General features: G+C 59.8%; 51 protein-coding genes, 1 tRNA gene and 2 riboswitches (2 of these 54 only partly in view). Of the genes, 31 read left to right on the top strand and 21 right to left on the bottom strand.

Features of this window, described 5'->3' with window-relative positions; all coding sequences use genetic code 11:
* Positions 1 to 1,018 carry the end of a sodium-translocating pyrophosphatase gene (locus ASC97_RS30295; protein ID WP_057472024.1) on the top strand. It extends 1,118 nt beyond the left edge of the window, so 1,018 of the gene's 2,136 nt are visible here — the last part of the coding sequence; its start codon lies beyond the left edge, outside the window; the stop codon is at positions 1,016 to 1,018.
* A 66-nt stretch (positions 1,019 to 1,084) separates the two neighbouring features.
* On the opposite strand, the gene ASC97_RS30300 is transcribed toward ASC97_RS30295, so the two are convergent.
* Positions 1,085 to 1,621 (bottom strand): outer membrane protein assembly factor BamE, encoded by a 537-nt coding sequence (locus tag ASC97_RS30300; protein WP_057472025.1) that lies wholly within the window; start codon positions 1,619 to 1,621, stop codon positions 1,085 to 1,087.
* A gap of 187 nt (positions 1,622 to 1,808) precedes the next feature.
* Between ASC97_RS30300 and ASC97_RS30305 the strand changes: the two genes are divergently transcribed.
* The 9 genes from ASC97_RS30305 to ASC97_RS30345 all read left to right on the top strand — a co-directional run bounded on the left by ASC97_RS30305 (position 1,809) and on the right by ASC97_RS30345 (position 7,583).
* The gene (locus tag ASC97_RS30305; RefSeq protein ID WP_057472026.1) at positions 1,809 to 2,399 is read left to right on the top strand and encodes a ubiquinol-cytochrome C chaperone family protein; all 591 of its coding nucleotides are present in this window, start codon (positions 1,809 to 1,811) and stop codon (positions 2,397 to 2,399) included.
* Between the two features lie 10 nt (positions 2,400 to 2,409).
* A complete protein-coding gene (locus ASC97_RS30310) occupies positions 2,410 to 2,964 on the top strand; it encodes a YceD family protein (RefSeq protein WP_057472027.1) in 555 nt (184 codons plus the stop codon).
* 103 nt (positions 2,965 to 3,067) lie between these two features.
* Complete coding sequence (gene plsX / locus ASC97_RS30315) at positions 3,068 to 4,114, top strand: phosphate acyltransferase PlsX (RefSeq protein ID WP_057472091.1); 1,047 nt, start codon at positions 3,068 to 3,070, stop codon at positions 4,112 to 4,114.
* A gap of 19 nt (positions 4,115 to 4,133) precedes the next feature.
* Entirely contained in the window at positions 4,134 to 5,105 is a 972-nt protein-coding gene (locus ASC97_RS30320; protein ID WP_057472028.1) for a beta-ketoacyl-ACP synthase III, read from the top strand.
* Positions 5,106 to 5,212: 107 nt separating this feature from the next.
* Positions 5,213 to 5,551: an integration host factor subunit alpha gene (locus ASC97_RS30325; RefSeq protein WP_037063690.1), complete on the top strand. Its 339-nt coding sequence runs from the start codon at positions 5,213 to 5,215 to the stop codon at positions 5,549 to 5,551.
* A 210-nt stretch (positions 5,552 to 5,761) separates the two neighbouring features.
* The gene (locus ASC97_RS30330) at positions 5,762 to 6,298 is read left to right on the top strand and encodes a MerR family transcriptional regulator (RefSeq protein WP_057472029.1); all 537 of its coding nucleotides are present in this window, start codon (positions 5,762 to 5,764) and stop codon (positions 6,296 to 6,298) included.
* A gap of 110 nt (positions 6,299 to 6,408) precedes the next feature.
* Entirely contained in the window at positions 6,409 to 7,074 is a 666-nt protein-coding gene (locus tag ASC97_RS30335) for an HAD family hydrolase (RefSeq protein WP_057472030.1), read from the top strand.
* 109 nt (positions 7,075 to 7,183) lie between these two features.
* Positions 7,184 to 7,447: a hypothetical protein gene (locus tag ASC97_RS34530; RefSeq protein WP_162246733.1), complete on the top strand. Its 264-nt coding sequence runs from the start codon at positions 7,184 to 7,186 to the stop codon at positions 7,445 to 7,447.
* A gap of 59 nt (positions 7,448 to 7,506) precedes the next feature.
* Positions 7,507 to 7,583 (top strand) — tRNA-Pro (locus ASC97_RS30345).
* A 253-nt stretch (positions 7,584 to 7,836) separates the two neighbouring features.
* Here ASC97_RS30345 and ASC97_RS30350 read toward each other — a convergent pair.
* Positions 7,837 to 8,118: a hypothetical protein gene (locus tag ASC97_RS30350; RefSeq protein ID WP_156390501.1), complete on the bottom strand. Its 282-nt coding sequence runs from the start codon at positions 8,116 to 8,118 to the stop codon at positions 7,837 to 7,839.
* A 433-nt stretch (positions 8,119 to 8,551) separates the two neighbouring features.
* Here ASC97_RS30350 and ASC97_RS30355 point away from each other — a divergent pair, with 433 nt between their 5' ends.
* Together ASC97_RS30355 and ASC97_RS30360 are read left to right on the top strand one after the other, a co-directional pair.
* Positions 8,552 to 10,036 carry a DUF1254 domain-containing protein gene (locus ASC97_RS30355; RefSeq protein ID WP_057472033.1) on the top strand — a complete coding sequence of 495 codons (1,485 nt, stop codon included), beginning with the start codon at positions 8,552 to 8,554 and terminating at the stop codon, positions 10,034 to 10,036.
* A gap of 82 nt (positions 10,037 to 10,118) precedes the next feature.
* On the top strand, positions 10,119 to 11,771 hold the full coding sequence (locus ASC97_RS30360) for a DUF1254 domain-containing protein (protein WP_057472034.1): 1,653 nt from the start codon (positions 10,119 to 10,121) through the stop codon (positions 11,769 to 11,771).
* A gap of 261 nt (positions 11,772 to 12,032) precedes the next feature.
* Here the strand turns inward: ASC97_RS30360 and ASC97_RS30365 are convergent, their stop codons facing one another.
* The 10 genes from ASC97_RS30365 to ASC97_RS34390 form a co-directional block, all read right to left on the bottom strand.
* Positions 12,033 to 12,260: a hypothetical protein gene (locus ASC97_RS30365; protein WP_057472035.1), complete on the bottom strand. Its 228-nt coding sequence runs from the start codon at positions 12,258 to 12,260 to the stop codon at positions 12,033 to 12,035.
* On the bottom strand, positions 12,257 to 12,478 hold the full coding sequence (locus tag ASC97_RS30370) for a hypothetical protein (RefSeq protein WP_156390502.1): 222 nt from the start codon (positions 12,476 to 12,478) through the stop codon (positions 12,257 to 12,259). The genes ASC97_RS30365 and ASC97_RS30370 overlap by 4 nt, the downstream gene beginning before the upstream one ends.
* A gap of 31 nt (positions 12,479 to 12,509) precedes the next feature.
* Positions 12,510 to 13,634, bottom strand: coding sequence for a phage major capsid family protein (locus tag ASC97_RS30375; protein ID WP_057472037.1), 1,125 nt, complete (start codon positions 13,632 to 13,634; stop codon positions 12,510 to 12,512).
* A gap of 1,467 nt (positions 13,635 to 15,101) precedes the next feature.
* The gene (locus ASC97_RS30385; protein ID WP_057472039.1) at positions 15,102 to 15,782 is read right to left on the bottom strand and encodes a hypothetical protein; all 681 of its coding nucleotides are present in this window, start codon (positions 15,780 to 15,782) and stop codon (positions 15,102 to 15,104) included.
* 72 nt (positions 15,783 to 15,854) lie between these two features.
* Positions 15,855 to 16,052 (bottom strand): hypothetical protein, encoded by a 198-nt coding sequence (locus tag ASC97_RS30390; RefSeq protein ID WP_156390503.1) that lies wholly within the window; start codon positions 16,050 to 16,052, stop codon positions 15,855 to 15,857.
* Between the two features lie 264 nt (positions 16,053 to 16,316).
* A complete protein-coding gene (locus tag ASC97_RS30400) occupies positions 16,317 to 17,249 on the bottom strand; it encodes a hypothetical protein (RefSeq protein ID WP_057472042.1) in 933 nt (310 codons plus the stop codon).
* Between the two features lie 31 nt (positions 17,250 to 17,280).
* Positions 17,281 to 17,556, bottom strand: a complete 276-nt coding sequence (locus ASC97_RS30405) for a hypothetical protein (protein WP_057472043.1) — start codon at positions 17,554 to 17,556, stop codon at positions 17,281 to 17,283.
* A 91-nt stretch (positions 17,557 to 17,647) separates the two neighbouring features.
* Positions 17,648 to 18,073 carry a hypothetical protein gene (locus ASC97_RS30410; RefSeq protein ID WP_057472044.1) on the bottom strand — a complete coding sequence of 142 codons (426 nt, stop codon included), beginning with the start codon at positions 18,071 to 18,073 and terminating at the stop codon, positions 17,648 to 17,650.
* Positions 18,070 to 19,410 (bottom strand): tyrosine-type recombinase/integrase, encoded by a 1,341-nt coding sequence (locus ASC97_RS30415; protein ID WP_057472045.1) that lies wholly within the window; start codon positions 19,408 to 19,410, stop codon positions 18,070 to 18,072. The genes ASC97_RS30410 and ASC97_RS30415 overlap by 4 nt, the downstream gene beginning before the upstream one ends.
* Positions 19,411 to 19,809: 399 nt before the next feature.
* The gene (locus ASC97_RS34390; RefSeq protein WP_156390504.1) at positions 19,810 to 20,073 is read right to left on the bottom strand and encodes a hypothetical protein; all 264 of its coding nucleotides are present in this window, start codon (positions 20,071 to 20,073) and stop codon (positions 19,810 to 19,812) included.
* 24 nt (positions 20,074 to 20,097) lie between these two features.
* On the opposite strand from ASC97_RS34390, the gene ASC97_RS30420 reads away from it, so the two are divergent.
* The 13 genes from ASC97_RS30420 to ASC97_RS30480 all read left to right on the top strand — a co-directional run bounded on the left by ASC97_RS30420 (position 20,098) and on the right by ASC97_RS30480 (position 38,185).
* A complete protein-coding gene (locus ASC97_RS30420) occupies positions 20,098 to 21,141 on the top strand; it encodes a LacI family DNA-binding transcriptional regulator (protein WP_057472046.1) in 1,044 nt (347 codons plus the stop codon).
* Between the two features lie 124 nt (positions 21,142 to 21,265).
* The gene (locus ASC97_RS30425) at positions 21,266 to 22,879 is read left to right on the top strand and encodes an acyl CoA:acetate/3-ketoacid CoA transferase (protein ID WP_057472047.1); all 1,614 of its coding nucleotides are present in this window, start codon (positions 21,266 to 21,268) and stop codon (positions 22,877 to 22,879) included.
* Positions 22,872 to 23,651 (top strand): enoyl-CoA hydratase/isomerase family protein, encoded by a 780-nt coding sequence (locus ASC97_RS30430; protein WP_057472048.1) that lies wholly within the window; start codon positions 22,872 to 22,874, stop codon positions 23,649 to 23,651. Before ASC97_RS30425 ends, ASC97_RS30430 begins: the two co-directional genes overlap by 8 nt.
* Positions 23,651 to 25,171 (top strand): aldehyde dehydrogenase family protein, encoded by a 1,521-nt coding sequence (locus tag ASC97_RS30435; protein ID WP_057472049.1) that lies wholly within the window; start codon positions 23,651 to 23,653, stop codon positions 25,169 to 25,171. The genes ASC97_RS30430 and ASC97_RS30435 overlap by 1 nt, the downstream gene beginning before the upstream one ends.
* Positions 25,172 to 25,241: 70 nt before the next feature.
* Positions 25,242 to 26,747 (top strand): GMC oxidoreductase, encoded by a 1,506-nt coding sequence (locus tag ASC97_RS30440; RefSeq protein ID WP_057472050.1) that lies wholly within the window; start codon positions 25,242 to 25,244, stop codon positions 26,745 to 26,747.
* A gap of 94 nt (positions 26,748 to 26,841) precedes the next feature.
* Complete coding sequence (locus tag ASC97_RS30445; protein WP_057472051.1) at positions 26,842 to 28,497, top strand: GMC family oxidoreductase; 1,656 nt, start codon at positions 26,842 to 26,844, stop codon at positions 28,495 to 28,497.
* Between the two features lie 45 nt (positions 28,498 to 28,542).
* A complete protein-coding gene (locus ASC97_RS30450; RefSeq protein ID WP_057472052.1) occupies positions 28,543 to 30,627 on the top strand; it encodes an FAD-dependent oxidoreductase in 2,085 nt (694 codons plus the stop codon).
* A gap of 86 nt (positions 30,628 to 30,713) precedes the next feature.
* Positions 30,714 to 30,933, top strand: a riboswitch (cobalamin riboswitch).
* A 101-nt stretch (positions 30,934 to 31,034) separates the two neighbouring features.
* The gene (metE, locus tag ASC97_RS30455) at positions 31,035 to 33,389 is read left to right on the top strand and encodes a 5-methyltetrahydropteroyltriglutamate--homocysteine S-methyltransferase (RefSeq protein ID WP_057472053.1); all 2,355 of its coding nucleotides are present in this window, start codon (positions 31,035 to 31,037) and stop codon (positions 33,387 to 33,389) included.
* Positions 33,390 to 33,512: 123 nt separating this feature from the next.
* Positions 33,513 to 33,738, top strand: a riboswitch (cobalamin riboswitch).
* 252 nt (positions 33,739 to 33,990) lie between these two features.
* Positions 33,991 to 34,212, top strand: a complete 222-nt coding sequence (gene nrdH, locus ASC97_RS30460; protein WP_057472054.1) for a glutaredoxin-like protein NrdH — start codon at positions 33,991 to 33,993, stop codon at positions 34,210 to 34,212.
* Positions 34,213 to 34,228: 16 nt separating this feature from the next.
* Positions 34,229 to 34,642: a class Ib ribonucleoside-diphosphate reductase assembly flavoprotein NrdI gene (gene nrdI, locus ASC97_RS30465; RefSeq protein ID WP_057472055.1), complete on the top strand. Its 414-nt coding sequence runs from the start codon at positions 34,229 to 34,231 to the stop codon at positions 34,640 to 34,642.
* Positions 34,639 to 36,762: a class 1b ribonucleoside-diphosphate reductase subunit alpha gene (gene nrdE / locus ASC97_RS30470; RefSeq protein ID WP_200959568.1), complete on the top strand. Its 2,124-nt coding sequence runs from the start codon at positions 34,639 to 34,641 to the stop codon at positions 36,760 to 36,762. The genes nrdI and nrdE overlap by 4 nt, the downstream gene beginning before the upstream one ends.
* 21 nt (positions 36,763 to 36,783) lie before the next feature.
* Positions 36,784 to 37,758 carry a class 1b ribonucleoside-diphosphate reductase subunit beta gene (nrdF, locus tag ASC97_RS30475; protein ID WP_057472057.1) on the top strand — a complete coding sequence of 325 codons (975 nt, stop codon included), beginning with the start codon at positions 36,784 to 36,786 and terminating at the stop codon, positions 37,756 to 37,758.
* 214 nt (positions 37,759 to 37,972) lie between these two features.
* Positions 37,973 to 38,185, top strand: coding sequence for a hypothetical protein (locus ASC97_RS30480; protein WP_057472058.1), 213 nt, complete (start codon positions 37,973 to 37,975; stop codon positions 38,183 to 38,185).
* 3 nt (positions 38,186 to 38,188) lie between these two features.
* On the opposite strand, the gene ASC97_RS34835 is transcribed toward ASC97_RS30480, so the two are convergent.
* The 6 genes from ASC97_RS34835 to ASC97_RS30505 all read right to left on the bottom strand — a co-directional run bounded on the left by ASC97_RS34835 (position 38,189) and on the right by ASC97_RS30505 (position 43,342).
* Positions 38,189 to 38,338 carry a hypothetical protein gene (locus tag ASC97_RS34835; protein WP_200959569.1) on the bottom strand — a complete coding sequence of 50 codons (150 nt, stop codon included), beginning with the start codon at positions 38,336 to 38,338 and terminating at the stop codon, positions 38,189 to 38,191.
* A 61-nt stretch (positions 38,339 to 38,399) separates the two neighbouring features.
* Positions 38,400 to 38,693 (bottom strand): DNA-binding protein, encoded by a 294-nt coding sequence (locus tag ASC97_RS30485; RefSeq protein WP_057472059.1) that lies wholly within the window; start codon positions 38,691 to 38,693, stop codon positions 38,400 to 38,402.
* A 10-nt stretch (positions 38,694 to 38,703) separates the two neighbouring features.
* Positions 38,704 to 39,978, bottom strand: coding sequence for an O-antigen ligase family protein (locus tag ASC97_RS30490; RefSeq protein WP_057472060.1), 1,275 nt, complete (start codon positions 39,976 to 39,978; stop codon positions 38,704 to 38,706).
* Complete coding sequence (locus tag ASC97_RS30495; protein ID WP_057472061.1) at positions 39,975 to 41,534, bottom strand: undecaprenyl-phosphate glucose phosphotransferase; 1,560 nt, start codon at positions 41,532 to 41,534, stop codon at positions 39,975 to 39,977. Before ASC97_RS30495 ends, ASC97_RS30490 begins: the two co-directional genes overlap by 4 nt.
* A 56-nt stretch (positions 41,535 to 41,590) precedes the next feature.
* A complete protein-coding gene (locus tag ASC97_RS30500) occupies positions 41,591 to 42,760 on the bottom strand; it encodes a glycosyltransferase family 4 protein (RefSeq protein ID WP_057472062.1) in 1,170 nt (389 codons plus the stop codon).
* Positions 42,761 to 42,766: 6 nt separating this feature from the next.
* The gene (locus tag ASC97_RS30505; RefSeq protein WP_057472063.1) at positions 42,767 to 43,342 is read right to left on the bottom strand and encodes a polysaccharide biosynthesis/export family protein; all 576 of its coding nucleotides are present in this window, start codon (positions 43,340 to 43,342) and stop codon (positions 42,767 to 42,769) included.
* 181 nt (positions 43,343 to 43,523) lie between these two features.
* Between ASC97_RS30505 and ASC97_RS30510 the strand changes: the two genes are divergently transcribed.
* Positions 43,524 to 45,671: a GumC family protein gene (locus ASC97_RS30510; protein ID WP_057472064.1), complete on the top strand. Its 2,148-nt coding sequence runs from the start codon at positions 43,524 to 43,526 to the stop codon at positions 45,669 to 45,671.
* On the opposite strand, the gene ASC97_RS30515 is transcribed toward ASC97_RS30510, so the two are convergent.
* Both ASC97_RS30515 and ASC97_RS30520 read right to left on the bottom strand, forming a co-directional pair.
* Positions 45,672 to 46,916, bottom strand: a complete 1,245-nt coding sequence (locus tag ASC97_RS30515) for a GNAT family N-acetyltransferase (RefSeq protein WP_057472065.1) — start codon at positions 46,914 to 46,916, stop codon at positions 45,672 to 45,674.
* Between the two features lie 119 nt (positions 46,917 to 47,035).
* Entirely contained in the window at positions 47,036 to 47,245 is a 210-nt protein-coding gene (locus tag ASC97_RS30520; RefSeq protein ID WP_057472066.1) for a DUF2842 domain-containing protein, read from the bottom strand.
* Between the two features lie 114 nt (positions 47,246 to 47,359).
* On the opposite strand from ASC97_RS30520, the gene ASC97_RS30525 reads away from it, so the two are divergent.
* Entirely contained in the window at positions 47,360 to 48,463 is a 1,104-nt protein-coding gene (locus tag ASC97_RS30525) for a COX15/CtaA family protein (protein ID WP_057472067.1), read from the top strand.
* Positions 48,464 to 48,613: 150 nt separating this feature from the next.
* Positions 48,614 to 49,198, top strand: a complete 585-nt coding sequence (locus ASC97_RS30530; RefSeq protein ID WP_057472068.1) for a dihydrofolate reductase family protein — start codon at positions 48,614 to 48,616, stop codon at positions 49,196 to 49,198.
* 68 nt (positions 49,199 to 49,266) lie between these two features.
* Here ASC97_RS30530 and ASC97_RS30535 read toward each other — a convergent pair whose 3' ends face one another.
* Positions 49,267 to 52,125, bottom strand: coding sequence for an Rne/Rng family ribonuclease (locus tag ASC97_RS30535; RefSeq protein ID WP_057472069.1), 2,859 nt, complete (start codon positions 52,123 to 52,125; stop codon positions 49,267 to 49,269).
* A gap of 703 nt (positions 52,126 to 52,828) precedes the next feature.
* On the opposite strand from ASC97_RS30535, the gene ASC97_RS30540 reads away from it, so the two are divergent.
* The 3 genes from ASC97_RS30540 to prfB all read left to right on the top strand — a co-directional run.
* Positions 52,829 to 54,031 carry an N-acetylmuramoyl-L-alanine amidase gene (locus ASC97_RS30540; protein ID WP_057472070.1) on the top strand — a complete coding sequence of 401 codons (1,203 nt, stop codon included), beginning with the start codon at positions 52,829 to 52,831 and terminating at the stop codon, positions 54,029 to 54,031.
* Positions 54,032 to 54,274: 243 nt separating this feature from the next.
* The gene (locus tag ASC97_RS30545) at positions 54,275 to 56,734 is read left to right on the top strand and encodes a penicillin-binding protein 1A (RefSeq protein ID WP_057472071.1); all 2,460 of its coding nucleotides are present in this window, start codon (positions 54,275 to 54,277) and stop codon (positions 56,732 to 56,734) included.
* A 100-nt stretch (positions 56,735 to 56,834) separates the two neighbouring features.
* Positions 56,835 to 57,671 (top strand): peptide chain release factor 2 gene (prfB, locus tag ASC97_RS30550; protein ID WP_113000893.1). Its coding sequence is split into 2 segments (ribosomal slippage): positions 56,835 to 56,903 and positions 56,905 to 57,671, totalling 1,131 coding nucleotides; it runs 295 nt beyond the window's last position; the frame shifts between segments, so codons are not numbered across the junction.

The following is a 57,671-nucleotide window of genomic DNA, read 5'->3' on the forward strand; positions in this document are numbered from 1 at the left end:
TCACGGCACGAACGTCATCCAGGGCCTCGCAGTGTCGCTGGAATCGACCGCATTGCCTGCAATCGTCATCGTTGGCGGCATTCTCGCCACCTACCAGCTTGGCGGCCTCTTCGGGACCGGTATTGCGGTGACGGCAATGCTCGGGATTGCCGGCATGATCGTCGCGCTCGATGCTTTCGGACCCGTGACGGACAATGCCGGAGGAATTGCCGAAATGGCGCATCTTCCGCCGGAAGTTCGCAAATCGACGGACGCGCTCGATGCCGTTGGCAATACCACCAAGGCCGTGACGAAGGGATATGCCATCGGTTCGGCCGGCCTCGGCGCTCTCGTGCTCTTTGCCGCCTATTCGTACGATCTCAAGTACTTCGCTGCGAATGGCGACAAATATCCGTACTTCGCGGACGTTGGCCCGATCTCTTTCGATCTTTCCAATCCTTATGTCGTTGCCGGTCTGCTGTTCGGCGGCCTGATTCCCTATCTGTTCGGAGGCATCGCGATGACCGCCGTCGGCCGTGCGGCCGGTGCGATCGTCGAGGAGGTTCGCCGCCAGTTCAAGGAAAAGCCCGGCATCATGCAGGGTACGGAAAAGCCGGATTACGGCAGGGCCGTCGACCTGCTGACGAAGGCGGCGATCCGCGAAATGATCATCCCGTCGCTTCTACCGGTGCTGGCACCGATCGTCGTCTATTTCGGCGTCTTGCTGATCTCAGGCTCGAAGGCGTCCGCATTTGCGGCACTGGGCGCATCGCTTCTCGGGGTTATCATCAACGGCCTCTTCGTCGCAATCTCGATGACGTCGGGCGGTGGCGCGTGGGACAATGCCAAGAAGTCCTTCGAAGACGGTTTCGTCGATAAGGACGGCGTTCGCCACATGAAGGGTTCCGAAGCGCACAAGGCGTCGGTGACAGGCGATACCGTCGGCGATCCCTATAAGGATACGGCCGGCCCCGCCGTCAACCCGGCAATCAAGATCACCAACATCGTCGCGCTGTTGCTGCTCGCAATTCTGGCCTGATCGTCCGGCACTGATATAAAAAAACCCGCCGGAGCGATCCGGCGGGTTTTTTGTACATGGCGCTCGTTAACGCAGGCTGGCCGGGTTCTGCGGCGAGGCCTGGGAGCCGCTGCCGCCTCCGAAGAGGCCCTTTGCCATATTCGCGGCGCTGCCGCCGGAGAGCAGCTGCTGAAGGAAGGTGAGATCCTTGCCGCCTGTCGGCGTCACGCGGTTGATCGTGTCGAAGACCCTGCCGTCCTTGAGCGTATAGTTGGCGCGGCGTGTCACGATGCCGTCCTTGTCGAAATAGATCGCAAGAACGCTCTGATCGACCACCTTCAGCTTCTGGAACGCTGCGGAGCGCTGGCGTCGCTGCGAGATGTAATAGAAGACTTCGCCGTCGAATGTTGCCGTGGTGGATGGCGTGCCAAGCGAAAGCAGAACCTGTTCGCGGCTCGACCCCTCGGGAACCAGGTTCAGCGATTGTTCGTCGGCGACGTAGCCACCGTTCAGAACCGTACCGGTTTGGCAGCCGGTCAATCCGGCGGAGGCAATCATGATGGCAATGGCGGCATTGCTGAGGAATTTCTTGTCAGACTTGAAATACCGTTTCTTCAACGACATCTACTCCCTTAAGGTATCGATAGCAGCCATTGGCCCTGCGAATATCGCTGATGCAAAACCTTTGTGGCCTTTCCGGGGTCGGATCGTAGCCACCCGCCTCAACACGCACTGATAGCGGGCTGTCCCGAAAGCGGCCACCTTCGGCATTGCAATTCGCGCCTGCTTCGGTAAACCAGCTTTCGAAATCATGCAACAAGGCCTGACGCAGCTTGGCGCGAAGAATATGGCCTTTCCGGAAAAAACAATGATCTTCGGGCTCTTTGGCAAGAAAAACAACAATCAAGCGATCGTCGAGCGGCAATATCAGGCGTTGACGTCTGCTGCGCGCATGCCCGATTTCTACGAGCGGCTGAACGTGCCGGACACCGTCATGGGACGGTTCGAGATGCTGTCGGTCGTGATGATCCTGTTCTTCCGTCGCACGCGCGCTTCTGCGACGAGCGGCCAGGAGATCGCCCAGGAGATCGTCGATGCATTCTTCGAGGATATCGATCATTCGATCCGCGAACTCGGCATAGGCGACAACAGCGTTCCAAAACGTATGAAGAAGCTCGCTGGCATGTTCTATGGCCGCTTGGAAGCATACTCCAACGCGATGGATACATCCGATCCCACCGCCCTGGCAGCTGCCCTCAGCCGGAACGTTCACCCAAAAGCGGCCCATGCCGTCGACATGGGCGGGCTGGCGGACTGGATGTTTGCGGCGGAAGCCTATCTTTCGGCTCAATCGGAAGACGTTGTTGCGACGGGATCGGCAACGCTTCCGAACGTCGCGTGAGGAGATCACAATGAAGAATTCGACAGACGGCGTTCCTTTCTCCTATCTCGTCAAGGTTGGCCACATCTCCGCCAATCCGGTCGAGGTGCATCTGGAAGCCGACAAGCGAGAGCTGCAGGCGCTCGCGAAGACCTGGAATGTCCTGTCCGTGGACGATTTCCGGGCCGATCTGGAGATCGCCCGTTGGAAGCGAGACGGCATCCGTGTCAAGGGCAGGGTGCAGGCGAAGCTGGTGCAGGCTTGCGTGGTCACCCTGGAGCCCGTCCCCGCTGCGATCGACGAAACGTTCGAACAGATTTTCGTGCCGGAAAATTCCAAGCTCGCGCGCCGGCCGGCCAACGATGCCGGCGAGATGGTGCTCGATCCCGATGGTCCTGATCTACCGGAAAGCTTTTCCGGTGACACGATCGACGCCGGGGAAGTCGTCACGGAATTCGCTGCCCTGGCCATCGATCCCTATCCCCGAAAGGACGGCATTGAGTTTGGAAGTCATATAGAAGACACCGGCGAAAACGATAAGAAGCCATCCGCCTTCGCAGTGCTGAAGGACTGGAAAAAGGACTGAAAGCCGTTGGTTATTTGACACAATTCAGTTGTAAGCGACGGGAAAACCGGTATTTTGGCCGAAATTTCACCCCCTGAGGGTGAAAAATAAGGATCAGGGACGCGTGATCAGAATCTCTATCGACCTCATGGGTGGCGACTTTGGTCCCCAGGTTGTCATCCCCGGTGCCGCCAAGGCGTTGGAACGGCATCCGGACATGTCTTTCGTGATGTACGGATTGAAGGAACAATGCGAGCCGATTCTCAACAGGTATCCGAAGCTTAAAGAGAACTCCGTTTTCCATGACTGCGAGTTGGCTGTTCGCATGGACGAGAGGCCCAGCCAGGCGCTCCGCCGCGGCCGCTACATCTCTACCATGTGGCGCTCGATCGAAGCCGTCAAGACTAGGGAAGCCGATGTTGCCGTTTCGGCTGGCAACACGGGTGCCCTGATGGCGATGGCCAAATTCTGTCTGCGCACGATGGCCAACATCGAGCGCCCGGCAATCGCGGCAATCTGGCCGACGCTGAAGGGCGAAAGCATCGTGCTCGACGTCGGCGCGACGATTGGCGCCGATTCCCAGCAGCTGATGGACTTCGCCCTCATGGGCGGCGCCATGGCGCGGGCACTTTTCGATATCGAGCGTCCGACCATCGGTCTGCTCAACGTCGGTGTCGAAGAGATCAAAGGTCAGGAAGAGGTCAAGGAGGCCGGTCGCCTGCTTCGCGAAGCCAATCTCGACTCGCTTGAGTATTTCGGCTTTGTCGAGGGCAACGATCTCGGCAAGGGTACGGTCGATGTCGTCGTGACCGAGGGTTTTTCTGGAAACATTGCGCTAAAGACCGCTGAAGGCACGGCGCGCCAGATCGGCGAGTACCTCCGTGCGGCCATGTCCCGCACGCTGCTTGCCAAGATCGGCTACCTCCTGGCCAAAAGCGCCTTTGATATGCTGCGTGAGAAGATGGACCCGAGCAGGGTCAACGGCGGCGTGTTCCTCGGCCTGAATGGCGTTGTCATCAAGAGCCACGGCGGTGCCAACGCCGAAGGCATCGCGGCCGCTATCGAAGTCGGCTATGACATGGCCAAGAACGGCCTCAATCAGAAAATAGAAAACGATTTGCAAAAGTATCATGCCAAGCGGCTGCCCCCTATCGGGCCGGAAGCGGCATGAGCGACGGGGTTTAGTGAATATGATCCGTTCAGTGGTTTGCGGGTTCGGAGCCGCGCTTCCGAAGCGCGTAATGACCAATCGCGACATGGAAGACGTTGTGGACACCTCCGATGAATGGATTGTCCAGCGCACAGGTATTCATCAGCGTTACGTTGCCGGCGACGACGAGACCACGTCTTCGCTCGGCGAGGCAGCAGCCCGCGCGGCGCTTGAAAACGCCGGCCTCACGCCTGCCGATATCGACATGATCATTTGCGCCACGTCAACCCCGGACAATACGTTCCCCGCAACCGCGGTGAATATCCAGAACCGCCTCGGCATGAGCCACGGCTTCGCCTTTGACGTTCAGGCGGTCTGCAGCGGCTTTGTCTATGCTGTCACGACCGCTGACGCCTATATCCGCGGCGGCTTGGCCAAGCGTGTCCTGGTCATCGGTGCGGAGACTTTCTCGCGCATTCTCGATTGGAACGACCGTACGACCTGCGTGCTCTTCGGCGACGGCGCCGGCGCGATCGTTCTTGAGGCCTCGCCCGGCGAAGGCGTGACGACTGACCGTGGCGTGCTGACGGCGCACCTGCGTTCGGATGGCGCGCACAAGGAGAAGCTCTACGTCGATGGTGGCCCGTCGACGACGGGAACGGTCGGAAAGCTGCGTATGGAAGGCCGCGAGGTCTTCAAATATGCGGTCGGCATGATCACCGACGTCATTCAGGCGGCCTTCGATGCCACAGGCACAACCGCTGACGATCTGGATTGGCTCGTGCCGCACCAGGCGAACCGGCGTATCATCGATGGTTCTGCAAAGAAGCTGCACATCGCCCCCGAAAAGGTCGTCATCACCGTTGATCTCCACGGCAACACGTCAGCGGCGTCTATCCCGCTTGCACTTGCAACAGCAGCGGGTGACGGTCGCATTAAGAAGGGCGATCTCGTCATGCTGGAGGCGATGGGCGGCGGCTTCACTTGGGGCGCCGTGCTTCTGCGCTGGTAACCGCCTAAAATCGAAAAAACTGACAACGAACAAGAGCTTGACCGTAAGGCGCAAGACAAATACTCTTCGTTCGTTTTCATAAAACTAAACGGATGGGCGGGGAAACCATGACCGGCAAAACAGTCACGCGAGCAGACTTGGCGGAATCGGTTTTTCGCAAGGTCGGTCTGTCTAGAACGGAATCGGCAGAGCTTGTGGAGACTGTAATCGACGAGATCTGTAACGCCATTGTTCGTGGCGAGACCGTCAAGCTTTCCTCTTTTGCAACATTCCAGGTGCGCGACAAGAACGAGCGCATCGGCCGCAATCCGAAGACCGGCGAGGAGGTGCCCATTTCACCCCGCCGCGTCATGACGTTCAAGGCGTCCAATGTCCTGAAGACCCGGATTTTGAAGGCCCATATGTCCCGCAAGGCCAAGCTGAAGCCTGCAAACCCGGCCGCTTGATCGCTGCGCCGGGCAAGCCGACGCTCGTTCCTCCGCAGTCTCCCATCAACTTCTCCCAGCGTTTTTTGTGCTTATTCAAGACGTGACTTGAATTCGCGGCCGCAAACCGTTGAAATATGATGAGTCGCGGCGCACCACCTGTCGGTGTTGGAGCCCACGCCTTGCCGCCGGACGGCAGGCAGTGCGCCTGAAGATCGTGTAGGGAGTAATATGTTGGACAAGAGCCCGGATGCTTTCCGCACCATCAGCGAGGTAGCGGACGACCTAGATCTTCCGCAACATGTCTTGCGCTTCTGGGAGACGCGGTTCCCGCAGATAAAGCCGATGAAGCGCGGTGGTGGTCGCCGATATTACCGGCCAGAGGACGTCGATCTTCTGAAAGGGATCCGCCATCTGCTCTACGACCATGGCTACACGATCAAGGGCGTGCAGAAACTCCTTAAGACCAATGGCAACAAGTTCGTCATTGCTATCGGGCATGGCGACCTTGCAAGCGTGCAGGCCTTGACGGGCCAGCAGGACGGCGATGTGGCCGAGCCGCGTGTCGGCATGTCCGAGGAGGACCAGGTCGTCGGTCGCGCCAAGCCGCCGATCACCCGCCGCTTCTTCAATTTCGTCGGCAGCGATGAAGAGTCGCCGGAAGTGTCGCTCGGCAAGTCGAGCGTCGGCAAGGAGGACCGGGCGCTTCTGCAGGAGGCGCTCTATGACCTTCTCGAATGCAAACGCCTCCTGGATCAGGTTCGCTGATCGGCGCGCACAGGCCGGCGTCGCCATGATTTGAACCGGCGGCTGCCCCATCCGAGGTTGGGCGGCGGTAGGTGCTCAGCTTTGACAATATTGCATAAAAGGAGACCTTCGTGTCCGCTTCCCGTACTGTTGCCGGCAAACCTTACGAAGCCTTTCTGTTCGACATGGATGGGACGCTGCTGAACTCCATTGCTGTCGTCGAGAGGGTCTGGAGTGGCTGGGCGACACGGCACGGTCTGGAGCCGGAGGTTTTTCTGAAGACCATTCACGGCATTCGTGCTGTCGACGTGATTCATCAGCTGTCCCTGCCGGGCGTCGATCCGGCTCACGAGGCGAAGCAGTTGCTCGACGAGGAAATGGAAGACGTGGATGGTATCGTGGAGATTCCCGGCGCGATTTCCTTCCTGAATAACCTTCCTCCCGAACGATGGGCAATCGTTACCTCCGCGCCCATCGAACTCGCCAGGCGCCGCATGGCTGCAGCAGGCATTCCAATGCCTGGCGTCATTGTCAGCGGAGATGAGGTTGTTGCCGGCAAGCCCAGCCCGGAATGCTATCTCCTGGGCGCCAAGCGGCTGGGCGTCGATCCGACGAAATGCCTGGTTTTCGAGGATGCCGTTGCCGGCATCCTTGCTGGCGAAGCCGCCGGTGCGGACGTCACCGTGATAACTGCAACGCATGCGACGCCGTTCGAAACGCCGCATTTCTCGATACCTGATTACCTCGGCTGCCGTGGTGTGGCCTTCGAAGACGGGCGTGTGGGTCTGGAGCAGTAGCCGTTACTGTTTGCGCTGTAATGCCTGCTTCTTCATGCGCTCGAGAGACGCCAGCATCCTGGCCTTGACGGAGCCAAGCGTCCCAAGTTCGTGCCCGCAGGTAAAACACGTGATGATGTCGCTGTCCAGCGGCTCCGGGCGCTCGAACTTCATTCTGGTGTTCCTGCACTTCGGGCAGGGGATCTCGATCTGCATATTGGTCAACTCCCTGAATACGAACTCTCCCTTAGACAGATGGCTTCGACGGGGCAAGGTCTTTGGCAAGGCGCAGGAGAGCGAAGCGGTCGACGAGCCGCCGGTGACATTTGATGGGTTTCTCGCGCTGGCGTGCGCCTTTCCACGCCTTTCATGGTTTTTTATTCCCGCCGCATGATTTTCTGCTTGCACCGAAAATCCCGAAAGACTAACAGGATCAAGCCGTTTTCGGCGTGACGGAATGTAGCGCAGTCTGGTAGCGCACTTGACTGGGGGTCAAGGGGTCGTCGGTTCAAATCCGGCCATTCCGACCATTTTTCCCCAAAGATATCAATATATTAGAAAACCGACCCTTCGGGGCCGGTCTTTCTGTTTGCGATTTTGGGGCCAGTCTGGGGCCATTTTTGCCTTTAGAGGCTGCATTCCCTTCGCCGCCTACAACCACCGGCCTGACTGCGAATCGCGCATCGGCCGAGGGTAGGGCGGAAACGAAACCCCGCCGATTGCGCGGCGGGGCGGCGGTGAGCCAAGTTAGGGGAAGGGACGCAGCGGTTTGCAGAATTCCTTTCAGTGGGGACGCAACGAAGCGTCGTCTGGCCATCTTTCGCGGACGATTTCGGCCACAAACCTTGGATTGCGGGTAATATCATGAACGAAGAGGACGCTTTCAATTACCGATTTTTCCAGCGCGTCATAAAAATCCCGGCGAACGTCTTCGTTCGGTTGTCGGGCTTCGAAAGCGTCGCATGTTTCGGCCGCGATCTCGGCAAGGTCGCGATAGTAGCGCGCCAGCGGGCTCATTACCGGCCCGCCGTTTTGAACCGGTCGCTGCAGCAACCGCTTCAGCAATCGCGGCTTCGTCCAGCTACCACACGCGGCCGACGCTGGACGGCTTCGCGGCGGAGAAGAACGGCCGCAAGGTCGTTCACCATTATTCCCTGCGCCTTGGCGGCTATCCGTCGCCGCGCTGCTACATAAGCGGCAAGCGGACCGATTGCTATTGGAAGCAACCGGTAACGCGCAGCAGGATCTATTGAACCGACCTGGCAGACGACGGCTTTGCGCCATGAGCAGACGTTGTGCAGCAGTCCCTCGAAAGAACCCTTGATGGATTTGGTGGTCGTAGTCTCGCGTAACCTCTGTTGTGCGGGCTGGACGGATCGACCATCTGAAGTCGTATATTTTCTTCCTGCCAGTTGACCTTTAGGTCAATATCAGCGTCACCGCCTACATGTTACCGTCTCGGCTCTTTTGAACGGATCGCTAGATAATCGACGGGGGAATGATGAAGAACCTTAGCCTATTCGCAGCCGCAATGCTCACCACCGCGGCATTCGTCATGCCTACCGCCGTCTTCGCCGAGTCCCTGCAAGTGCCGATACCGAAGACGGCGGCAGATGTTCCGGGGCCCGTTCCCGGCAACACGATGACCAACGACTATGTCCAACTCGTTGGTCGTATGGCCTATTTCTGGGGCTACCCGCTGGTCAACGCTCATAACCGCCGCCAAGCATTTCGAGAAGCACCTGAACCCGGCCTTCTTGGAGGAGTCGTGCCTGTTGCCCCCGTCGGCTTCAACCAGATGCTGACCGGCTACGTAAACCCGGACCAGACCTTCATCGTCTGCCCCAACCAGGACGTCGCCTACGGTGCGGGCTTCACCGAGCTCGACAAGGAGCCGACCGTCATCCAGGTTCCCGACTTCGGCAAGCGTTTCTATGTCTATGCTATGTACGATCAGCGCACGGACGAAATCGGGCGGATCGGCCAGCAATACGGCACCAAGCCCGGCTTCTACATGATCGTCGGACGCAACTGGAAGGGAAAGGTGCCGAAGGGCATTAGCGGCGTCATCAGGTCCTCTACCGATCTCGTCTTCGTTGTTCCGCGCGTGTTCAAGGATTCGACGCCCGAGGATAGCGCAGCCGTTCAACCGGTTATCAATCAAGTCGTCATGTATCCGCTCAGCAAGTTTGACGGCAAGATGAAGATCAAGGATTACGCCAAATCCCCAGATTTCCCCGTTCCGGCAGCAGCATCAAACGCTCCTAAGGGCGAGAGCAAGTGGGTGAATCCGGAAACCTACTACGACGAACTGCCGGTGGTCATGAAGGAAGTGCCGCCGCTTCCCGGTGAGGAATCACTGTATAAATGGATCGCCTCGATCTGGGATGCAGCATCGAAGAACCCGGAGACGAAGAACGCATTGAACGCCTCGTTCGTTGCCGCTGAGAAAGAACTTATCGACCCGCTTTTTCAGTTCCAGTACAATGGCAAGCGAATTGACACAGGCTGGACGGTCCCGGCAAATGCGGCGGAATGGGGAACGGACTACCTCAATCGCACTGCCATCAGCAAATCGAGCATGTACCAGAACACCGCGGCGGAAACGCAATACAATCTGCGTGAATTCGACAGCGACGGGAACGCGTTCGATGGCGCCAAGCAGTACAGCATTACCTTCCCGAAGGGCCAGGTTCCACCGGTAAAAGGGTTCTGGTCCCTAACTCTATACGATCAGGAGAAGTTCTTCTTTGCCAATCCGTTAGACCGCTTCTCGCTCGGCACTAAGAACAAGGACCTGAAATACGCAGACGACGGATCGTTGACCCTCTACCTCGGGGCGAAGTCGCCGGGGGCGGAGATGGAGGCAAACTGGTTACCGGCCCCCAATGGGCACTTCTCCCTGATTCTTCGGCTTTATTGGCCCGAGGCTGCTGTCCTCAATGGGAAATGGCAGCCGCCAGAGATCAAGAAGGTGAACTAGCGATCCGGTGTGGCGTCGCTGCCATCCACTGAGAGTGCGATTGCGAAGATTAGCCACTGAGTTGGCATGGAGAGGGAATATCATGAAGATCGCCCGACGACAGAACCTCATCGCCATGGCTCTGCTGTGTGCGACTGCCGTGTCAAGTTCGTACGCTCAAGACGGCGGCAAGCTGCCGAAAGAAGTCGTGACCCCCGACACCGTTGAAAGCAGCATCGGTACCTTGAATTACAAGGACGGTGCGCCGAGCAAGGAGACGGTGCAGAAGGCCTATGATTACCTCGACCTCATGCACGGCGTCGAAGCCTTCGTGAATGCCTACCAGGGCGCTTCCGTGGCTGCCATCTTCAAGGGTGTGCAGGATGTGGGTGTCGCCAACAACACCGCCCTGATCTTCTCCGAGTTGATGGATGCCAAGTCCCGCTTCCTGACGGCGAACGCAGACACCATCTACTTCTGGGTAAACCTTGATGTCACCGACGGGCCGATTGTCGTTGAGACGCCGCCGCTCTCGCTTGGCGTGGTCGACGACATGTGGTTCCAGTGGATCACCGACTTCGGTCTGCCCGGTCCCGACCGTGGCGAGGGAGGCAGGTATTTGTTCGTGCCGCCCGGCTACAAGGGCGAGCTGCCTGAAAGCGGCTACTTCGTGCAGAAAATGCGCACGACCCGGGCCACGTTGCTTGGGCGGTCGTTCCTTGAAAAGGACGACCCAAAGCCAGTTGCGGCGCAGATCAAGAAGACCCTCAAGGTCTACCCCTATCTTCCCGGCGGCTACGGCACCAGCATCGGCTCGGCTCTGCAGGGAAAGGCGACGCTGGCCCGAACGCCGGACTACAAGCTCGACTGGGAGTTTCTTCGCCCCAAGGAGCCGGTCAAGTTCACCGAAGGGACGGGCAAGGTCATCAACACGATACCGCCAAGCGACTTCAGCTACTTCGAGATGCTGAACGACGTTGTTCAGAAGGAACCGGTGGGAGCGCTCGATCCGGAAATCATGGGGTCGCTTGCGGCCATTGGTATCGTCAAGGGAAAGCCGTTTGCTCCGGACGCGCGGATGAAGAAAATCCTGACCGATGCGGCGGCCATCGGAAACGCTGCGGCGCGGACCCTGAACTTCAAGTGGCGTCCGTCGGATGGCGGCTACTATTACCCGAACTCGACATGGTTCAACCCGCTTTTCCTTGGCGGCTATGACATGGAGACCCCGCCGCCAGAGGTCAGCCCGGAAGGAGCGATTTCCGTCAATCCACCAACCGGGGCTCGCACATTGAACGTGCGCACGGCCATGTTCTTCGGATACACCTTCATCACGCCAGCCATGATTATGCGGCTCACCGACATCGGCTCGCAGTATCTTATCCAGACCGTGGATTCCAAGGGCGAGTACTTTGACGGCAACAAGACCTACAAGGTCTCCTTGCCCGCAAACATTCCTGCCGGGAAATTCTGGTCCTTTACCGTCTACGACAACCAGTCGCGCTCGATGCTCGAAACGCCGCAGCGGTATCCCCGCGCGGGCAGCCAGAGCTACCCGACACCCGCCGCCGTATCAGCCTCAGACGGCTCGACGGTGGTGTATTTTGGCCCGAAGAAGCCGGAAGGGGTCAGCGAGGGAAACTGGATTCAGACCGATCCCGCAAAGGGCTGGTTCACGATCCTGCGGCTCTACAGCCCGTTGGAGACGTTCTTCACGAAAGAGTGGCGGCCCAGCGAGATAGAATTGGTCCAATAGGAATCTGCCGCTTTTGGGCCGATAGGCGACAACGCCTCGGCCGGAAAGCGCTGGTGGCTGGCCGCCAATCAGCGCCTATCTCGTAAAATGGTGATCATGGCTTGCGACCGCGCACTCACCCTTTCGAACAGCTTCTTGCGCTCTGGTTCTCAATCTCCGCATGATTGGCGACGGGCGACACCGCCCCAAGCAGCGCCGCCGCCCGCCTATCTGCCATTGCCCTGCCGCGACGCTCAGCATGGCAGATTCACATGAACTACATCAGTGTAGGCGCAACGGGTCGGCGGCGACGTCCCCGGCCGCCATTTTCTTGCGGGTGGCGCTGGTAGTCTCAAGCACATGCCGAAGGCTGTTAATCATCGAGGTTGCCACCTCGTCGTAGAAATCCAGGAGAACGTCAGCGTTCGGTTTTGGCTGGCTGGCTTCGAATTTGTCGCAAGCTTCGGCCGCCAGCGTGGCAAGGTCGCGATAGTAGCGTGCAAGGCTCATTGCCCGGCCTTCTTTGTCTTCGGTTTCGCCGCCGCCAGTTCGGCGCGAAGCTCGCTTATTGCCGCGTCTTGTTCGTCAAACATTTCGGCCGCCTGTCTGAGGGAAATATTAATATCGGCAACCACCTTCTTGATTCTGGCTTCCGTCTTTTCGCGTTCGTCCTGCAGGATCAGCGGCAACACCGCTTCCAGCGCTTCATTGAAGCCCTTCGGAACCATGATGACGGGGTGTTTCTGATCCATGGCGCGTTTACCATGCAATCGCGTCGATATGCGCGACGCGGCCGGCGGCCCGAAGCCCCCAAGTTACGTCGCAAAGGCAACGCATGCCGATTAGGGCCATTTGCCAAGACGAATAGGTCTGCTGGGTCGCGAAGGCCGGAACCGTCCCATCCTCCAAGACTTCGACGGCCGATTCAACAACGGAAAATTCGAAGCCGTCGAAGCCAACCGCCAAGCTTGCGACGTCAACCGCGATAATCTGGTTGGCTGCTACGGCGGCGCTATCAATCCAGTTGCCGGCAAGCGCGCCAGGCGCAAATAGTTGCGCCCGGAACCGGGTTTCCGGCCGGGAAATAAATATCAAATCGGCGCTCGCAGGAATGGCGCTTGCCAACGCTGACAGGTCTTCGCCAACCCCGGCGGCGCCGGTTTCGGTACTTGCGGCCAAGGGAGCAACCCCGAACAGAAGGCCGGCCGGTTGCGCGGCTGTCGCGGCGCCCGAACCTAGAAACGCCTTGTCGATTGTCTGGCCAAGGTCGGCGTTGATACCGGCGCGAAGGATCATTTCAAAGCTGGACGATTTCGCCAGTTCGCGGCTGTAGGTGGAGATTACCGCCGCTTTGTGCGGCGTGATTGTCGCGCCGCTGATTGCGCCTTTGGCAACCGGTATCGGCTCGTTTTCGCCAACGAAGCCGCCGGCGAAATCGCCGGGCGTCAAGCCGGGAAGGCGGATAATGCCGGCCGCCAAATCGATAGCCAGGACAGCCGGCCGAACGGCAATTTGGGAAAGCGCGGCGGTTGGCGCCAGAACCACCGGCGGGGCGACGGTTGCTATTGAAACCAGTTCGGACGCCCAACCGGCTACGGTCGTCATTGCCGGGTTTGTCGCCGCCTTCATGGCGCCCGCCGGGTCGCGTCTGGTTTCCAGAATGCGTTCGGCTTGGGCTTCCGGGTAGACGTTGAAAACGTAGGTTTGGAGGTCTTGCTGGAACGCGACGGCTCTAGCCTCGGCGGCCATGGCGCGAATAACGCGGCTGCCCATGTCTGGCGGGCGGCGCTGTTGCTGCTTGCTGTCGCGAAAGGCGCGGGACAGGCCGATGCAAAGTTCTTTGACGGAATGAAGTTGGGCGCTGATTTTTGCCAAGTCGCTCATAGAATTCCCCTAAATTTTTAGGGGCAAGTGGCTTGCAACCTGTCGCTGGCCTGTCAGCGCGCTTTCCACTTACCCACGGCTTGGGAATCATGCGCTTGCCTTGGAAGATATGCAATAGAGGGGCAACTTGTAGCGTAGCTATGATTTTACGCATAGGTCGCGCCGATTTATGTCCTGAGAAAGCCGATTAACTGGCGGTTGCATCCCCTTAAAAAGGGGCCATTTTTGGCGATGGACCGGCAAAAAATTTATCGCGAAATTGCGCGCGAGGTAGAGGGGGCGGTCAGGGCGAGGGCGGGGTCCGAGTTTTGGACCTCCCCGCCCCGGAGGCTGCAACCCTCCCGCGTATCGATGAAATCAAAACCTCGCGGCGACGCGAGATTTCCGGCGTTCGAACCAAATGCATGCGGTCTCCGCATAGCGTCATGGCCCACCTCGGAACGGGCGGAATATCTGTTTTATTTCCCTTGCGCGGCGGCCCGTTCGTTGCAACCCATTCGCGAAGCCTTCGGCATGGTTGGGTAGGGCTTAGGAAGCATGGGTTCGTATAGGGCCATAGCGGGCCGCTGACGCGCGCGGGCGCTGTTGCGGTCTTCCTTGCGTCCAATGGCGTTCATGCGTTCAGGCGCTCGGCGCTGGCCGGCGCTGGCGGCATAGGCTCCCATAGCCCCCCGGCCCCCTTCCGTTCCCCGCTTTTCACATCCAAAGAGAACACGCTGGACGCATTGCCAAGCGGGTTCGCGTCCCGTTCGCAAAGGTTCGGTTCCGTTCCCAAGGGAATATTTGCTTTTCGGTATGTATGGATCGCACGGTGGCCCAAATGCGCCACCAGCGCCAACCAAGGCCCCGGAAACCAAGCCAACGGAAGAGCCAAAAGGCCCAAATGGGCCACCTGCGGCAAAAGCCGCACCCGCCGCCGGCGAAGCCCCGGAAACCAAGGGGCGGAAAGAGCCTGTTGCGGCAAATGGCGCAGTCTGCGGGAAATTCCGCACCCGCCCCGATAAAAGCCCCGGAAACCTGGGTCCGCAAACGCCCGTTGCGGGAAATCCCGCACCCCGCAACAAATGTTTCACCCGCGCCCCCGACAAACCCCGGAAACCAAGCCCCGGAAGCCGAAAATCGCAACAAATGTTGCCGCAGCGCCAAATGGCGCGTCAGACCACGAAACACCCCCGGAAACCAAAGCGGCGGAAAGCCCCATTGCGCCAATTGGCGCTGCGCAGAATTTCGCACGTCGGCAATTTATTGCCAAACGCGACCGGGAAACCCACCAGAAACCAAGGCCAATCCGTTTCCCGTTGGCAATGATTTGCCGCAGCTCCGCAAGATTACGTGCCCGCGCGAATTCGCGCACCAACACCCGCGCAAGCCCCGGAAACCAATCCTTCGGGAAAGGGGGCCAAAGAGGCGCCGACCGTTTCAATTGGAACCCCTCGAAATCGGCCCGGAATTTTTGTCAGGTAAGTGTTATGGAATTCCGGCCGGTTTTACGGGAAGTTTGATGCCGCCTTGGCGCTCAAGCGCTTCCAGTCGCTCAAGCGTTTTTTCGGCCGTCTGCAGATCCTGCTTGGCGCGCTCGATATCCCTTTTCGCTTCCTCGATACCGGCTTGCATGAGCGGCTTCAGATGCTCTTCGCGAAGGGCGGCGTGGTTCTTGAAAAAGCTTTCTTGCATCATCGGGTGGTCCCATTGCCCCCATCGAATGGCCGAGACCAACGACGACGCGGTACCGCGAACAAGCTTTTGGAAATCCTGCGTCGCGGGATTGGTCGAACGCTTGCGCGGCGGCGGCGGTTCGTATTCCACCCGCATGGCGGCGGCAATGACGGGCGCGAAAGCGTCGGCAATTTGCTTGTCTCTAGTCTTCGCCGGGCAAATCATCGCTTCGCCTATCGCGACCGAAAGCAGCGGGTGAAAGGCGTGGCGGTAAATCTGGTCCAGTTGGTGAAATGTCGGCTTGGCCGCTTCGATGACTTTCACAATCGCTTCGGCGCGGTCGCCGTTGACCTTCAAGTGTTCGGTGATCTCTACGGCCACGTCCACAATTTCTTGATGGTCGGCGGGGATCGCGTTTCGGTAGATCATTTGCCGCCGGTCAACGCCGCATTGGGGTATCGGCCATTTTTTGTAGTCGGGCGCGTTGTCCATTTCCGTCCTCCGTTGGGTTGGCGGCCCCGGATTGTCGCCGGGGCCAGTTGAAAGCCCCCACAAACGGGGAGTTTATGCGTGGTTTCGGTTGTCAACGAAGGTTTCCAGTTCGTCCGCATGCGCCAAAGCGCGGGGGGCGGCTTCCCTCAAAGCCGCTTCGAACTGTTCGGGGCTCAAGCCGGGGAATTTCTTCTCGGCTTCGATTAGCCAGGGTACGGAATCAAACTGGCCGTAGGTTTCGACAATCCATTTCTGCAGTTCTTCGTCCATTGCCGTTCCTCCGCCGGTTTCGGCCCCGGCTTGGCCATTCGCCACGATTGGCGGATTTGCTATATTCGGCGCCATGAGCGCCCCCGAATTGTTCCAGGCTATGATTGTCGGACTTGAAAGCGCCGGCTTGACGCGAAGCGAAATCGCGCAGCGGGCCGGAATATCGCGTATGACAGTCTGGCGGCTGGCGGTAGGCGACGGCCGGCAACCGGCCTATCAGACCATCCAGCGCATCGAGGCGCTGAAGGCGAAGGTTTCGAGGCCCTAAAACCCGCCATATTCGTCCCGCTGCTTGAGGTAGCGCTGCATGCTCGTGTAGCAGGGGAAGCGCCGACCGTACTTTTTGCCAGCCGCCGTCATTTCCGCTTCTCGCAATTCCAGCGATAGGAGGCGCCCGAACTCGGCCGGCTCGCTCTGCGTTGGAAACGTGCCGTTCCCTGCCATTGCGTCGATCTGGCTAAGAAAGGCGGCAATATTGGTATGCGGGTAAGTGTCGTGAAAGGTTCTGCAGCGCTTAGGGGAAACGAACCCGATGTGATGGCCGATAAAGCCATGGATATAAATCGGCTCTGCAGGATTTGGAATTTCGGGCGCTCGTTCCTTCAAAAGAGCGGCGGCGGGTTTTGCGCAGCAATTCCCGCCCATATCTGAGTGAAGCGAAGATATGGCATCAACGGATTCAATAAAGGTATTGGGTGCAGAATCCGTACCCCCCGTGGCGGTGCAGATTCTGCACCCCCCCTGAACGTCGGCCGCGCTTTTATGGGGTGCAGAATCCGTACCCCCGTAAGTTGGCTTAATCGTCTGATTTATAACCGCTTTCCGGCGTATTCTCGGTTTTTCGGTTTTTGCCGCCTTCCAAGCTGCAGACCTGACGGCTTTGATGGCTAGTTGCCGCGCCCGGTCCAGTATGATTTCGAACATTTGTGTGCCCTTTTCATTGATTCCGGCGGGCTTCAGGTAGGCAAGTTCGATCAATCGCCGGCGGGCCGGTATGATGGTATTCCGGCTAAGCCCGGTTTCGATTTCCAGATAGGTAAGGGAAACGGCTGAGTGCTGGCCGATCATGCGATTGACATAAACCAGCATGACGGCAAGGCACGCCGGCGAACATTCCCGGTCTCCGTTGACCATATTCAGAACTTCGAATTTGAAGGTGGCCGGCTTGCCTTCGTACGTCTTGGTTTCGTCAGTCATCGGCCGCCGTTCCCCCCGTCAGCCAGGAAGCTTAAAACTGTCCCGAAGGCTTGCGCGGACGCCCACGCCCGCGCGGTTGCTGTGATTCGGTGGCGTGTTGCCTGGCTTCAGCCTCGCCGAGCTTCGCGGCAATCAGTCTCCTGATTTGGCCGAGCGTGTTGCCCTTTAGTTGCGGTGAAAACTCGATGAACGGCGGCCAATCGCCTTTTTTGCGCATGCGCCAGCGGGTCGTCTTGCTCGTATTTGTCAGCCTGTCGAGTTCAGCATCAGACAAAATACGATCGTCGTCATCATGGAACTGATCCATGGCCGTTCTCCAGAAATCGATAATTGTTGCGGGTTCTGGAGAACATTGCGCCCGGCTGAAAACGGGCGCAAGCGCAATGAAATCGAGGCATTTATTTTTGCACAAAACCGCTAAGGGGATGGAGTTTGCGACGCTCAACGATCCCGTGAAGGCGCATCTGGTCCGTAAGCATCGTCCGTAACGACTTTCGCTGATTCACAGTCATCTCTGGCCACCTTTGGACCGCCCACTCCATCGCCTCATCCTTGGTCGCGCCCATTTCCACCAAACCCGCCATGGACCGCGCGCGTGCGATCGGACTATCGGGTTTTGCCGGGCGGCCGCGTTTGTTTTCGTCTGGAAAGCCGAGCTCCAAAAGGGCAGCCGCTGCCTGATCGAGCAAGGCAGCCGAGACGGTGATCGGGATGCCGCTGCGGATGCGAGTGATTACCCCGGACGGGGCGTCCCGCGCCAGATCCGGCGCGGCCCCGCTTTCGATCAGCGTGCCAATAAGGACATGGAGTTCTTCCTCGGTCATGGTCGCACCGCCGCCGCCCGGATGGGCAAGATCGTCGCCCCGGTCCTTTTCTGGCCGCTGAGAAGGGCATCGACATGCTGCGCCCACTTGTTGAGCGCGATCCGCTTCTCATCGAGGCGCTCATAAGCGTCATAGTGCCCGGAGAGAACGTCGTCTTCGCGATGTGCTACGACCGCTTTGCGATCCTCACGTGGGATTTTTAGCCGGGCCATCCCGGTCACGCATGTTCTTCGAAACGCATGCGGGGTCGGTGGATCGCTTTGCAGGCGCTTGACGATTTCCGCCTCGTTGCCGTTCGCGTCGAGGGCAGGAATGATCCGCCGCAATGCTTGGCTTAGCGAATGGCGCGCGATCCGTTGGCGGTCGAGAAACCGGCTGGCGAAAATATGCTCGCCCGGCGTCCGACCCTCGATCCTGGCCTGTTCTTCCTGATCGACGATCTGTGCTTGAATAATCGCGGCAACCGCCGGGCTTATCGGCCATACATGTTTGCGGCGGCCTTTCATGCGATCAGCCGGAATTTCTGCGTAGGCCTCGCCGGGTTCGTCCAAAAAGTAGAGGTCGGATCGCTGCAGCCCAGCTACCTCGTTCGGGCGCTGGCCGGTCAGCGCCAGCACCTGCAAGGCGGCCTTGAGGCCGGGCGCCAGTTTCGCGTTCTCGATCGCTCGCCAAAGCACCACGAATTCCGCGTCGCTGAGCGTCCGGTCAACCTCCTGCTTGCGTTCTCGCGTCGGCTTTGGAATGCCGCTCATCGGATTTGCGGTGATCAACCCTTGATCGGTCGCCCATTGGAAGAACGTCAGCATGGCGGCGCGCAGTCGATTGGCGCTGACGGGCGCGGCGACGGCCACTTCCTTGACCCGCTGGGCGCAATCGGCCTTGGCAATCGAGCCGAGCGACCGCTCGCCCATTTGCGCAATCAGGTTTCTTGTCAGGTGGCCGATGTCCTGATCCCAGCTCGACTTCCGTTGCCTGACGTCTGGTTCGTAAAGCTCGACCGCCTTGCGGACAGTCAGGACTTCCTCGGTTTCCTTGCGCCGACGCTCTTCCTTTACCGCCGCGCGTTCGGCGGCAGGGTCGGCGCCGCCCTTCACACGTCCGCGAATGGCCTCGGCGTTGCTCCGCATGACAGCCATGGTGATCCCTGGATGTTCGCCGAGAAACGCGCGCTTTTTCACGGCGCTGCCGATCGGCCGATAACGGAGCGTGCCGACCATTCGGTCTGGATAGACGCGGACTTCGAAGCCGCTGATCTTGTCGTCGTTATAGGTTTCGCTGCCCTTTTCGGGCCGGGCAATTGTGCGGGCGAAACGGTCGTCGAGATGGAGGATAGCCATGGTTTTCTGGGGCCACTTCGAAGGCAATCAAGGGGCCTAGGCAATCAAGGGGCCTAGGGGCGGTTTTACTTCTGGGGCCAGTCTGGGGCCAACTTTATGAAATGACTTGGCCCCAATTGAAAAACCCTGAAACCGTCAATAGCCCAAAAGACTTTATATTGCAAAGGGTTTGCAATCGCGTGCGCTTGATTGAAAATGGCCGAAAACGTCCTTGGCAGTTCTGGGGGTCAAGGGGTCGTCGGTTCAAATCCGGCCATTCCGAGGTTTTTCAAGGGCTTGCGATTAAAGTGAGTCGAATGCATTGGAGCCAGCTAGTCCAGCACTAGCTGGCTTTTCGATTCTCAGGCTTCAGGTCGACAAACCTCGCGTTCGGCGGATACCTCGACATAATCTGGCCATTCAGTGATCCGCGTCGGCCATGGCCATGGCCGTGGTCCGCTTTGTCGCGCCGAAATTCGTATGAATATTGGATCGTTCCAAAGTTTTGATGTCTTGATTGTGATCTTTGAGCGTCACGCTGCCATCGGAAATCAACAATACTTCTGAAATGTGGCTGGAAATGTCAGCGGATTGACCGTTGAGGCCGAGCGGGGACCGGCACGAAGAAAAGTTGCCGGGCTGCGAGCTTGACAAATTTGGATCGTTCCAATTAACCTGTGTCATTGGCGCGAGCCATGGGAGGGATTCATGACAAAGGGCCGGATTACCGTCATCGACATAGCAAAGGCCGCCGGCGTGTCGAAATCGACCGTTTCGCTGGTGCTTCAGGGGTCGTCCCTGGTCAACGAAGGTACCCGGTCGAAGGTGAACGCGGTGATGCGGGACCTGGGCTACGTCTACAACCGCGGCGCGGCGAACCTTCGCAAGTCCGGCGCGAACTCGCGCATCATCGGCGTCGTCGTTAACGATTTGACGAACGGCTTCTTTGCGGAACTTGCGGTCGGCGTGGACATGGTCGTTCAATCGGCTGGATTCGTGCAATTCCTGTCTAACACCAGCGAGAGCATCGACAGGCAGCGCGAAGTCATCGCGTCGATGCGAGAGCATGGGATTTCCGGGCTTCTCGTATCCCCGGCACGCGCGACCGAAGCAACTGACTTCAAGCCTCTCATAGCCGCGGGAATTCCCGTGGTCGTCGTGGTCCGTAGCCTGCCTGGCGCGAAGGTCTCGTCGGTTGTCTCGGACAATCGCGCCGGCATCGCCGCCGCAGTCGCACATCTGGCGTCCCTCGGCCACAAGCGCATAACCTTTCTCGGCGGTTTCCCAGACACCGCGGTATTCGATGAACGTCTCGACGGCTACCGAGCCGGCATGAAGGCCGCCGGGCTGGAATTCAATGAAGCACTGGTCGTTTCTTCGGCGCCGTCGCGAGCGGGCGGGGCCGAGGCGATCGCGAAGGCGATGTTGCTCGCCGCCCGACCGACGGCCGCCGTGTGCTTCAACGACGCCGTTGCGTTCGGCGTGTGCGATGGATTGCGGGCGCGCCGCATGGAGCCAGGCACCGATTTTGCGGTAGTGGGCTTCGACGACGTCATAGAGGCGCAAACAGCCGTTCCGGCGCTTACGACCATCGCCGTCGACCCGCAGGGCATGGGAAGACGCGCCGCCCAGCTGCTCCTGCAACAGATCAATGCCGGCAAGGCTGAGGCGGAAGCGGTCACGACCGGCGTTCGACTGGTCGTCCGCGAAAGCTGCGGCGCCTCCCAGGCATCCGGGAGGAAAACGGCATGACTTTTCGCTGGGGTCTGATCGGTGTGAGTATGATTGCTCCGGAATGTGTCGTCGGGGCAGATCCCGTCGCCGGCGAGATCTCCTCCAAGACCCCAAATATTGAAACGGGACGCAGAGCACTCAAATGAGCAAGCATATCACCCCGGCTGAAGCTGCCGCCTTGATCCCCGACGGGGCCATTGTGTCGGTATCCTCGTCCAGCGGTCTCGGTTGCCCCGACCTCATGCTGAAGGCCATTGGCGAGCGATTCGACAGCACCGGCCACCCGCGTGATATCACCACGCTGCATCCGATCGCGGCCGGAGACATGAGTGGCATCAAGGGCGTCGATCACATCGCGAAGAAGGGCCTGCTCAAACGCATTATCGGAGGGTCGTATCCTTCGGGACCGTCGAGCGCCGAGCCGCCGTCGATCTGGCAGATGATCACCGGCAACGAGATTCCAGCCTACAATATTCCGTCCGGGATCATGTTCGACATCCACCGTGAGGCTGCTGCAAAGAGGCCTGGCGTGCTGACGAAGATCGGGATCGATACCTTCGTTGACCCGGCAAGGCAGGGATGTGCCATGAACGAACTCGGCGCCGAGGCACCGGTGGTCAAGCGCGTCGTCTTCGAGGACGAGGAATGGCTCTTTTTCCCGGCGATCGTTCCTCAGGTTACGATCATCCGCGCAACGACAGCCGACGAGCGCGGCAATCTCACCTACGAGCACGAAGGCGCTTACCTTGGCGGCCTTGATCAGGCGCTCGCGGCGCGCAACAATGGCGGGATCGTCATCGCCCAGGTCAAGCGCATCACGACGGAAGGCTCGCTCAAGCCGCACGACGTTCGCGTGCCGGGTATGCTGGTCGACTACATCGTCGTCGATCCGGACCAGAAGCAGACAACTCAAACTCTGTACGACCCCGCGATCTCAGGCGAAATCTTTCGCCCGCTCGGCTCGTTTCGCGTTCCGGAATTCAACATTCAGAAAGTCATCGCGCGTCGTGTCGCCCAGGAACTGCAGGCGGGAAGCTGTGTCAACCTCGGCTTTGGAATTTCGGCCAACGTCCCGCGCATTCTGCTTGAGGAGGGTCTGCACGGTTCAGTCACCTGGGTCATCGAGCAGGGCGCCGTCGGCGGCGTACCGCTTCTCGACTTCGCCTTCGGCTGTGCCTCGAACGCCGATGCCTATATGCCGTCTCCCTACCAGTTCACCTACTTTCAGGGAGCAGGCTTCGACGCATCGCTCCTGTCCTTCCTGGAGATCGGCAGGGATGGCTCGGTGAACGTCTCCAAGCTTTCATTCCGTCCTCATGTGACTGCCGGTGCCGGCGGTTTCGTCGATATCACTGCGCGGGCGAAGAAGATCGTCTTTTCGGGAATGTTCAATGCGGGTGCCAGGCTGGCGATCGACGACGCGAAGCTTGTCATCGAAAAGGAAGGCAAGCTCAAAAAGCTGGTCAACGAGGTAGAGCAGGTAACGTTCTCTGGAAAGCGAGCCATCGAGCAGGGTCAGGAAATCACCTATGTCACCGAGCGGTGCGTGATGAAGCTGACGCCGGACGGCGTTGTGCTGACCGAAATCGCCCCGGGCGCAGACCTCAAGGCCCACATCCTCGATCAGGCGGAATTCCCGCTTATCGTTGCAGAGGATTTGAAGCTCATGGACGCAAAACTTTTCGGCGAGGCGAATATCGGCCTCGACCTGCCAAAGAAGAAACCGCGCGTTCTGGAGGGAACCTTCAATGGCTAGCGGTACCGTAGATATACGGGTCGAGGATCACGTCGCGATCATGACCGTATCGCGTCCCGAAAAGCTCAATGCCCTCGACCTCGAAATGCTGAGGGCGTTGTCGGACGCGGCGGACGAGGTTGAGGCAAATGCCCAGGTCCGTGCGGCGATCCTTACCGGCGAAGGCAGGGGCTTCTCGGCTGGCGGCGACATCAAGGCCTGGGGCGGTATGCAGCCTCAGGAGTTCGGTCATGCGTGGGTTCGCCATGGGCACCGCGTCTTCGAGCGTCTTGCTACCCTACGGGTTCCCTTGATCGCAGCCCTCAACGGTCATGCGCTTGGCGGCGGCCTCGAGCTTGCAGGTGTGGCCGACATCCGTATTGCGGAGGAGCATATCAAGATTGGGCTACCGGAAACCGGCCTGGGCATGGTCCCCGGCTGGTCCGGAACTCAACGCCTCGTGAAGCGGTTCGGCGCGCAGGTCGTACGTCGCATGGCCCTTGGCGGAGAGATGTTCACGGCAGAGGAAGCCCGGCTGCTCGGCATCGTGGATGCAGTCACATCGACTGGAACAGTCGTCGACGCCGCGAAGGAATATGCCGGGCGCGTTGCGGAGCGTGGACCGGCCGCACTCGAAATCGTGAAGCTGATGATCGCATCGGCAAGTGGCGAGGACAACGGCACGGCTGTGGAGGCTCTCGGGTCGATCCTCGCCGCGAAGACGGGTGACCTCAAGGAAGGCGTTGCCTCGTTCAGCGAGAAGCGCCCGGCGAAGTTCAAGGGAGAATGGTAATGACCGTGCTGGTGAATCCAAAGGTCCTCGGCGACCACAAGCCCCGCGACTTCAAAATGCTCATCGACGGCAAATGGGAGTCGGGCACTTCGCAACCGATCGAACGCATCGCTCCGAGCCATGGCGTTGTAGTGAGCCGGTTTGCGACCGGGACAAAGGCAGATGCCGAACGCGCTGTCGCCGCCGCGCGCAAGGCCTTCGACCACGGACCGTGGCCGAGGATGACGGCCTCCGAACGCTCTGCCATTCTGCTCAAGGCCGCAGACCTGATCGCTGCCCGGTCGGAGGAGCTGGCGTTTCTGGACGCCATCGAAGCAGGAAAGCCTATCTCCCAGGTGCGCGGCGAGATCGCCGGGTCGGTCGATATCTGGCGGTACGCGGCGGCACTTGCCCGCGATCTCCATGGCGAAAGCTACAACACGCTGGGCGATGGAACTCTTGGCGTCGTTCTGCGGGAAGCCATCGGCGTCGTCTCCATCATCACGCCCTGGAATTTCCCCTTCCTGATCGTCGGCCAGAAGCTCCCATTCGCTTTGGCTGCAGGTTGCACAACGGTCGTGAAGCCATCGGAGCTGACCTCGGGATCGACCGTAGTACTGGGCGAGATTCTTCAGGAGGCAGGCGTCCCGCAAGGCGTCGTGAACATCGTCACGGGCACAGGCCCCGAAGTGGGAGCCGTCATGACGTCTCATCCGGAAGTCGACATGGTGTCGTTCACCGGATCGACGGGCGTTGGCAGGCTCACCATGTCGAATGCTGCGCAGACCCTGAAGAAGGTTTCCTTGGAACTCGGCGGCAAGAATCCTCAGATCGTGTTCCCGGACGCCGATCTCGATGCATTCATCGACGCCGCCGTTTTCGGTGCATATTTTAATGCGGGGGAATGCTGCAATGCCGGTTCGCGCCTCATACTGCACAAGGACATAGCGTCGGATGTCGTCAGGCAGGTCGCCGACCTTGCCAAACGCGTCAAGGTCGGCGACCCGCTCGACCCGTCGACGCAGGTCGGCGCGATCATCACGCCGCAGCACCTTGAGAAGATTGCCCGCTATGTCGAGGGTGCAGAGAGCAGCGGCGCCCGGATCGCCTATGGAGGCGGGACGCTCGATCTCGGCATGGGGCAATTCATGTCCCCGACGATCCTCGAGGGGGTCACTCCCGGCATGGCCGTGGCGCGCGAAGAAGTTTTCGGGCCGGTTCTTTCCGTTCTGACCTTCGAGACGGCGGCCGAAGCGATCGAGATCGCGAACTCCATCGACTACGGCCTTTCCGCCGGCGTCTGGAGCAAGGACTTTGACACCTGCCTGACGATCGGCCGCAGGGTGCGCGCAGGCACGGTGTGGATGAACACCTTCATGGACGGCGCCTCGGAACTTCCGTTCGGCGGTTACAAGCAGAGTGGCCTCGGCCGGGAACTCGGCCGCCATGCGGTGGAAGACTACACTGAGACGAAGACGCTCAACATGCACATTGGCAGCCGCACAAACTGGTGGATGCCGCAGACGGAAAAACCGGCTTAGCGGGCGCGCCGACGCCCGCTTTCTTCAATCAGCAAACACCGATCATGATCGCATGACGCCGAGGAGTAGCATGAGCGGCACACCGGATATTATCATCATCGGTTCAGGCGTCGGCGGCTCCACTGTCGCTGCTGGGCTGGCCGCAACGGGTGCCGAAATCTTGATCCTCGAGGCCGGCGATCATATCGCCGATCTTCCGGTAAACCGGGACCAACGTGCGATTTTCCAGCGCGGACATTTTCGACCGAAGGAGACGTGGTACGAGGCGAACGGCAAGGGATTCAATCCCGGCAACTACTATAATGTCGGAGGAAACTCGAAGTTCTACGGCGCCGTGCTGACCCGCTACCGGCGGGAAGATTTCGAAACGATCCAACACCGGGAAGGGGTCTCTCCCGCCTGGCCATTCCCTTATGAAGTGCTGGAACCCTGGTACAGCAAGGCTGAACGCCTGTATCAGGTTCGCGGCACACTGGGCGAGGACCCGACGGAGCCGCACCACTCGGTGGTCTACGAATACCCGCCGGTTCCCGACGAGCCGCCGATCGCCGACGTTCGAGCCCGGCTGAAGAGCAAGGGATTGCACCCGGCATCCCTGCCATTGGCGGTGGACGTCGAGGCATGGCTGTCAAAGGCACGGACGCCGTGGGATGCCCACCCGAACTCGCGCGATGGCAAGATGGATGCCGAGACGGCGGCGCTCGAAGTCGCGCTCCAGCATGCAAATGTCCGGCTTGAGACCAACGCACGCGTCACGAAGCTCGAGGCTGGGCAGGGCGGTCGTATCGAGCGCGTAACCTATATCAAGGAAGGGCACGAGGTCACCGCCACCTCCAAAACAGTGGTTCTCTCGGCGGGGGCGGTCCAGTCGTCGGCGCTGCTGCTGCGCTCGGCGAACGACCGCTACAAGAACGGGCTCGCGAACTCCTCCGATCAGGTCGGCCGCAACTTCATGAACCACAACGCGTCCGCCGTCATCGGTGTGTCGCCGAGTTTCAAGAACACGTCGGTCTATCAGAAGACGTTTGCGTTCAACGATTTCTATCTCTCGGACGGGAGTGGCGGGCCGCCGCTGGGCAATGTTCAGCTCCTCGGACGCATATCGGGACAGGTCCTCAAGGGCTCGCTGCCTCGTGTTCCCGAATGGGTGCTGAATATCGTCACGGGCCACGCCATCGACTTTTACGCAATGAGCGAAGACATTCCCAATCCAGACAGCCGCGTCATGGTCGACGGCGACCGGATCGTCCTCCAGTGGCAGCGGACCAATTGGGCCGCACATCTTGAGCTTGTTGCGAAGCTGAAGGGAATCCTGAAATCGATCGGCTTCCCGCTTGTGCTATCGAGGCCCTTCGATAAGCGCACGCCATCGCACCAGTGCGGAACGATCCGCATCGGCGACGATCCAACCAACGCTCCACTGGATACTTACTGCCGCTCCTACGACCACGAAAACCTCTTTGTCGTCGACGCCAGCTTTTTACCGACCTCGGCGGCTGTGAACCCGGCTCTGACCGTCGCCAGCCAGGCGTTGCGAGTCGCCGATCACATCGCATCGAAGGATTTGCAGAGATGACGCCGGGACGCCGATCTCCTGTTTCATGCGGTTGATGCGTGCGTGGCAACCGACATCGACGACCGTCAGTCAATGCTTTCAATAGGATAGCAAAATGCGTTTTGACTACATCATCACGGGAGCCGGTCCGGCTGGATGTGTGCTTGCCAGCCGGTTGAGCGAGGACCCCGCCGTCAACGTATTGCTGGTCGAGGCTGGCGGGGGTGATTGGAACCCTCTTTTCCACATGCCGGCGGGATTTGCAAAAATGACCAAGGGGGTCGCGAGCTGGGGTTGGGAAACCGTCCCACAGAAGCACATGAAGGGTCGGGTTCTGCGCTATACCCAGGCGAAGGTCATCGGCGGCGGCTCGTCGATCAACGCCCAGCTCTATACGCGCGGAAATGCAACAGACTACGATCTCTGGGCAAGCGAAGAGGGCTGCGACGGCTGGGACTACCGCTCGATATTGCCCTATTTCAAGCGCGCGGAGGATAATCAGCGCTTCGCGGACGACTACCACTCCTATGGCGGACCGCTCGGCGTCTCGATGCCGGTCTCTCCTCTGCCGATCTGTGACGCCTACATCCGCGCCGGCCAGGAGATCGGCATACCGTACAACCACGATTTCAACGGCCGGCAGCAAGCGGGAGTCGGCTTCTATCAGCTCACGCAGCGCAACCGCCGGCGATCCTCGGCCTCCCTGGCCTACCTCTCGCCGATAAAGGATCGCAAGAACCTCACGGTCCGCACCGGTGCGCGTGTTTCCCGCATCGTTCTGGAAGGCGCACGCGCTGTGGGCGTCGAGATTGTCACGCAAGGCGGCTTCGAGATTGTCCGGGCCGAACGCGAAGTGCTCGTGTGCTCCGGTGCGATTGGGTCGCCAAAACTCCTGCTGCAATCGGGAATTGGGCCGGCCGACCATCTTCGATCGGCGGGCGTCAATGTCCTTCACGATCTCCCCGGTGTCGGGGAGAACCTTCAGGACCACCTGGATCTCTTTGTCATTTCCGAGTGCACGGGGGACCACACCTACGACGGTGTTGCAAAGCTCCACCGGACCATTTGGGCCGGCGTCCAGTACGTTCTGTTCCGCACCGGCCCGGTCGCATCGTCGCTCTTCGAAACGGGCGGATTCTGGTACGCCGATCCCGATGCGCGTTCTCCCGATATCCAGTTCCACCTTGGCCTGGGTTCCGGCATCGAGGCCGGCGTCGAACGCCTGAAGAACGCCGGCGTCACGCTCAATTCGGCCCATCTTCACCCGAGGTCGCGAGGAACCGTGCGGCTCTCCTCAGCCGACCCTGGCGCGGCTCCGCTGATCGATCCCAACTACTGGTCCGATCCCCACGACAAGGAAATGTCGTTGGAGGGGCTGAAGATCGCCCGCGAAATCATGCAGCAGGCGGCACTCAAGCCATATGTCATGGCCGAGCGCCTGCCTGGACCGAACGTGATGACCGACGAGCAGCTATTCGACTATGGATGCGCGAACGCGAAAACCGATCACCATCCCGTCGGCACCTGCAAGATGGGGACGGGGCCCGAAGCTGTCGTCGGCCTCGATCTCAAGGTTCACGGTCTCGAGGGCCTTCGCGTCTGCGATTCCTCCGTGATGCCGCGCGTTCCATCCTGCAACACCAATGCGCCCACGATCATGGTCGGGGAAAAGGCATCGGATTTGATCCGCGGCTTGCCTCCGCTTCCGTCCGCGATTTTTTCCCACGAGCGCAACGATACCCGGCAGAGAGCACGCGCGAACGTCCGCTAGGGCCAGCATGGGCTGGCCGCCTGAGAACAAGGACTTTGACTGCCAATGAAGATCGACGTTCCGCAATCCATTCTCGACGCACTGACGGACGTGGACATGCCGCGGCTTCCCTCGGAAGCACGTTCATCGGAAACGGTCAACCTCGCCGGCGCCGTCGCTCCAGTCTATCGTGCCGGCTGCGTGATCGTCGGTTCCGGCGCGGCGGGTCTGCGTGCAGCTGTGGAAATGAAGCGGCGCGGCGACGATGTGGTCATCCTGAGCCAGAGTGCATGGGGCGGAACGTCGGCCTGTTCGGGTTCCGACAAGCAGACGCTTCATACGGCGAACACTGCCGACCAGGGTGATAATTACAAGGCTATGGCCCGCGCGATACGCGGCGGTGGCGCGATGGACGAGGACACCGCCTACGTCGAAGCCGTCGGTTCGTCGAGAATGATGGCCTCGCTGCAGTATCTGGGACTTCCATTGCCGCAGGATGCATGGGGCGGGACACTCAGGTATCAAACCGATCACGACGAGGTGGGCCGGGCCACCAGTTGCGGTCCGCGAACCTCGCGCCTGATGGTCAAGGTTCTCGCCGAAGAGGCCCTTCGGCTGGGCGTGCCATTCTACAACCAGACCACGGCGGTCAGGATACTCACAGACGGCGACGGCGCGGAACGCAGTGTCGCGGGCGTCCTGGCCATGCGTGCCAGCGATCGAACGGAGGACAATCCCCTTGGCCTCGCGGTGTACATCTGTGCGGTCGTCGTTCTCGCGGCTGGTGGACCCGGTGAACTTTACCGCGACAGCGTCTATCCGAACGGCTGCTTCGGTTCCCTTGGGCTTGCCCTTGAGGCAGGTGTGGAATTGGTCAATCTCACGGAAAGCCAGTTCGGCATCGGAACCAGACGCGAAGGCTTTCCCTGGAATCTGTCCGGCACCTACGTCCAGGCAATCCCCCACATCTACTCTGTCGACCCCGACGGTGCGGAGCGGCATTTCCTGGCCGAGTATTATCGGAGTACACAGGAACTGGCGTCAAACGTCTTTCGCAAGGGCTATCAATGGCCCTTCCACGCGACGCGAATGCTCGATTTCGGGTCAAGCCTGGTCGATCTCGCAATCTATCGCGAGGGCGCTGCGGGACGACGCGTCTTTATGGATTTCAACCGAAATCCGCTTCCGGTTCCCGGAGATCTTCCGTTCAGCCTCGATCGGCTCGACGACGATGTTGGCCGTTATCTCGAGACGGCCGGCGCCGATCAGAGTTTGCCGATCGAACGTCTCAAGCAGATGAACCCGCTCTCGATCGAGCTGTACCGACGCTACAAGATCGACATCGCTCAGGTGCCACTGGAGTTTGCCGTCAACAATCAGCACATGAATGGTGGCGTGATGGTGGACACCTGGGGACGGAGCAGTCTGGCCGGATGCTATGCCGTTGGCGAAGCTGCGGGAACGCACGGAGTGACCCGTCCGGGCGGCGCGGCGTTGAACGCCGGTCAGGTCCTCGGGACCCGGACGGCGGAGCACATTGGAGCGAGCAGGCGGGCGAGGGTGGCCTCGACCAAGGACCTGCGCGCCGCTGCGGAAGCGGGCGCCATCGAGCTTCTCACTGTGCTTCGGCCTGGCAGCCCGCTGAGCGTAAAATCGGTCCGGACCGAAGTTCAGGCTCGAATGAGCGACAGGGCAGGCATGATATGCGACAGTCAAAGCGTTGGCGCTGCGCTGGTCGACGCCCGTCGCCTCAATGTCGAGATCCGCGCGAACGGAATTGGGTACGCCCGCGGTGGCGAAGCCGTCCGTGCGTTGCAATGGCAGCAGATGGCGCTGGCGTCCGAGGCCGTGCTCAGCGCCTTGGACTTCTTCATCAACAACGGCGGCGGAAGCCGAGGTGCGCGAGCCATATGCGATCCCGACGGCGAATCTCTCCCGCTCGTCAGCTCCGGGCCGCTACAGGCGTATCGCTTCCGGAAAGAGCGACCGGAACATCGCGACGAACAGATCGTCGTTCGCCTCGACGGGGACGACATGATCCTCTCGACACGCCCCAACCGGACGTTCGATGAGAATTCGAAGTCGTTCTTCGAACGCGACTGGCCCGCATGGCTGACTGGCCGCATCTACGATGCAGGCACGGTCGAGTAGTTTCGAACGAACTTTCACGATGGCATAGCGTCGTCAAGGGATATAAAGATATCTTTATATCTCTTGACGACGCTCCACCAATAGAGCATCTTGCGGTGCATCGAGGTTCTGCGGATCGATCGTTTCATCCGGAGCTAAGAGGGAATACGGTGCGATGTCTTTCAGGGCATCTATGCCGGAGCTGCCCCCGCAACTGTAGGCGGTGAGCTGCCATCCAATTGAAGTCACTGGGGAAGACGCCTCGGGAAGACAGGATGGTGGCGTCGACCCGCGAGCCAGGAGACCTGCTGCGATAGATAACGTCCACGGGCGGGGTGTCCCGGTGTGCCGCATTCAGCGAACGGCACAAATGCGCCGTTCGTCGACGCGTCATTCCATCCCTTGCCCACAACCCTCGGGGTAAGGAAATGACCATTCAAACTGCAAATCTCGGCTTCCCGCGCATCGGTCCGCATCGCGAACTCAAGTTCGCGCTGGAATCCTATTGGTCCGGAAAATCAGGTCGGGAGACGCTGCTCGCCGTTGCCAGGAAGCTGCGCGCCGATAACTGGCAGCTTCAGAAGGACAAGGGGATCGCTGTCATCCCTTCCAACGACTTCTCGCTCTACGACCACGTCCTCGATACGGCCGTCATGGTCGGAGCGATACCCGACGCCTATGGATGGAAGGGTGGTCCCGTCGATCTCGATATTTACTTCGCGATGGCACGCGGCTCCGCCGGCGATACCCATCAAGGAGAGTGCGGCCATGCACATCACAGTCACGGCGTTCCCGCCCTTGAGATGACGAAATGGTTCGACACCAACTATCACTACATGGTTCCGGAGATCGGGCCGGACCAGATCTTCGAGCTGACCGCGAACAAGCCTCTGGAAATGTTTCAGGAGGCAAAGGCATCAGGCGTTTTCACGCGTCCTGTCCTGTTGGGACCGGTCACCTTCCTGAAGCTTGCAAAGACACGGCATCAGGGCTTCGAGCCCATCCAGCTGATTGATCGACTGCTGCCTGTCTATGCCAAAATCCTGGCCGCGCTGAGTGCCGACGGTGCGGATTGGGTCCAGATTGACGAGCCGGCTCTCGTGCTCGATCTCACTGCAGAGGATAGGCGCGCGTTCTCGCACGCCTATGAGGCCCTGCACCAACTGGTGCCGAACCTTAAGATCATGCTCGCGACCTATTTCGGCGCGATCGCCGACAATCTGCCGGTGGTGGTCGCCGCTCCGCTGGCCGGGTTGCACGTCGATCTCGTTCGCGCACCCGAACAGATGGACGAGGTGTTGGCGGCGCTTCCGCCGGGCCGTGTCCTGTCGATTGGCATCGTCGACGGGCGAAACATATGGCGCAGCAATCTCGCAAAGCATTTGGATCGGCTTGAGCCCGTCGCCGCAGCACTCGGTGCCGAACGGATACAGGTCGCATCGTCGTGCTCCCTCCTGCATGTGCCTGTCGACCTGGAACGAGAGACCACTGTCGATGCCGACCTCAAAAGCTGGCTGGCATTCGCGACGCAGAAGCTGGAGGAGGTAGCGGCACTCGGACTGGGATTGTCTGCCGGTCGGCTTGCGGTCGGTGCAGCGCTTGATGCCTCCACCGCCGCAGCGGCATCGCGCGCCGCGTCTTCGAAGGTTCACGATCCGCTCGTGGAAGCGCGGATAAACAGCATCGACGACCCAATGAAGCGCAGGCAGGGCGGTTTTCTTCAGCGTAAGACAGTTCAAGACGAGCGGTTGAGCTTGCCGCTTTTTCCGACCACGACCATCGGCTCGTTTCCGCAGACGCCTGAGGTGCGGAAGGCTCGTGCTGAGCATGGCAAGGGGACGTTGAGCGACATCGACTACGAATCCTTCCTCCGAAGCGAGACGGAGGCGGCCATCCGCTGGCAAGAGGAGATTGGCCTCGACGTCCTCGTTCACGGCGAGTTCGAGCGCAACGACATGGTGCAGTATTTCGGCGAACAGCTTGCGGGCTTCGCCTTCACGCAGCATGCCTGGGTACAGAGCTACGGTTCGCGCTACGTGCGGCCGCCTGTCATTTTCGGCGATGTATCAAGACCGCGGCCGATGACGGTTCGTTGGTGGCGGTATGCGCAGTCGCTGACGGAAAAGCCCGTCAAAGGCATGCTCACCGGACCCGTCACCATCCTGAACTGGTCGTTCGTTCGCGACGACCTTCCTCGCAGCGCCGTATGCGGCCAGATCGCGCTGGCGATCCGCGACGAGGTCGCCGACCTTGAGGAGGCCGGTGCCGCGATGATCCAGATCGATGAGGCGGCGCTGCGGGAGGGCTTGCCCCTCCGGAGAGGCAATTGGGGTGCCTATCTCGACTGGGCGGTGGAGGCATTCCGCCTATGCTCCAGCGGCGTTTCCGACAGGACGCAGATCCACACGCATATGTGCTATTCGGAGTTCAACGATATCATGGCGTCCATCGCCGCCATGGACGCGGACGTCATCTCGATCGAGACCTCCCGTTCGAAAATGGAACTTCTCGACGTGTTCCAGCATCAGGACTATCCGAACGAGATAGGTCCGGGCGTCTACGACATCCACTCTCCGAGGATCCCGGATGTCGCTGAGATGACGGAACTGCTCGTCCTGGCGAGGCGGCGTCTCAGTGATACGCAGCTGTGGATCAATCCCGATTGCGGCCTGAAGACCCGCAGATGGGAGGAGGTAAGGCCTGCTTTGGTCAACATGGTCGAAGCCGCAAGGCTGCTCCGATTGGCCAGCGACGACGGAACACTGTCCGCCACAGGTGCATGATATCGTTCTGTAGGACCAGACGCCGGGGTTAACTCCGGCGTCCTTCCTACATTCGGCACAGATTATCCCCACCGATGGTGTCGGACGACGATCATAGTAGTTGACGGGGATTTAACCTCGTCTACTATATCTAGTGTTCGAGGTTCCTTCGATTCGCAAGGATTGGAGGCTAAGACGGGAATACGGTGCGCGTTGGCCCATGATGGACCACGCAATGCCGGAGCTGCCCCCGCAACTGTAAGCGGCGAGCGTTCATCCGAGAAGGCCACTGGATCCTGACGGTTCGGGAAGGCGAGGATGAACGCGACGACCCGCGAGCCAGGAGACCTGCCTCGATCGGAAACGTCCACGGGCGGGGTGTCCGGAAGGTCGCGTTGTGCTGCGGAATGAATCCGCGTGTGCCCGCTGCCCCCGAGATCTCGCGATCAGCCAACTTCGGGGTGAAGTCCATGTCTTTGAGTTCCAATCCGTATCAGCACGAGTGACGGCCGCTTAGCGTCCGGCCGCAGGTTAGCCTGTTCACCTTTTATTTTCATCACGGGGGCATCGGCGGATGCTGCCCGCATGATCGTTCATGAACGTCAGACACACGAGGATATCAATGAGCATCACCGTTTACAGCAAGCCTGCCTGCGTCCAGTGCACCGCGACCACGCGCGCGCTCGACCGGCATGGCATCGAATACCGGATCATCGACGTTTCAACGGATGCTCTGGCCTTGGAACTCGTCCAGGGCCTTGGCTATCGCCAGGTTCCTGTCGTTGTCGCAGGCGATCAGCATTGGGCCGGCTTCCGCCCCGACATGATAGGCACGCTTGCCTGACGGGGACCCCCCCCCCATGGGACAGATCGTCTACTTCTCCAGCCGGTCCGAAAATACCCATCGCTTCGTCGGCAAGCTGGGTATGGACGCGGTTCGGATTCCGGGCCGGCCGGATGAAGCTTTTGTCGTGTGCCGACCTTTCGTCCTCGTGGTGCCGACATACAGCGGCGACGGCGGCAAGGGAGCGGTACCCAAGCAGGTGATCCGCTTCCTCAACCAGACGGAGAACCGCTCCAACATCTGCGGCGTGATCGCCGCGGGCAACAGCAATTTCGGCGAGACCTATGGGCTCGCCGGCGACGTTATCTCCAGAAAATGCCAGGTGCCTTATCTCTACAGGTTCGAGCTTCTGGGTACGGACGAAGACGTCGCCAATGTCAAAAACGGATTGGAACGATTTTGGACTCGGTTACGCTCGAACGCCCTGTGAAGGCCGAACCCGCGCTGGACTACCATGCGCTCAACGCCATGCTGAATCTCTATGACGACGATGGAAGGATTCAACTCGACAAGGATAGGTTGGCGGCGCGGCAGTACTTCCTGCAGCACGTCAACCAGAATACGGTCTTCTTTCATAACCTCAGGGAAAAGCTCGACTACCTCGTGAGCGAAGGCTACTACGAGCGCGAGGTGCTCGACCAGTATTCCTTCAATTTCGTAAGCGATCTGTTCGATAACACCTATGCGAGAAAGTTCCGCTTCCCGACCTTCCTCGGGGCCTTCAAGTACTACACCAGCTACACGCTGAAGACCTTCGATGGGAAGCGCTACCTCGAGCGCTATGAGGACCGCGTCTGCATGGTCGCGCTCACGCTCGCGCGCGGCAACGAGCAACTCGCCTGCGATATGGTGGACGAGATCATTTCCGGACGGTTTCAGCCTGCGACCCCGACCTTTCTCAATGCTGGCAAGAAGCAGCGTGGCGAACTCGTCTCCTGCTTCCTGATGCGTGTCGAAGACAACATGGAATCGATCGGGCGTTCGATCAATTCGGCGCTGCAGCTTTCCAAACGCGGCGGTGGCGTTGCGCTGTCCCTGACCAATATTCGCGAGGCCGGTGCACCGATCAAGCACATCGAAAACCAGTCTTCCGGCATCATTCCTGTAATGAAGCTTCTCGAGGACAGCTTCTCCTATGCCAATCAGCTCGGTGCGCGCCAGGGTGCCGGCGCCGTCTATCTCAACGCCCACCATCCCGACATCATGCGTTTCCTCGATACAAAGAGGGAGAACGCCGACGAGAAGATCCGGATCAAGACGCTATCGCTCGGTGTCGTCATACCCGATATCACCTTCGAACTCGCCAAGAACAATGACGATATGTACCTTTTCTCCCCCTATGACGTGGAGCGCGTCTACGGGGTGCCGTTCACTGAAATCTCGGTAACGGAGAAGTACCGCGAGATGGTGGCCGACAGCCGCATCCGCAAGAAGAAGATGAAGGCGCGCGACTTCTTCCAGGTGCTCGCCGAGATCCAGTTCGAGAGCGGCTATCCCTACATCATGTTCGAGGACACGGTGAACCGGGCGAACCCGATCGCCGGGCGGATCACGATGAGCAATCTCTGCTCGGAAATCCTCCAGGTGAGCGAGGCGAGCGAATACAACGACGATCTCTCCTACAAGCACATGGGCAAGGACATTTCCTGCAATCTCGGCTCGCTGAACATTGCCGCAGCAATGGATTCGGCCGACTTCGGAAAGACGATCGATACATCGATCCGGGCGCTGACCGCCGTATCCGACATGAGCCATATCTCGTCGGTGCCGTCGATCGAAAAGGGAAACGACGACAGTCACGCGATCGGCCTCGGGCAGATGAATCTGCACGGCTATCTTGCCCGCGAGCGCATCTTCTATGGGTCCGAGGAAGGCGTCGATTTCACCAATATCTACTTCTACACCGTAACCTACCATGCCATCTGCGCGTCCAACCGGATCGCGGTGGAACGCGGTACGAGCTTCAAGGGCTTCGAGAACTCGAAATACGCCTCCGGCGAATATTTCGACAAGTATATCGAGCAGGTATGGGAGCCGGTGACGGAGAAGGTGCAGGCATTGTTTGACACTGCCGGCATCCACATCCCGACGCAGGAGGACTGGCTGAAGCTCAAGGAGGCGGTAACCACCTCCGGTCTCTATAACCAGAACCTGCAGGCCGTGCCTCCGACGGGATCGATCTCCTACATCAATCACTCCACGTCCTCGATCCATCCGATCGTCTCGAAGATCGAGATCAGGAAGGAGGGCAAGATTGGTCGCGTTTACTACCCCGCGGCGTTTATGACCAACGACAACCTCGACTACTACGAGGATGCCTACGAGATCGGCCCGGAGAAGATTATCGACACCTACGCGGCGGCCACCCAGCACGTCGACCAAGGCCTGTCGCTGACGCTCTTTTTCCGCGACACGGCGACGACGCGTGACATCAACAGGGCACAGATCTACGCCTGGAAGAAGGGCATCAAGACCATTTACTACATTCGCCTCCGTCAGATGGCGCTGTCGGGCACTGAGGTGCAGGGCTGCGTTTCCTGTGCGCTCTGACCGGTTTCAAAGGATCTCCCCATGAACATGCAATTCAAGCCGGCGAGCCGTATCCGCGCCATCAACTGGAACCGTGTCGAGGACGAGAAGGACCTGGAGGTCTGGAACCGGCTGACGGGTAATTTCTGGCTTCCGGAGAAGGTGCCGTTGTCGAACGACATTCCCTCCTGGGCCGCCCTGAAGCCTGCCGAGCAGCAGCTCACCATCCGTGTGTTTACGGGGCTCACCTTGCTCGACACCATCCAGAACGGCATTGGTTCGGTGAGGCTGATGGAGGATGCCGCCACGCAGCACGAGGAAGCGGTTCTCTCCAACATCTCATTCATGGAAGCGGTGCATGCGCGCTCCTATTCCTCGATCTTCTCGACGCTTTGCTCGACGCCTGATGTCGACGATGCCTATCGCTGGTCGGACGAGAACGAGTTCCTCCAGCGCAAATCCTCGCTGATCATGGAACAGTACGACTCCGGCGATCCCCTGAAGAAGAAGGTTGCGAGCGTATTCCTTGAGAGCTTTCTGTTCTATTCGGGTTTCTATCTGCCCATGTTCTGGTCGAGCCGAGCAAGGCTGACCAACACGGCCGACATGATCCGGCTGATCATCCGCGACGAGGCGGTTCATGGCTACTATATTGGCTACAAGTTTCAGCGAGGATTGGAGCGTCTGGGCAAGGACAAGCAGCAGGAGATCAAGGATTTCGCATTCGACCTGCTGTTGGAACTCTACGACAACGAGGCGAAATACACCGAAGCGCTCTACGACGGCGTCGGGCTGACGGAAGACGTCAAGAAGTTCCTCCACTATAACGCCAACAAGGCGCTGATGAACTTGGGCTACGAGGCGCTGTTCCCGGCAGAGGCATGCAAAGTCAATCCCGCGATCCTCTCCGCGCTTTCGCCAAACGCGGACGAAAATCACGACTTCTTCTCGGGTTCCGGCTCGTCCTACGTGATCGGGAAGGCCGTGGCGACGGAAGACGAGGATTGGGATTTTTGAAGACCTGATCTGCGAAACCTGGCGACTGTGGCATCGGCTGCGGCCACGTCGCCAGCCTCATATGCCTGCGCGTCTCGTCAGTTCACATTAATGTTTCTGCACGTAACGGATATTGATAAGGCACATGTTCACGCGCATAGTGATCGTATCGTCGGCTATGTGATGGGCGGCCGATGAACATCCGATTTCAGCCCCCGGGTGAGCATGAGGTGCGATGCTTAGATCCCCGATTTTCCCTCGCGACCTGCCGCTCTTTTCAGAGGACTTGGACCTCCTGTCCGATGTGCTCGAGGATGTCTGCAGAAAACGCGGTTTCGCGCGTAATGCACCACAGGCAGAGCAGATCGCTGCGCTTCTCATCCAGCTCTATCGGCAGGGCGTCAAGGATCAAACGAAACTTGCCGCCCTTGCCAAGGCTTATCTCTAAGCGTCACTTCTGCTCGATCGAGACACCGTTCTGACCGATGCTCATCTCGATGCCGTCCGGCTTGCGTTCCTCATGGAAAATGTACGCGCCGAGCCCGCCGATGACGACAATAAGCGCGCCGATTACGAAATAAAGACCGTTTGTGCGATTCATAAATTACCCCAACATTTTGATAGTGCGGGGATAAACGCTAAAACGCCGCCTTTGTTCCGGATCAGTCGTCGTTGGCCGAGTTGAGGTTTTCGGGGCGGATGCCCTCGTCGGTGCCTATACGCGCCCTCAATCTGACGCCTGGCCCGCCTTCATCGTGATTGCCGCTGCCGATGAAGATGATGCCGGCAGCTTCGAGCGCTTGCCGTACGGCGAGAAGCGCGTGTGGCTCTCCGCTCGCTTCGTCGTGCTCCAGTGTTTGGATGGTCGCTGCCGGCAGACCGGAGGCGGCTGCCAGTTGCTCGATGCTCATACCGGTCATGGCGCGTGCGCCACGCATTTGCGTTGCTGTGATCATAGTGAGAAGTCTAGCGCGGCGGCGGCGGTTCGCAAGTGTCTTGGCCGCGATCGCCGAGCCTCTTGCCGCGAATGTACCGTTGCTCGAGCGCGGCGCACCCCCAGACCACACCGAAGAGCAGGTAGACGTGGCGCCAGTGGTCGATATCGATCACGTTGCCGATGGCCGCGTGGCCGAGAACGGCGATCGATGCGATCATGATGTAAGGCTGCCATGGCCGATCCTTGAGGAGGTTCCTGAAGCCGAGGTACAGGGTCCAGCAAAGCATGCTGATATAGCTCACGAAGCCGAGCCAGCCATAGGTCGTCAGCGTCTTCAGCCAGATATTGTGCTCGTCCTCGGTAAAGATCGACCCAAAGACCAGCGGTCCGATGCCGAGCGGTCGCTCCATCATCATCGTAAGCCCGATACGGTGGCGGTCGAAGCGACCCAGATATTCGTCGTCGTACTGCTGCACCAGCTGCGCGCGCGTCGAGAAGAGATCGCTCACCTTCGGGAACTGCAGGGCAACGAGCAGCGATGCCACCATCATCATGATCGCCGCCAAGGACAGAACGAGAATGCGCAGGCGAAAGGCACCGCTTCGTTCCTTGAGCAACATGACGAAGATCAGCAGTGCGATTGCGAGCAGAAACAGCCCCCAGGCGGCACGCGAGAACGATAGAAAGACGCCAAGCGCGATGACGAGCAGTGCTGCTGCCTTGATTGGGGCTGCTTTCAGCTTGCCCGTCAGAATGCCATGCACGAGATAGAGGGAAGGGGGCACAAGGAATGGACCGAACACGTTCGGATCCTGGAATGCACCCTTGGCGCGGTCATAGAGGGTGAAGACCTCGGATCCCGGAAAAGCATTGAAATATCCGAGAATGCCAAGCATCGAGGTGATGACGGCTGCGAATGCCCAGGCATTGAAGATCAGCGGCAGACGCCGATGGCTGTCTTCGACGATCGCCGCGTAGAAGATCGAGGTCAGTGCCAGAAAGGTCGATACGGCGACATACATCGGTCCGTCGGCCAGATCCTTCATCTGTGTCAGGGACAGCATTCCACCGACGTTGAACGTCAGCAGCAGCGCAAGGAGAGGGGCCGTATAGCGTGAAATCCTCAATCCGAGGATGAACCAGAATCCGATCAGGGCGGCCATCCACAGCTCGTACGGCGCCGGCTCGTCGATGACGAAGCCGGACAGGAATACGCCGAAGGCCACGGCCGCCGAGCCGATGAGCCGCAAAGTCGCCCGCTGCGGATCGGCGACGCGCGAATATGCCGCCGCGATCGCGCTCAATAGGCGTTTTCCGTGTTGAACAGGCGGAACGGCGTGAGGAACAGGATTTTCAGGTCAAACCAAAGTGACCAGTTCTCGATGTAGTAGAGGTCGTAGGCTGTGCGAAACTTGATCTTGTCGTCGTTGTCGACCTCGCCGCGCCACCCGTTGATCTGCGCCCAGCCGGTTACGCCGGGCTTGACGCGGTGACGGGCGAAATATCCTTCGACGACATCGCCAAAGGCGCGGTCGCGGGCTTGCGCAAGGACGGCGTGCGGGCGCGGCCCGACGAGCGACAGGTCGCCTTTGAGCACGTTGAAGAGCTGCGGCAATTCATCGATAGACGATTTGCGGATGAAACGGCCAACAGGCGTGACGCGCGGGTCTCCCTTGGTGACCGCTGCGCGCCCCGTCGGGTCGCCCATATGACTGTACATGGACCTGAACTTGAAGATGTTGATGATCTCGTTGTTGAAGCCGTGGCGCTTCTGCATGAAGAAGACCGGGCCCTTCGAGGTCGCCTTGATCGAGACGGCCGTAGCCAGCATGACCGGCCAGAGAAGCACGAGCGCCACGATTGCGAAGAAAATGTCGAAGCAGCGCTTGGCAACCGAATCCCAGTCGCGGATTGGCTTGTTGAAAATATCGAGCATCGGCACGGAACCGACATGAGAATAGGCGCGGGGACGAAAACGCAGCCGGTTAGCGTGTGCCGCCAGACGGATGTCGACAGGCAGCACCCAAAGCTTCTTCAACAACTGTAGAATACGCGCTTCGGCGCTCAGCGGCAGCGCGATGATCAGCATGTCGATCCGCGTTATGCGGGTGAATTCCACCAGTTCGGCCACCGTGCCCAGCTTCGGATAGCCGGCGACCATCGCCGGCGAACGCTTTTCGCCCCGATCGTCGAAAATGCCACAGATGCGGATGTCGTTGTTGGGCTGCTGCTCGAGCAAACGGATCAGGTCCTTGGCGGCCTGGCCGCCGCCGACCAGGACTGCCCGGCGCTCCATGATACCGTTGCGAGCCCAGTTGCGGATGCCGTAGGCGACAAGGAAGCGTGAGCTCAGCAGGAAGATGGCGCCGAGCACAAACCAGGCGAGATATGCCTGCATCTGCACCCAGCCGACATGGTTGAGCAGGGCGATCGTTGACACGGTCAGCAGGAACATGAGCGCCCATGCGGCAAACGCACGCGGCAGCAGGTGCAGTCGTGCCCGCAGCGCCGGTATGGAATAGCTATCGGCGGTCTGCAGGGCGACGACGAGCAACGCAGCCGCTATTGCCGCAACCAGCGCGCGTCCCCAAAAGGTTTCGTCGCCGTTGCCTGGCCAGATGTAGAATGCAGCAAGTCCGATCGCGAATTGTGAGATAAACTCGAACAGGCGGAACTGACCGATGATGATCGCGGGGGAGCGCGTACCATCGCTGAACTGTGTGGCAATTTGGCGTGCATAGGAGTTGAGCGACTCCGGGAGAACCGGTTCGCGGGTGTCGCCGGCGCCTTGATTGGTCTCGGAAACCTGCTTCCGCAACGCTTCCAGATCGATTTGAACGCTTTTCTCTGCCTTGTCCATGAGGCTACCGCCGCTGTTTCACCCGCAGGCAATAGCAGACAGGCCCTAAGAAACTTTTACGAAGCGGTTGCATCTCCGGTCGTCCCTTGGCGCACCAGGAGATCCTGGTACAATTTCAGGACCTCATTCGCCATGACGGAAGCCGAAAAGACAGCTTTCACCTTTTCCATTGGGGGCATCGCTGCATCATGCCAACCGGGGACCCGAATGGCATCGGCCATGACGCGCGCGAGGTCGTCCGAGTCTTCAGGTGCAACCAATGCGAGGCTATCCTTGCCCAGTGCCTCCGGTATGCCGCCGACACGCGTGGCGATGATCGTCTTGCCGGCGCCTAGCCCCTCGAGCACGATATAGGGCATCGCCTCGGCGCGCGATGGCACCACGAGGTTCTGCGACATCGCAAAGGCCTGCTGGACACGCATCGCGGGCAGCATTCCGATACGTTTGCCGAGACCACGCTCGACCATCATGTCGCGATATCGGTCGCGATCCGGTCCATCGCCGACCATGAGGGCTGAGAGCGGCCGTCCGACGATGCGTTCGGCCTTTGCAAAGGCGTCCACAAAAAGGTCGGGACCTTTAAGGTCCCGCAACATGCCGACATAGATGTAGTGTACGGCGTCCGACCGGGTGGGGATGAGCTCGAAGTCACGTTCGCCGATGCCGTTGTAGATCAGTCGGGTCTCGGTGTGAGGGCGTCCAACCCTCTTGGCATAGATGTCTCGCTCGTATTCGCAGATGAAAACGAGCGCGTCGGTGAAGTATTCCTGCAGGCGCTCCATCCGGAGCACGAACTGCCCGAGGAACGACGACCGGGAATAGTGCAGGCTTCCGCCATGCGCTGTGTAGAGGCGGGCTACGCGATACTTGTTCACCCGCAGGGCTGAGCCGGCCAACCGCGCGAGCACACCGCCTTTGGCGCCATGCCCATGCAGCACATCCGGCCGCAAACTCTTGATCTTCTTGTATGTGTCCCAGATAACGCCAAGATCCGAGAGGCTGACGGCGCGCCGGATCGGCACGCGCGTTAGGCCGAGTGCGAGATATGGGCGAATTTCGTCAAACAGGCTGTCTTCGTGCTCGCCTCCGGTGGAGCTGTCACAGAGAATGCCAACCTCATGCCCGGCCTTGCTGTGCTCCACCACCAGATCACGTACGTGGCGGAAGATCCCGCCAACCGGTGATCTGAAGCAATGAAGAATGCGAAGAGGGCGCTCTGTGCTCATCGGCGATCAGAACAGCCGTTCGCGCACGTAGATGGTGTCGCCTGCAACGATGGCCGATGAAATGTTCACGCGTCCCGTGATGACCTGGCCGTTGATCTTTCTTGTTACATCGACGCCGCTTTGGTTGGCGCGCGCGCTAAAGCCGCCGGCGATCGCAACCGCGTTCTGGACCGTCATGCCTGGCACATAGGCATACTGTCCCGGCTGGCCGACTTCGCCGAGGATGAAGACCGACCGATAGCGATCGACGTCGATGGTCACGTCAGGGTCACGCAAGTAGCCTTGCTTCAGCTTCTGGGCGATCTGGCCGGACAGCTGCTGGAGCGTGCGACCGCGCGCCGGAACCTGCCCGATCAAAGGGAAGGCGATATAGCCGGCCTGATCGATCGTATAGGTGTTCGTCATGCTCGGCTGATCGAACACGGTGATACGCAGCCGGTCGCCGCTATCCAGCGAGTAGGGCTGGATCGTTGCTTCGTTGAACGCTCTCGGAGCAGGCTGATAGCTGTTGCAGCCGCCCGCGACCGCAGTCATGGCGGCAAGGCTCAAAGCCATCAGGAACTTGGGCTGGGCGACAGGCATCCGCGGTTGCTCACAGGAAATGGAGTTCTTCCCAGCGGTTATCGATCCGTTAGGGTTAATGGCCGGTAAAGACCTCCCATTTTTTCGGATCTCCCCGCGTCGGGTGCGTCGACGCAGGCATTAACCGTTGAGTTACTATAGTCATTTACCCTCACGGCACCTTTGTTCTTGGAGTACAGGCATGTCCGGCGTAACGGGTCATCAGGATGTGGACATAGATCTTGGGCAGCTGGTCCGCGCCGTCTGGGCACGCCGGCTGAAGGTGGTGGCGATAACGGTGCTCGGGGCAGGGGTCGCTCTCGCCGGCGCCAAGATGATGTCACCGAAGTACCGCAGCGAGACGCGTATTCTCATTGAACCGCGGGCACCTGCGTTTGCCAACGCGCAGACCAACGACGCCGGAAGCAGTCCGCTGCTCGACGAACTTAACATCGCGAGCCAGGTGCAACTCCTTCAATCGGCTGACCTCATCAAGCAGGTCATCAATACACAGAGGCTCTACGAGCTGCCCGAGTTCGATGTCGCGGCCAACAGGTCTGCGCTCGGCGATATCCTTGTGGCGCTTCATCTCAAGAAGAGTCCCCTTGAGAACCCTCCCGAAGAGCGCGTCATCGACGCATTCACCGAGCGGCTGCAGGTCTATCAAGTACCCGGCTCGCGCGTGATCGGCATTACCTTTACGTCGAAGGATCCGAAGCTTGCAGCGACGATCCCGAACGCCATGGCTGCTGCCTATCTCGTCAAGCAAAGTGGCGCGAAGCTGGACTCGAATTCGGAAGCGACGCGCTGGCTGGAGCCGGAAATCGAAAGCCTGCGCCGAAAGGTCAATGATGCCGAGCAGAAGGCTGCGGAGTATCGCGCCGAGCACGGATTGCTGCCGACGAACGGCGGCACCAATTTCCCGACGCAGCAGCTGAACGATATTTCCGCAGAATTGACGCGAGTCCGCGGCGAGAGGGCAAATGCGGAGGCGCGCGCCCAGTCGGTGCGCAACGCCCTGGCATCAGGTGAGCCGTCCGATACGCTGCAGGATATCATGTCCTCACAGTCCATCCAGCGCCTCAAAGGAACGGAATCGGCCTTGCAATCGCAGATTTCCGATCTGCAGACCTCGCTTCTCAACAATCATCCCAGGCTGAAGAGCCTTCGCGCCCAGCTTGCCGACATCAAGACGCAGATTCGCCAGGAGACGCAGAAAATACTGGCGAGCATCGAAAACGAGACCAAGGTTGCGTCTCTTCGGGCGAAGGAGCTTGAACAGCAATCGGACAAGGTCAAGGCGAACAGCGCCCAGGCCGGTGAGGACGAAGTCGGGCTGAACGCCCTGGAGCGCGAGGCCACCGCGCAGCGCCAACTGCTCGAAACCTATCTGTCGCGCTATCGCGAGGCCGCATCCCGCGCCGACAAGAATTCCAGCCCGGCCGATGCACGCGTCGTGTCGAACGCCATGCAGCCGGTCGATCCCTATTTCCCCAAGGTCGTTCCGATCGTGACGGTCGTTGCTCTGGCGACGTTCATCATGAGCGCGATCGCGATCATGCTGGCCGAACTGTTCAGCGGCCGTGCGCTTCGCCCGGTTTCCGGTCTGGTGGAAGACGAATTCTCCGAGGAAGAGGTGATCGAAACCGCAGTGTCGGAGGCGACGAAACGCGTCGCCACACCGAGTATGCTGGCCGTGCCCCCCGAAGTAGACGAGTCTCCAGAGGAGACCGCTAAACCGGAAGTCGCCGCCGATGACAACGAATTCTCTGTTGCCTCGGTGTCGGAATACCTGATCGGCAGCCGAGCACCTCTTGCGATTGCGATCTCGCCGACCGGCGATGACGGTTCTGCTGCGACGGTCTCGCTGGCCCGCAAATTGGCCGCAGCCGGATCGCGCGTCGTTCTCGTCGACATGACAGGGTCCGGTCATCCTACCGACCTGATGGCGGAGCGTCGGTCCGAACTCGGAGTCACTGACCTGCTCTGCGGTGAGGCGGCCTTCGGCGACACCATCCATGGCGACCGTTCGTCCGATGCCCACATCATTCCGCAAGGCAACAGTGATATGCGCCGGGCCATGCGCGGCGCAGACCGCCTTTCCCTGCTGCTTGACGCTCTCGCTTCGGCCTACGATCTTGTACTGGTCGAGTGCGGTGCGGCCAACGTCGCCGGTGTCTCCCGACTGACGCACAGTAAGGATGTCGAGATCATTCTCTCCATGCCTGAGATTGTCGAAAGCGAGTTCGTGGCCGCGATGACGGACTTTGAGGAGGCTGGCTACCAGCGCGTTGTGTTGATGTCCGGCGATGAAGGCGCAGATACGGCGGCGTCCCGCCAGGCCGCCTGATCAGCGACCCGTCACCCTGCGCACGCGCCGAGCGAACCGGTAAAGCTCCTGATGCGATTTGACGTAGGCCTTGCTGCGGGTAATGATTCGATGCGCAAAGCCGCTGACGTTGCCGCGTGCGGTAACCGGCAGAACCACGTCGTAATGTTCTGTTTCGACAGGCGCCCATGATCGCTTGTAGCGCTGGTCTCCCAGGCCGAAATCGAAGAGGCTCACCCCCTTGCCGTGCAATCCGGCGATCATCTGCCAGAACAGGAACTCGCCAGGGCTTGCATCCGGTGCGACGCGCTCGTCGATAGCACTGAACTGGCAGATCACATGATCGCCTTTTCTGGAGATTCCCGAAATCGCGGCAAAGTCGCCGTCGTGCTCTCCCCTGAGTCGGATTGCATGCATCTCAAGCCCGAACGCGACGGTGTTGACGTCTCTGCTCCCGATGGCGCCATGTAGGAAAGCTCTCGTCTCGGCATCGGCGAACACATCGGGCAGTCCCATTGCCTTCAAGCGTTCGCTCTTCTGTTGGAAGAAACGATCGAGAAGTCGGTGCTGCTCCTCCTCCGGGCCGCCGGCGATGTAGTCGAACCCGCCGAGTGACTCCAGCCGCTTCGACTGCACACGGAATTTCTTGCGCCGATGCTTGGCGTTCACCTGTCTGAGCGTCGCGTCGAGCGTGTCGAGGATGGGCAGGTGATAGGCATGATTCTGGTTTCGCACCAGGGGCAGGACGGCGAGAGGACTGTCGCGGCCACGCCACTCCAGCGGGATGTTCTGCAGCAGCAGCAGATCGGCTCTCCCGCCAAGTGCCGCGCGCAACAGATCGCGGAAGCGAAGCGGATCTATAACGCGGGACGCCGCGGCAAAGTCGGACGAAAAGAGGCCGGTGTTGATGTTGCTGTGGTCTGCACCGATGAACTTGGCGATCCGCGCGCCGCGCGACTGGACGATTTCGACGGGTAGGATGAAGACAGTCTCGTTTCCCGATCGACCCCGGATAAGAGCGAGGGGGTTGCCATACGCCCTGACCCAGGACGCGCACCAATCGTAGCCATGGTGCAGTGAATTCAGATCGTCTCGCTCAAATGCGCGCCATTCGTGTTCAACAGGCTCCATCGCGTCGACGATATCGATGTGAAAGTCATTGGCGACCAGTTTTGTGGGCGGCGCCTTCAGCGGTGAAATGTCGGTGTCGGTATGCCCGGCTTTGCCACACGGCTCGCCATCGACATGAAGCTTTTGCATCTGCACGGGTTCTCTCCGCTCAAAACGGCTAGGAGAAGAAAATAGGGAACGGATGCATCGATTTGGTTTATGCGACAGATTTCCCGAGGTATTCCGACAATCATCGTTATCCCGCGATTAACGGCCTATTGCTGTTTCGGACCGGCCATCCACTTGATGATGACCATCGCCGGCAATACCCAGAGCAGTCCACTCAAGGCGAAATAGAGCAGGTGGCCCCACCACGGCGCGTCGCCGAGCGTGGCAACGGCAATGGTATTTGCCAGCACCGCATAGGCGAGCACGAGAACGACGATGAGGATCGTGCCGATAAATTTGCGAAGGCGGACGGGCATGAATTGTCTTCCGGGATGAGATTGGAGAGCGCCGCGACGGCATGCCGCAAAGCTTCGGGGCTTGTTTTGCATCAGCCGCTAAGGCAAATCAACTGGCGGACAGAAGGAGTACCCATGGCCATCGCGAATACCACCACGGAACAGGACATGTTGCGCGAAGTGCGCAGGCAGGACGGCAACCGACGTGCCGTTCGCATCTGGCTCGGACTGGTCCTTCTTGCGCTCTTCTGTCTCGTCATCGTCGGGGGCGCGACGCGGTTGACCAACTCGGGCCTTTCAATAACCGAATGGAAGCCGATTCATGGCGTCGTTCCGCCGCTGAACGCAACGGAATGGGACGAGGAATTCAAACTCTACCAGCGTATTCCCGAATACCAGCAGTTGAACAGCGATATGACCGTCGAGCAGTTCAAAAGTATTTTCTGGTGGGAGTGGGCGCACCGGCTGATCGCCCGTGGAATAGGCGTCATCTTCGCACTGCCGCTTTTCTATTTCTGGATAGCGGGCAGGATCGAACGACGCCTGCGGTGGCCCCTGGTCGGCATCCTAGCCCTTGGTGGTCTTCAGGGAGCGATCGGCTGGTGGATGGTTTCGTCGGGCTTGTCGGTGCGCACCGACGTGAGCCAGTACCGGCTCGCAACGCATCTGATCATGGCCTGTCTGATCTTTGCATCGTGCATCTGGATCATGCGCGCGCTTTCTCCGCATTCGGACGATGCGCCGCCGAGCGGACATGCGCACATATGGGCTGGAATCATCGCAGCCTTCGCCCTGTTCCAGATCTATCTCGGCGCACTGGTTGCCGGTCTGGACGCAGGCTTCAGCTACAACACCTGGCCTTTGATGGACGGTGCCGTTGTGCCGTCCGACCTGCTGATTCAGCAGCCCGCCTGGATCAATCTGTTCGAGAACCCCAAGACGGTGCAGTTCATGCATCGTGTCGGAGCCTATACGCTGTTTGCTCTGACATTGATCAACATGATCGCCGCGCTCGCTGCAGCGCCGGCCACGACGCACGCACGCCGCGCCGTCGTGCTCGTCATCCTTGTTGCGATCCAGGCCGCGATCGGCATCGCGACGTTGCTGCTTCAGGTTCCGCTTCACTGGGGATTGTTGCATCAGGCCGGAGCACTGGTCGTCTTCGGCTTCGCTGTCGCGAACTGGCGCGGTTTCTACGGAGAGTACCCCCGGTCGACGGCTATCGCCGAACGCAATTGAGCCCTCCGGAGGCGTGCGTATCGGGAAGGTAGGGATTGCGCGGGCGTACCGGACGGGATGGCGGTCGCTACCTTCAGAAAATACGCCTTCGTTGTCGGAACCGGTCTGTCGTCTGCGTCCTTTGCTGGCGCAACATGATCGGAGACAAGAATGCGAAAGCTCGGTGTGTTTCTAAGCATTTCCGTTGATGGCTACTTTGCCGATAGCAGCGGGGACATGAGCTGGGCTCACGATCGTGATCCGGAGTTCTACACCTTCCTTGCCGACAATGCCAGTTCCGGAAGCGAACTTGTCATGGGGCGGCGGACCTACGACCTGATGTCGGCCTATTGGCCAACCGATTTCGCCAGGCAGAACGATCCGGCCTTGGCAACCGCCATGAACAGCCTGCCGAAGATCGTATTCTTGAGGACGATACGGGAGGCCGGCTGGAATAACACGAGATTGGTCAAGACCGATCCCATCGAGGCCGTTCGCGCCCTGAAGCGCGAAGAGGGGCAGGAGATGGTCGTGCTGGGCAGCGGCAGCATTGTCCGTCTGCTGGCGCAGGCGGGGCTTGTAGACACCTTTCAGTTTGTGATTGTCCCGCTTGCACTGGGGGCAGGGCGCTCGGTTTTCGCAGGCTTGTCCGAGAGGCTGCGGCTGGAGCCCATTGGTAGCCAGAGGTTCGGGAACGGAAACGTGGCGCTGACCTATGTCCCGGTGACGGGTGCGAACGGCAGCCCTGTCGGCTGAAGCCGCATAATAAAAATCCGGCTGTGTCGCCACAGCCGGACTCTTTTAAATTATATCGGAAATCAGTCTCAGAAGAAACCGCGGCGCTGCCACCATCCGGCCTTCTTCGGCTTGCCGTCGCTCTCGGCCGCATCGCTACGCGTCGATTTCACGGTCGGCTCCGAAGAGGAGATGTTCGATTCGCGGTTCGCACGCGCAGGCTTTGCCTCTTCTTCGACAGGCGCAGCAAGGTCGGCAACCGCCTCTGCTGCTTCCGGCTCTGCTGGCGCGACAACAACGTCCGCAACGGCCTCGCTCTCGACAACCGGCTCCTCGACCGGCGAGGCCTTGCGGCTGCGACGGGCGCGCTTCGGCTTCACGTCTTCCGTGACCGAGGCAGCAGTTTCGACTGCAGCCATGGCTGGCAGTGCGACGGCCTCCTCGGAAACGGCTTCGATGACCTCTACCGCTGTTGCGCCGGCATCGCTCTCGTCACTGTCGGCAGCATCGCTTTCGGCAGCATTATTGTCTTCGGCCTCTCCGGCAGCATCCTGCTCGGCGCCTTCCTCGCGGCTGCGTCGACCGCCGCGCTTGCCACGACGACGGCGCTTGCGACGCTGGGCATCGTCACCCTCCGTACGGCCTTCGACCGCTTCCGCGGCAGTTGCATTGTCGGCTTCATCACCGTCGTCGTCGTCTCCGTCCTGGTCGTCGCCTGCCTGCTCGTCGCCTGCCTGCTCGGAGACACCATCATCGGAGGCTTGCTGTTCTGCATTGCCATTGCGACCACGGCGACGACGGCGACGCTTCCGCTTGCGACCATCGCCTTCGCTTTCGGCGCGGGCAGCGGGACGCTCGGAGGCGACGGGCTTTTCTTCGAGCTCTTCGTCTTCTTCTTCATCGACCTCAATCACGACATCGTCGTCATCATCTTCCGGAATGGCCGCGAAATTGAAGAGGGTCTCAATCTTGACCGGGTTCTCGACAGCCTCACCGCGATCGATCGCGAAGTGCTGCGCGCCGACCGAGCCGTCGGCATCGATAATGATTGCAACGCCGAAACGTGCCTCATAGTCGATAATCGTCTGGCGCTTGTGGTTGAGCAGGTAGAGCGCGATGTCAGGCGTCGTGCGAACCGTGATGTCGTGCGTCGTGTTCTTGAGCAGATACTCTTCGATGCCGCGCAGGACATGCAGGGCAACGGAGGACTGCGAACGGACGTGACCGGTTCCGCCGCAATGCGAGCAGACCTGCGTCGTCGATTCCAACACCGAAGCACGGATGCGCTGGCGGGACATTTCGAGCAAGCCGAAATGCGAGATGCGACCGACCTGGATGCGGGCACGATCGTTCTTCAGGCATTCCTTCAGCTTCTTCTCGACAGCGCGGTTGTTGCGCTTTTCTTCCATGTCGATGAAGTCGATGACGATCAGGCCGGCAAGGTCGCGCAGGCGAAGCTGGCGGGCAACTTCGTCGGCTGCCTCAAGGTTCGTCTGCAGCGCCGTGTCTTCGATCGAATGCTCGCGGGTCGAACGGCCGGAGTTGACGTCGATCGACACCAGCGCTTCCGTCTGGTTCATGATCAGGTAACCGCCCGACTTCAGGGTAACCTGCGGCTGCAACATGCGGTCGAGCTGCGCTTCGATACCGGAGCGCGAGAAGATCGGGTGAATGTCGCGATAAGGCTGGACCACCTTGGCATGGCTCGGCATCAGCATCTTCATGAAGTCTTTCGCTTCACGATAGCCGTCTTCGCCGGAAACGATGATCTCGCTGATGTCCTTGTTGTAGAGATCGCGGATCGAGCGCTTGATAAGGCTGCCTTCTTCGTAGACGAGGCAGGGAGCGGTCGAAGCGAGCGTCAGCGTGCGGACGTTTTCCCACAGGCGCATCAGGTATTCGAAGTCGCGCTTCACCTCGACCTTGGTCCGGTTGGCACCGGCCGTACGGAGGATGACGCCCATGCCCTGCGGCACTTCGAGCATCCGGGCGATTTCCTTCAGACGCTTGCGATCCTGAGGATTGGTGATCTTGCGGGAAATACCACCGCCGCGCGCCGTGTTCGGCATCAGCACCGAGTAGCGGCCTGCGAGCGAGAGGTAGGTGGTGAGGGCGGCACCCTTGTTGCCGCGTTCTTCCTTGGCGACCTGCACAAGCAGGATCTGGCGGCGCTTGATGACTTCCTGGATGCGATACTGCTTGCGCGGCTTGCGCTGCACGCGATCCGGCACTTCTTCCATTGCATCTTCGGCGCCGACATTCTCGATCACTTCCTCTTCATGATCGTGATCGTCGTCATCGTCGTCATCGCCGCCGCGACGGCGGGCATCGACGTCTTCAGATATCGAGTCTGTTTCGACCATAGCGGCCATTTCGCCACCGGAAGAGCCCTCGTCCTCGTTGTCGGCAACGGAAGCGGCTTCGCTTGGGGCTGCGTCTTCAGCGACAGGTGCTGCCTTCTTGCGGCTGCGGCGAGGCTTGGCCTTCTTGGCCGGCGCCTCGTCGGTCGAGACAACCTCGTCAGCGGCGGGGACGGCTGCGACCGGAGCAGCTTCGGCCTCTGTTACTGCCGAGGCGACCACACCGACATCAGGTTGGTCCTGAGTGGAGAGATCGATCGGCGCCGTCTCGACGTGCTCGACGTCCTCATCGCGGCGATGCTCTTCGGCTTCGGCACGCAGCAGAGCCTGACGGTCGGCAAGCGGGATCTGATAGTAGTCGGGATGGATTTCGGCGAAGGCCAGGAAACCGTGCCTGTTGCCGCCGTAATCGACGAACGCGGCCTGCAGCGAGGGTTCCACCCTCGTTACCTTGGCGAGATAGATGTTGCCGCGAATTTGCTTCTTATGCTGGGACTCGAAGTCAAATTCTTCTATGCGGTTCCCGCGAACGACAACGACGCGCGTCTCTTCCTCGTGAGACGCGTCGATAAGCATTTTGTCTGCCATGTAAGATGTGCTCCTCGGCGCAGCCGAACGGCAGCATCTCCCACTGTCGATAAAACAGGAGGGGTGCGGTCCGCCATTGCAGCGCCGGATAGTGAAAGTCGCGATTGGTGCGGTGTGGAAGGCAGCAGCCAGACAACAGCGGGGAAGCTTTTCTCCCGGGGCCTGTAGACTTCAGATAAAACCTGCTGCGACACCATCAAAGACCAAGCGAGATCGACAAAACAAAGACCCTATTCAGGTCCGATGAGTTTGCTCTCTCTTTAAAGAGCGGTTGGTGGCTATCCACCGATGAAGTTCCCGCATAACTCCGGAAAATTCAGGATCCATTTTCGAGCAAAAACGCATGAGACGGCGGACGATTGCCGGTTGTGGCGCCAGGTCCTCGCGGTTTGGCTGCCGTGTCGGCGACTCTATCCCGTCAGCACTTTTACCCTGAAAATCGTTGTATGTTTTCTCCGTCACAATAGCAAGGGGAAAGCCAAATGTGCCATAATATTGATGGATTTGAAGACACATACAAAAAAGAGGATAAGCGACACCGATTCTGTGCTGGCGGAGGCATCGAAACGGGTTGCCATGTTCGCGCCTGCCGCGAAGGATCAATCACGAATGTCAGTTAAGGTGTGGCGGTCGATTGTTTAACAGGATGCGGCGGACGACGGTGAGATCCGGTTTGGGACGAGATAGAATACGAAATAGATTGATGTGCATGCTGCTTGCGGCAGCAAGTAGCGTGTTGACGGCTGCCCTACCTGACGTGGCACGTGCCGGGGCCGAGCCACTGCTGGCGTACGGTGCGCGGATCGTCGGCGACGACGCCCGCACCCGGATCGTGATCGATTTTGATCGCGCGCCGGCGTTTTCGATCCACTACATTGCCAACCCGGAGCGTGTTGTCGTCGACCTTCCCGCCACGGCGTTCGGCTTTCCTGCGAAGGACCTGGAGGCGAGGGGGCTGTTCAAGGATATTCGCTACGGCACGATGGACGAGGACAGTGCGCGCATCGTCCTGACTGCGACGAAACCGGTGAGGGTGGCGCTTGCGAAGGTTCAAGCCGACGAAGGTGGCAAGGGCCAGCGGCTGGTGCTCGAGGCAGAGATCACCGACAAGGCCAAGTTTGCCGACCTCGTCAAGGCGCAGTCCTGGAGCGAGCCCGTCTCTCCCCAGACCACGAGTGCGATCGCTCCGGTGGAGAAGCCCGCCGCCGGCAGTGACTTCATCGTCGCTGTCGACGCCGGTCATGGCGGCATCGATACGGGCGCTATCGGTGTTGATACAAAAACGCAGGAAAAGGACGTGACGCTCGCGTTTGCAAAGGCGCTCGCCGATCGCCTCAATCGTGAACCCGGCATCAAGGCATTTCTGACGCGCAGCGACGACTCCTTTCTGTCCCTGTCTGAGCGGGTGGTGATCGCCCGCCAGAACCATGCCGGCCTCTTCGTCTCCATGCATGCCGATACCTTGAAGCAGAAGGATATTCGCGGGGCGACGGTCTACACCATCTCCGACAGGGCATCGGACAAGCTCGCCGCCGACCTTGCCGAGCGCGAAAACCTCTCTGATCAGATCGCGGGGACGGCGACGGCCACCGAACCGCCCGAGGTGGCAGATATCCTGCTCGATCTGACACGTCGGGAGACGCAGGCATTTTCGATTTCTCTTGCCGAAAGTGTGCTGGCCTCCTTCAAGGATCAGGTCGGAACGATCAACAATCCCCATCGTCACGCTGGATTCCGTGTCCTACAGGCGCCGGATGTTCCCTCGATACTGTTGGAGCTGGGATTTTTGTCCAACAAGGACGACGAGAAGTTGCTCTTGGATGGGGAATGGCGCAACAAGATGGCTGACCTTCTGACGGATGCCGTGAAGCGCTATCACGCTTCGATGGTGGCAAACGGGGGCTGAGCGGCTGCGTGGCCCAGAAGTAACACTTTTGTGGGAAAGACCGTCACTCCTGGGAATTAAAGGGTCAAGGCCCTAGTTTGCTCACATTGAGGCCATTACTCGCCGCTATGTTTTTATCCTCGAAACGGAATTGGCTTGTGGCGATAACGCTCATGGAGTAATTCGCGCAGCGTGCAAAATGCCGCGATCCATGCGACTGTTGTGTTCGCGCCGATCGACAATTGAGATACCGGTAGCTTAGATATGATCAGACTTCTTGGATATTTCTTCGGAGCGGCTTGCGTCCTGTTCCTGGGCGCGGCGGCGGTCGTCGCCGTCTATCTGTCCAATGTCGCGAAGGATCTCCCGGATTATGCCGTCCTGAGCACCTACGCACCACCGGTAACGACGCGCGTGCATGCAGGCAACGGCGCTCTCATGGCTGAGTATGCCAAGGAACGCCGCCTGTTCCTTCCGATCCAGGCTATCCCGGACCGCGTGAAGGCGGCTTTTCTGTCAGCCGAAGACAAGAATTTCTACAATCATCCGGGTGTTGACCTGACGGGTCTGGGTCGCGCCATTCTGGTCAACCTTCAGAATTTCGGCTCGGGCCGTCGCCCGGTGGGCGCATCGACGATCACCCAGCAGGTTGCAAAGAACTTCCTGCTCACGTCAGACCAGACGATCGACCGGAAGATCAAGGAAGCGATCCTGTCGTTTCGCATCGAGCAGGCCTACAGCAAGGACAAGATCCTCGAGCTTTATCTTAACGAGATCTTCTTCGGCCTGAATTCTTACGGCATTGCCAGCGCCGCATTGACCTATTTCGACAAATCCGTCACCGAACTGACTGTCGCGGAAGCAGCATATCTCGCGTCTCTGCCGAAGGGCCCCGCTAACTATCATCCGTTCCGCCATCCCGACGCTGCACTCGAGCGCCGCAACTGGGTCATCGACCGCATGGTGGAAAACGGCTACGTCAGCCAGTCTGACGGCGCCGAAGCCAAGAAGCAGCCGCTTGGCGTGACAGGCCGCGCCAGCGGTCCGTCGCTCTTCGCATCTGGCTATTTCGCCGAAGCGGTCCGCCGCCAGTTGGTGGATCAGTATGGCGAGAAGATGCTTTACGAAGGCGGACTCTCCGTTCGCACGTCCTTCGATCCGCAGCTTCAGGTCTTCGCGCGCAAGGCGCTGCAGGACGGTTTGATCACCTACGACGAGCGCCGCGGATTCCACGGTGCGCTGAAGCAGATCGACACGACCGCCGACTGGGGTAAGGCGCTCGCCGACGTTCCGGCGCTTTCCGATGTGCCCGAGTGGCGCCTTGCAGTCGTGCTGGCCGTTTCAGATGACAGCGTCGATATCGGGCTGCAGCCGTCAAAGGACGGTGCGGGCAAGGTGCCCGCCGAGCGGGAGCGCGGCGTCATCCAGGCCAAGAACATGCAATGGGCCTATCGCTCGTCCACCGGTCGCAAGAGCGCGAAGTCTCCCGACGGCGTGCTTTCTGCCGGCGATGTCGTGTATGTCGAGCGTCTGGGCGATGAGAGCTCGACATCCTATCGCCTCCGTCAGCCTCCGAAGGTCGAAGGCGGGCTGGTCGCCATGGATCCGAAGACTGGCCGCGTGCTTGCGATGGTCGGCGGCTTCTCTTACGCGCAGTCCGAATTCAACCGCGCGACCCAGGCGATGCGCCAGCCGGGCTCCTCCTTCAAGCCGTTTGTCTACGCTGCGGCGATGGACAACGGCTACACGCCGGCTTCCGTTGTCAGCGACGATCCGCTCCAGATCCAGACGGGAAATGGCCAGGTCTGGGCACCGGACAACTACGAGGGCGAGGGCGGCGGTGCCAACACGTTGCGCTTTGCCATCGAGCACTCGCGCAACCGCATGACGGTGCGACTGGCAAACGACCTCGGCATGAACGTCGTTGCCGAATATGCTGAGCGTTTCGGCGTCTATGATCACATGATGCCGGTTCTCGCCATGTCGCTCGGCTCCGGTGAGACGACGGTCTTGCGGATGGTCTCGGCCTATTCGGTCATCGCCAACGGCGGCAAGCAGATCAAGCCGACCCTGATCGACCGCATCCAGGATCGCTATGGCAAGACGATCTTCAAGCACGAGGAACGCGTCTGCGAAGGATGCAATGCGAGCGAGTGGCAGAACCAGGACGAGCCGAATGTGGTCGACAATCGCGAGACGGTTCTCGACCCGATGACCTCCTACCAGATCACGTCGATGCTGCAGGGCGTCATCCAGCGTGGCACCGCCGCCGGAAAAGTCGTGCTCGGCGACCGCGACGTCGCCGGCAAGACCGGCACCACGAACGACGAAAAGGACGCGTGGTTCGTTGGCTTCACGCCCGATCTGGTTGCGGGCCTCTATATCGGCTTCGACGCGCCGTCGACCCTTGGACGCGGCGGCACAGGCGGCTCGTTGTCCGCGCCCGTTTTCAACGAGTTCATGCAGGCCGCCGTCAAGGACATGCCGGCATCGAAATTCGTCATTCCGGCGGGCATGAACCTCATTCCGATCGACCGCAAGACCGGTATGGCCGCTGCGCAGGGCGATCCGAGCACGATCATCGAGGCGTTCAAGCCGGGCACCGGCCCTGCGGACAGTTTCTCCGTTATTGGCATGGACAACACCATGGCGCCCGAGGAGATCCTGAAGACATCGCCGCAGGCAAACCAGGCCGTTCAGTCAGGCTCCGGCGGTCTCTACTAAGCTTTTCCCCAGACAGCTGTGGCGGTTGCGGCTCTTTACATCCGCAGCCGCCACAACTATTTGACGGGCCAACACAAGACCAAATCAGAGAAGCAGGAACATGCGAGCTGAAATCCAGAACGTAGTCGATGAAACCAAGCAGGCTATCACCCTGCTGAGGAGGCATCTTTGACTGGGACCAGGCGGTAAGACGGCTGGACTGGTTGAACAACAAGGCAGAGGATCCCACCCTCTGGAACGATGCTTCCGAGGCTCAGAAGCTGATGCGCGAGCGCCAGCAGCTTGACGATGGCATCAATGGCGTAAAGCAGCTCGAGCAGCAGCTGAACGACAATATCGAGCTCGTCGAGATGGGCGAGGAAGAGGGCGACGAAAGCGTCGTCAAGGAAGCCGAAGACGCGCTGAAGGCGCTGAAGGCAGAAGCTGCGCGGCGCCAGGTGGAGGCGATGCTGTCAGGCGAGGCCGACGGCAACGACACCTACGTCGAAGTGCACTCGGGCGCGGGCGGTACGGAAAGCCAGGATTGGGCAAACATGCTGCTGCGCATGTACACCCGCTGGGCCGAGCGTCAGCGCTTCAAGGTCGAACTGCTGGAAGTTCATGACGGCGAAGAAGCCGGCATCAAATCTGCGACGCTCCTCGTCAAAGGCCACAACGCATACGGTTGGATGAAGACGGAATCGGGCGTCCACCGCCTCGTACGCATTTCGCCCTACGACAGCAACGCGCGCCGCCACACGTCGTTCTCGTCCATCTGGGTTTACCCGGTTGTTGACGACTCGATCCAGATCGAGATCAACGAAGGCGATTGCCGCATCGATACCTACCGGTCGTCCGGCGCCGGCGGTCAGCACGTCAACACGACCGATTCCGCGGTGCGTATCACGCATATTCCGTCCGGCATCGTTGTGCAGTGCCAGCAGGAGCGCTCGCAGCA

The organism is Rhizobium sp. Root1203 (assembly GCF_001424945.1).
Taxonomy (GTDB): Bacteria; Pseudomonadota; Alphaproteobacteria; order Rhizobiales; family Rhizobiaceae; genus Rhizobium.

Bases quoted from the DNA above. Each gene is read 5' to 3' on its own strand.
- ASC97_RS30300 (WP_057472025.1), bottom strand. From the start codon at position 1,621: ATGTCGTTGAAGAAACGGTATTTCAAGTCTGACAAGAAATTCCTCAGC.
- ASC97_RS30305 (WP_057472026.1), top strand. From the start codon at position 1,809: ATGCAACAAGGCCTGACGCAGCTTGGCGCGAAGAATATGGCCTTTCCG.
- ASC97_RS30310 (WP_057472027.1), top strand. From the start codon at position 2,410: ATGAAGAATTCGACAGACGGCGTTCCTTTCTCCTATCTCGTCAAGGTT.
- ASC97_RS30320 (WP_057472028.1), top strand. From the start codon at position 4,134: ATGATCCGTTCAGTGGTTTGCGGGTTCGGAGCCGCGCTTCCGAAGCGC.
- ASC97_RS30325 (WP_037063690.1), top strand. From the start codon at position 5,213: ATGACCGGCAAAACAGTCACGCGAGCAGACTTGGCGGAATCGGTTTTT.
- ASC97_RS30330 (WP_057472029.1), top strand. From the start codon at position 5,762: ATGTTGGACAAGAGCCCGGATGCTTTCCGCACCATCAGCGAGGTAGCG.
- ASC97_RS30355 (WP_057472033.1), top strand. From the start codon at position 8,552: ATGATGAAGAACCTTAGCCTATTCGCAGCCGCAATGCTCACCACCGCG.
- ASC97_RS30360 (WP_057472034.1), top strand. From the start codon at position 10,119: ATGAAGATCGCCCGACGACAGAACCTCATCGCCATGGCTCTGCTGTGT.
- ASC97_RS30365 (WP_057472035.1), bottom strand. From the start codon at position 12,260: ATGAGCCTTGCACGCTACTATCGCGACCTTGCCACGCTGGCGGCCGAA.
- ASC97_RS30370 (WP_156390502.1), bottom strand. From the start codon at position 12,478: ATGGTTCCGAAGGGCTTCAATGAAGCGCTGGAAGCGGTGTTGCCGCTG.
- ASC97_RS30375 (WP_057472037.1), bottom strand. From the start codon at position 13,634: ATGAGCGACTTGGCAAAAATCAGCGCCCAACTTCATTCCGTCAAAGAA.
- ASC97_RS30385 (WP_057472039.1), bottom strand. From the start codon at position 15,782: ATGGACAACGCGCCCGACTACAAAAAATGGCCGATACCCCAATGCGGC.
- ASC97_RS30390 (WP_156390503.1), bottom strand. From the start codon at position 16,052: ATGGACGAAGAACTGCAGAAATGGATTGTCGAAACCTACGGCCAGTTT.
- ASC97_RS30400 (WP_057472042.1), bottom strand. From the start codon at position 17,249: ATGACTGACGAAACCAAGACGTACGAAGGCAAGCCGGCCACCTTCAAA.
- ASC97_RS30405 (WP_057472043.1), bottom strand. From the start codon at position 17,556: ATGGATCAGTTCCATGATGACGACGATCGTATTTTGTCTGATGCTGAA.
- ASC97_RS30410 (WP_057472044.1), bottom strand. From the start codon at position 18,073: ATGACCGAGGAAGAACTCCATGTCCTTATTGGCACGCTGATCGAAAGC.
- ASC97_RS30415 (WP_057472045.1), bottom strand. From the start codon at position 19,410: ATGGCTATCCTCCATCTCGACGACCGTTTCGCCCGCACAATTGCCCGG.
- ASC97_RS34390 (WP_156390504.1), bottom strand. From the start codon at position 20,073: ATGACACAGGTTAATTGGAACGATCCAAATTTGTCAAGCTCGCAGCCC.
- ASC97_RS30420 (WP_057472046.1), top strand. From the start codon at position 20,098: ATGACAAAGGGCCGGATTACCGTCATCGACATAGCAAAGGCCGCCGGC.
- ASC97_RS30425 (WP_057472047.1), top strand. From the start codon at position 21,266: ATGAGCAAGCATATCACCCCGGCTGAAGCTGCCGCCTTGATCCCCGAC.
- ASC97_RS30430 (WP_057472048.1), top strand. From the start codon at position 22,872: ATGGCTAGCGGTACCGTAGATATACGGGTCGAGGATCACGTCGCGATC.
- ASC97_RS30435 (WP_057472049.1), top strand. From the start codon at position 23,651: ATGACCGTGCTGGTGAATCCAAAGGTCCTCGGCGACCACAAGCCCCGC.
- ASC97_RS30440 (WP_057472050.1), top strand. From the start codon at position 25,242: ATGAGCGGCACACCGGATATTATCATCATCGGTTCAGGCGTCGGCGGC.
- ASC97_RS30445 (WP_057472051.1), top strand. From the start codon at position 26,842: ATGCGTTTTGACTACATCATCACGGGAGCCGGTCCGGCTGGATGTGTG.
- ASC97_RS30450 (WP_057472052.1), top strand. From the start codon at position 28,543: ATGAAGATCGACGTTCCGCAATCCATTCTCGACGCACTGACGGACGTG.
- metE (WP_057472053.1), top strand. From the start codon at position 31,035: ATGACCATTCAAACTGCAAATCTCGGCTTCCCGCGCATCGGTCCGCAT.
- nrdH (WP_057472054.1), top strand. From the start codon at position 33,991: ATGAGCATCACCGTTTACAGCAAGCCTGCCTGCGTCCAGTGCACCGCG.
- nrdI (WP_057472055.1), top strand. From the start codon at position 34,229: ATGGGACAGATCGTCTACTTCTCCAGCCGGTCCGAAAATACCCATCGC.
- nrdF (WP_057472057.1), top strand. From the start codon at position 36,784: ATGAACATGCAATTCAAGCCGGCGAGCCGTATCCGCGCCATCAACTGG.
- ASC97_RS30480 (WP_057472058.1), top strand. From the start codon at position 37,973: ATGCTTAGATCCCCGATTTTCCCTCGCGACCTGCCGCTCTTTTCAGAG.
- ASC97_RS34835 (WP_200959569.1), bottom strand. From the start codon at position 38,338: ATGAATCGCACAAACGGTCTTTATTTCGTAATCGGCGCGCTTATTGTC.
- ASC97_RS30485 (WP_057472059.1), bottom strand. From the start codon at position 38,693: ATGATCACAGCAACGCAAATGCGTGGCGCACGCGCCATGACCGGTATG.
- ASC97_RS30495 (WP_057472061.1), bottom strand. From the start codon at position 41,534: ATGGACAAGGCAGAGAAAAGCGTTCAAATCGATCTGGAAGCGTTGCGG.
- ASC97_RS30500 (WP_057472062.1), bottom strand. From the start codon at position 42,760: ATGAGCACAGAGCGCCCTCTTCGCATTCTTCATTGCTTCAGATCACCG.
- ASC97_RS30505 (WP_057472063.1), bottom strand. From the start codon at position 43,342: ATGCCTGTCGCCCAGCCCAAGTTCCTGATGGCTTTGAGCCTTGCCGCC.
- ASC97_RS30510 (WP_057472064.1), top strand. From the start codon at position 43,524: ATGTCCGGCGTAACGGGTCATCAGGATGTGGACATAGATCTTGGGCAG.
- ASC97_RS30520 (WP_057472066.1), bottom strand. From the start codon at position 47,245: ATGCCCGTCCGCCTTCGCAAATTTATCGGCACGATCCTCATCGTCGTT.
- ASC97_RS30525 (WP_057472067.1), top strand. From the start codon at position 47,360: ATGGCCATCGCGAATACCACCACGGAACAGGACATGTTGCGCGAAGTG.
- ASC97_RS30530 (WP_057472068.1), top strand. From the start codon at position 48,614: ATGCGAAAGCTCGGTGTGTTTCTAAGCATTTCCGTTGATGGCTACTTT.
- ASC97_RS30535 (WP_057472069.1), bottom strand. From the start codon at position 52,125: ATGGCAGACAAAATGCTTATCGACGCGTCTCACGAGGAAGAGACGCGC.
- ASC97_RS30540 (WP_057472070.1), top strand. From the start codon at position 52,829: ATGTGCATGCTGCTTGCGGCAGCAAGTAGCGTGTTGACGGCTGCCCTA.
- ASC97_RS30545 (WP_057472071.1), top strand. From the start codon at position 54,275: ATGATCAGACTTCTTGGATATTTCTTCGGAGCGGCTTGCGTCCTGTTC.